The sequence below is a fragment of the Pigmentiphaga sp. YJ18 genome, assembly GCF_038066655.1.
Taxonomy (GTDB): domain Bacteria; phylum Pseudomonadota; class Gammaproteobacteria; order Burkholderiales; family Burkholderiaceae_B; genus Pigmentiphaga.
In genome coordinates this window covers 335,769-390,188 of record NZ_JBBUKU010000004.1, presented here as the reverse complement: position 1 = coordinate 390,188, position 54,420 = coordinate 335,769, and the positions used below count along the sequence as shown (strand labels likewise).

General features: G+C 68.2%; 61 protein-coding genes, 1 tRNA gene and 1 pseudogene (2 of these 63 running past the window's edge). 26 read left to right on the top strand and 37 right to left on the bottom strand.

The annotated features are described in order from the left end of the window. The 10 genes from flgK to flgB form a co-directional block, all read right to left on the bottom strand. Positions 1–1,028 carry the 5' portion of a flagellar hook-associated protein FlgK gene (gene flgK / locus WKR98_RS24320; protein ID WP_341434887.1) on the bottom strand. The gene continues 874 nt to the left of window position 1, outside the view, so only the first 1,028 of its 1,902 coding nucleotides appear in the window; it begins with the start codon at positions 1,026–1,028; the stop codon falls past the left edge of the window. A gap of 120 nt (positions 1,029–1,148) precedes the next feature. Next, a complete protein-coding gene (flgJ, locus tag WKR98_RS24315) occupies positions 1,149–2,234 on the bottom strand; it encodes a flagellar assembly peptidoglycan hydrolase FlgJ (RefSeq protein ID WP_124690209.1) in 1,086 nt (361 codons plus the stop codon). After that, the gene (locus WKR98_RS24310) at positions 2,234–3,355 is read right to left on the bottom strand and encodes a flagellar basal body P-ring protein FlgI (RefSeq protein ID WP_192901761.1); all 1,122 of its coding nucleotides are present in this window, start codon (positions 3,353–3,355) and stop codon (positions 2,234–2,236) included. Before WKR98_RS24310 ends, flgJ begins: the two co-directional genes overlap by 1 nt. A gap of 11 nt (positions 3,356–3,366) precedes the next feature. Next, positions 3,367–4,071, bottom strand: a complete 705-nt coding sequence (locus WKR98_RS24305) for a flagellar basal body L-ring protein FlgH (RefSeq protein WP_124690210.1) — start codon at positions 4,069–4,071, stop codon at positions 3,367–3,369. A gap of 11 nt (positions 4,072–4,082) precedes the next feature. Further along, positions 4,083–4,865: a flagellar basal-body rod protein FlgG gene (flgG, locus tag WKR98_RS24300; protein ID WP_087841473.1), complete on the bottom strand. Its 783-nt coding sequence runs from the start codon at positions 4,863–4,865 to the stop codon at positions 4,083–4,085. Positions 4,866–4,935: 70 nt separating this feature from the next. After that, the gene (gene flgF, locus WKR98_RS24295; RefSeq protein ID WP_124690211.1) at positions 4,936–5,679 is read right to left on the bottom strand and encodes a flagellar basal-body rod protein FlgF; all 744 of its coding nucleotides are present in this window, start codon (positions 5,677–5,679) and stop codon (positions 4,936–4,938) included. Continuing rightward, positions 5,679–6,938 (bottom strand): flagellar hook protein FlgE, encoded by a 1,260-nt coding sequence (flgE, locus tag WKR98_RS24290; RefSeq protein WP_124690212.1) that lies wholly within the window; start codon positions 6,936–6,938, stop codon positions 5,679–5,681. Before flgE ends, flgF begins: the two co-directional genes overlap by 1 nt. A 60-nt stretch (positions 6,939–6,998) precedes the next feature. Next, positions 6,999–7,658, bottom strand: a complete 660-nt coding sequence (locus WKR98_RS24285; protein WP_124690213.1) for a flagellar hook assembly protein FlgD — start codon at positions 7,656–7,658, stop codon at positions 6,999–7,001. Positions 7,659–7,678: 20 nt separating this feature from the next. Then, the gene (flgC, locus tag WKR98_RS24280) at positions 7,679–8,089 is read right to left on the bottom strand and encodes a flagellar basal body rod protein FlgC (protein ID WP_124690214.1); all 411 of its coding nucleotides are present in this window, start codon (positions 8,087–8,089) and stop codon (positions 7,679–7,681) included. Between the two features lie 16 nt (positions 8,090–8,105). After that, positions 8,106–8,525, bottom strand: a complete 420-nt coding sequence (gene flgB / locus WKR98_RS24275; RefSeq protein WP_341434886.1) for a flagellar basal body rod protein FlgB — start codon at positions 8,523–8,525, stop codon at positions 8,106–8,108. A 178-nt stretch (positions 8,526–8,703) separates the two neighbouring features. Here flgB and flgA point away from each other — a divergent pair, with 178 nt between their 5' ends. From flgA to WKR98_RS24260, 3 genes are all read left to right on the top strand, one after another. Beyond that, the gene (gene flgA, locus WKR98_RS24270) at positions 8,704–9,423 is read left to right on the top strand and encodes a flagellar basal body P-ring formation chaperone FlgA (protein WP_124690216.1); all 720 of its coding nucleotides are present in this window, start codon (positions 8,704–8,706) and stop codon (positions 9,421–9,423) included. A 166-nt stretch (positions 9,424–9,589) separates the two neighbouring features. Beyond that, positions 9,590–9,880: a flagellar biosynthesis anti-sigma factor FlgM gene (gene flgM / locus WKR98_RS24265; RefSeq protein WP_341434885.1), complete on the top strand. Its 291-nt coding sequence runs from the start codon at positions 9,590–9,592 to the stop codon at positions 9,878–9,880. Then, the gene (locus tag WKR98_RS24260) at positions 9,877–10,233 is read left to right on the top strand and encodes a hypothetical protein (protein ID WP_341434884.1); all 357 of its coding nucleotides are present in this window, start codon (positions 9,877–9,879) and stop codon (positions 10,231–10,233) included. Before flgM ends, WKR98_RS24260 begins: the two co-directional genes overlap by 4 nt. An 18-nt stretch (positions 10,234–10,251) precedes the next feature. On the opposite strand, the gene WKR98_RS24255 is transcribed toward WKR98_RS24260, so the two are convergent. The 12 genes from WKR98_RS24255 to flhD form a co-directional block, all read right to left on the bottom strand. Next, positions 10,252–10,974, bottom strand: a complete 723-nt coding sequence (locus WKR98_RS24255) for an RNA polymerase sigma factor FliA (protein WP_124690219.1) — start codon at positions 10,972–10,974, stop codon at positions 10,252–10,254. Positions 10,975–11,022: 48 nt separating this feature from the next. Next, entirely contained in the window at positions 11,023–12,657 is a 1,635-nt protein-coding gene (flhF, locus tag WKR98_RS24250; RefSeq protein WP_341434883.1) for a flagellar biosynthesis protein FlhF, read from the bottom strand. Between the two features lie 37 nt (positions 12,658–12,694). Continuing rightward, the gene (flhA, locus tag WKR98_RS24245) at positions 12,695–14,782 is read right to left on the bottom strand and encodes a flagellar biosynthesis protein FlhA (protein WP_341434882.1); all 2,088 of its coding nucleotides are present in this window, start codon (positions 14,780–14,782) and stop codon (positions 12,695–12,697) included. Beyond that, positions 14,779–15,948 (bottom strand): flagellar biosynthesis protein FlhB, encoded by a 1,170-nt coding sequence (gene flhB / locus WKR98_RS24240; RefSeq protein WP_161567860.1) that lies wholly within the window; start codon positions 15,946–15,948, stop codon positions 14,779–14,781. Before flhB ends, flhA begins: the two co-directional genes overlap by 4 nt. A 192-nt stretch (positions 15,949–16,140) precedes the next feature. Next, a complete protein-coding gene (locus WKR98_RS24235; RefSeq protein ID WP_124690223.1) occupies positions 16,141–17,970 on the bottom strand; it encodes a chemotaxis protein CheA in 1,830 nt (609 codons plus the stop codon). A 12-nt stretch (positions 17,971–17,982) separates the two neighbouring features. Next, positions 17,983–18,735 carry a protein phosphatase CheZ gene (locus WKR98_RS24230; protein ID WP_124690224.1) on the bottom strand — a complete coding sequence of 251 codons (753 nt, stop codon included), beginning with the start codon at positions 18,733–18,735 and terminating at the stop codon, positions 17,983–17,985. Continuing rightward, positions 18,735–19,130, bottom strand: coding sequence for a chemotaxis response regulator CheY (gene cheY / locus WKR98_RS24225; RefSeq protein WP_087841488.1), 396 nt, complete (start codon positions 19,128–19,130; stop codon positions 18,735–18,737). The genes WKR98_RS24230 and cheY overlap by 1 nt, the downstream gene beginning before the upstream one ends. Beyond that, positions 19,120–20,082, bottom strand: coding sequence for a chemotaxis protein (locus tag WKR98_RS24220; RefSeq protein WP_124690225.1), 963 nt, complete (start codon positions 20,080–20,082; stop codon positions 19,120–19,122). The genes cheY and WKR98_RS24220 overlap by 11 nt, the downstream gene beginning before the upstream one ends. 39 nt (positions 20,083–20,121) lie before the next feature. Continuing rightward, positions 20,122–21,030, bottom strand: coding sequence for a flagellar motor protein MotB (motB, locus tag WKR98_RS24215; protein ID WP_341434881.1), 909 nt, complete (start codon positions 21,028–21,030; stop codon positions 20,122–20,124). Between the two features lie 23 nt (positions 21,031–21,053). Beyond that, positions 21,054–21,914 (bottom strand): flagellar motor stator protein MotA, encoded by an 861-nt coding sequence (gene motA, locus WKR98_RS24210; RefSeq protein WP_124690227.1) that lies wholly within the window; start codon positions 21,912–21,914, stop codon positions 21,054–21,056. Between the two features lie 249 nt (positions 21,915–22,163). Then, entirely contained in the window at positions 22,164–22,718 is a 555-nt protein-coding gene (gene flhC, locus WKR98_RS24205; protein ID WP_124690228.1) for a flagellar transcriptional regulator FlhC, read from the bottom strand. A gap of 36 nt (positions 22,719–22,754) precedes the next feature. After that, positions 22,755–23,069 (bottom strand): flagellar transcriptional regulator FlhD, encoded by a 315-nt coding sequence (flhD, locus tag WKR98_RS24200; protein WP_087841533.1) that lies wholly within the window; start codon positions 23,067–23,069, stop codon positions 22,755–22,757. 286 nt (positions 23,070–23,355) lie between these two features. Between flhD and WKR98_RS24195 the strand changes: the two genes are divergently transcribed. The 8 genes from WKR98_RS24195 to WKR98_RS24160 all read left to right on the top strand — a co-directional run bounded on the left by WKR98_RS24195 (position 23,356) and on the right by WKR98_RS24160 (position 30,697). Then, the gene (locus WKR98_RS24195; RefSeq protein WP_341434880.1) at positions 23,356–24,516 is read left to right on the top strand and encodes a sensor histidine kinase; all 1,161 of its coding nucleotides are present in this window, start codon (positions 23,356–23,358) and stop codon (positions 24,514–24,516) included. A gap of 257 nt (positions 24,517–24,773) precedes the next feature. Further along, the gene (locus WKR98_RS24190; RefSeq protein ID WP_341434879.1) at positions 24,774–26,189 is read left to right on the top strand and encodes a flagellin N-terminal helical domain-containing protein; all 1,416 of its coding nucleotides are present in this window, start codon (positions 24,774–24,776) and stop codon (positions 26,187–26,189) included. A gap of 153 nt (positions 26,190–26,342) precedes the next feature. Beyond that, a complete protein-coding gene (locus WKR98_RS24185) occupies positions 26,343–26,705 on the top strand; it encodes a flagellar protein FlaG (protein WP_124690231.1) in 363 nt (120 codons plus the stop codon). A 33-nt stretch (positions 26,706–26,738) separates the two neighbouring features. Then, positions 26,739–28,199: a flagellar filament capping protein FliD gene (fliD, locus tag WKR98_RS24180; RefSeq protein ID WP_341434878.1), complete on the top strand. Its 1,461-nt coding sequence runs from the start codon at positions 26,739–26,741 to the stop codon at positions 28,197–28,199. Positions 28,200–28,335: 136 nt separating this feature from the next. Beyond that, a complete protein-coding gene (gene fliS / locus WKR98_RS24175; protein WP_161567861.1) occupies positions 28,336–28,743 on the top strand; it encodes a flagellar export chaperone FliS in 408 nt (135 codons plus the stop codon). A gap of 23 nt (positions 28,744–28,766) precedes the next feature. Then, a complete protein-coding gene (locus tag WKR98_RS24170) occupies positions 28,767–29,087 on the top strand; it encodes a flagellar protein FliT (protein ID WP_161567862.1) in 321 nt (106 codons plus the stop codon). A 12-nt stretch (positions 29,088–29,099) separates the two neighbouring features. After that, positions 29,100–30,380: a flagellar hook-length control protein FliK gene (locus WKR98_RS24165; RefSeq protein ID WP_124690235.1), complete on the top strand. Its 1,281-nt coding sequence runs from the start codon at positions 29,100–29,102 to the stop codon at positions 30,378–30,380. Continuing rightward, positions 30,377–30,697: an EscU/YscU/HrcU family type III secretion system export apparatus switch protein gene (locus WKR98_RS24160; protein WP_124690236.1), complete on the top strand. Its 321-nt coding sequence runs from the start codon at positions 30,377–30,379 to the stop codon at positions 30,695–30,697. The genes WKR98_RS24165 and WKR98_RS24160 overlap by 4 nt, the downstream gene beginning before the upstream one ends. 13 nt (positions 30,698–30,710) lie before the next feature. Here WKR98_RS24160 and fliE read toward each other — a convergent pair whose 3' ends face one another. Further along, the gene (fliE, locus tag WKR98_RS24155; RefSeq protein ID WP_124690237.1) at positions 30,711–31,064 is read right to left on the bottom strand and encodes a flagellar hook-basal body complex protein FliE; all 354 of its coding nucleotides are present in this window, start codon (positions 31,062–31,064) and stop codon (positions 30,711–30,713) included. A 201-nt stretch (positions 31,065–31,265) separates the two neighbouring features. On the opposite strand from fliE, the gene fliF reads away from it, so the two are divergent. From fliF to fliR, 13 genes are all read left to right on the top strand, one after another. After that, positions 31,266–32,918: a flagellar basal-body MS-ring/collar protein FliF gene (fliF, locus tag WKR98_RS24150; protein WP_124690238.1), complete on the top strand. Its 1,653-nt coding sequence runs from the start codon at positions 31,266–31,268 to the stop codon at positions 32,916–32,918. Between the two features lie 164 nt (positions 32,919–33,082). Beyond that, positions 33,083–34,099, top strand: a complete 1,017-nt coding sequence (gene fliG / locus WKR98_RS24145) for a flagellar motor switch protein FliG (RefSeq protein WP_370282439.1) — start codon at positions 33,083–33,085, stop codon at positions 34,097–34,099. Beyond that, entirely contained in the window at positions 34,092–34,889 is a 798-nt protein-coding gene (locus tag WKR98_RS24140) for a flagellar assembly protein FliH (RefSeq protein WP_341434877.1), read from the top strand. Before fliG ends, WKR98_RS24140 begins: the two co-directional genes overlap by 8 nt. After that, positions 34,882–36,303, top strand: coding sequence for a flagellar protein export ATPase FliI (fliI, locus tag WKR98_RS24135; protein ID WP_445936155.1), 1,422 nt, complete (start codon positions 34,882–34,884; stop codon positions 36,301–36,303). The genes WKR98_RS24140 and fliI overlap by 8 nt, the downstream gene beginning before the upstream one ends. Before the next feature lie 19 nt (positions 36,304–36,322). Continuing rightward, entirely contained in the window at positions 36,323–36,778 is a 456-nt protein-coding gene (gene fliJ, locus WKR98_RS24130) for a flagellar export protein FliJ (protein WP_341434876.1), read from the top strand. Then, positions 36,775–37,920 (top strand): flagellar hook-length control protein FliK, encoded by a 1,146-nt coding sequence (locus tag WKR98_RS24125; RefSeq protein WP_341434875.1) that lies wholly within the window; start codon positions 36,775–36,777, stop codon positions 37,918–37,920. The genes fliJ and WKR98_RS24125 overlap by 4 nt, the downstream gene beginning before the upstream one ends. A gap of 128 nt (positions 37,921–38,048) precedes the next feature. Continuing rightward, complete coding sequence (locus WKR98_RS24120; protein WP_161567863.1) at positions 38,049–38,588, top strand: flagellar basal body-associated FliL family protein; 540 nt, start codon at positions 38,049–38,051, stop codon at positions 38,586–38,588. Positions 38,589–38,647: 59 nt separating this feature from the next. Then, positions 38,648–39,661, top strand: a complete 1,014-nt coding sequence (gene fliM / locus WKR98_RS24115) for a flagellar motor switch protein FliM (RefSeq protein ID WP_124690244.1) — start codon at positions 38,648–38,650, stop codon at positions 39,659–39,661. Continuing rightward, entirely contained in the window at positions 39,645–40,067 is a 423-nt protein-coding gene (gene fliN / locus WKR98_RS24110; RefSeq protein ID WP_152796145.1) for a flagellar motor switch protein FliN, read from the top strand. Before fliM ends, fliN begins: the two co-directional genes overlap by 17 nt. Before the next feature lie 7 nt (positions 40,068–40,074). Continuing rightward, positions 40,075–40,410 carry a flagellar biosynthetic protein FliO gene (gene fliO / locus WKR98_RS24105; protein ID WP_341434874.1) on the top strand — a complete coding sequence of 112 codons (336 nt, stop codon included), beginning with the start codon at positions 40,075–40,077 and terminating at the stop codon, positions 40,408–40,410. After that, on the top strand, positions 40,407–41,153 hold the full coding sequence (gene fliP, locus WKR98_RS24100) for a flagellar type III secretion system pore protein FliP (RefSeq protein WP_445936154.1): 747 nt from the start codon (positions 40,407–40,409) through the stop codon (positions 41,151–41,153). Before fliO ends, fliP begins: the two co-directional genes overlap by 4 nt. Before the next feature lie 43 nt (positions 41,154–41,196). After that, positions 41,197–41,469, top strand: coding sequence for a flagellar biosynthesis protein FliQ (fliQ, locus tag WKR98_RS24095; RefSeq protein WP_124690248.1), 273 nt, complete (start codon positions 41,197–41,199; stop codon positions 41,467–41,469). A gap of 12 nt (positions 41,470–41,481) precedes the next feature. Then, the gene (fliR, locus tag WKR98_RS24090; RefSeq protein WP_124690249.1) at positions 41,482–42,255 is read left to right on the top strand and encodes a flagellar biosynthetic protein FliR; all 774 of its coding nucleotides are present in this window, start codon (positions 41,482–41,484) and stop codon (positions 42,253–42,255) included. Positions 42,256–42,270: 15 nt separating this feature from the next. On the opposite strand, the gene WKR98_RS29290 is transcribed toward fliR, so the two are convergent. The 6 genes and pseudogenes from WKR98_RS29290 to WKR98_RS24055 form a co-directional block, all read right to left on the bottom strand. Then, complete coding sequence (locus WKR98_RS29290) at positions 42,271–43,785, bottom strand: sensor histidine kinase (protein ID WP_124690250.1); 1,515 nt, start codon at positions 43,783–43,785, stop codon at positions 42,271–42,273. Then, positions 43,769–44,446 (bottom strand): response regulator, encoded by a 678-nt coding sequence (locus WKR98_RS24075; RefSeq protein ID WP_124690251.1) that lies wholly within the window; start codon positions 44,444–44,446, stop codon positions 43,769–43,771. Before WKR98_RS24075 ends, WKR98_RS29290 begins: the two co-directional genes overlap by 17 nt. A 96-nt stretch (positions 44,447–44,542) precedes the next feature. Beyond that, positions 44,543–44,977, bottom strand: a complete 435-nt coding sequence (locus tag WKR98_RS24070; RefSeq protein ID WP_124690252.1) for an ExbD/TolR family protein — start codon at positions 44,975–44,977, stop codon at positions 44,543–44,545. A 15-nt stretch (positions 44,978–44,992) separates the two neighbouring features. Then, a pseudogene (locus tag WKR98_RS24065) lies at positions 44,993–45,715 on the bottom strand (MotA/TolQ/ExbB proton channel family protein); the annotation flags it as partial. 10 nt (positions 45,716–45,725) lie between these two features. Continuing rightward, a complete protein-coding gene (locus tag WKR98_RS24060) occupies positions 45,726–46,481 on the bottom strand; it encodes an energy transducer TonB (RefSeq protein WP_124690254.1) in 756 nt (251 codons plus the stop codon). A gap of 117 nt (positions 46,482–46,598) precedes the next feature. Next, entirely contained in the window at positions 46,599–47,447 is an 849-nt protein-coding gene (locus WKR98_RS24055) for a universal stress protein (protein ID WP_124690255.1), read from the bottom strand. A gap of 444 nt (positions 47,448–47,891) precedes the next feature. Here WKR98_RS24055 and WKR98_RS24050 point away from each other — a divergent pair, with 444 nt between their 5' ends. After that, positions 47,892–48,155 carry a hypothetical protein gene (locus WKR98_RS24050; protein WP_341434873.1) on the top strand — a complete coding sequence of 88 codons (264 nt, stop codon included), beginning with the start codon at positions 47,892–47,894 and terminating at the stop codon, positions 48,153–48,155. Between the two features lie 56 nt (positions 48,156–48,211). Here the strand turns inward: WKR98_RS24050 and WKR98_RS24045 are convergent. The 4 genes from WKR98_RS24045 to WKR98_RS24030 form a co-directional block, all read right to left on the bottom strand. Next, positions 48,212–48,287: transfer RNA gene (locus tag WKR98_RS24045), tRNA-Thr, on the bottom strand. 94 nt (positions 48,288–48,381) lie between these two features. Continuing rightward, on the bottom strand, positions 48,382–49,026 hold the full coding sequence (gene maiA / locus WKR98_RS24040) for a maleylacetoacetate isomerase (RefSeq protein ID WP_124690257.1): 645 nt from the start codon (positions 49,024–49,026) through the stop codon (positions 48,382–48,384). A 15-nt stretch (positions 49,027–49,041) separates the two neighbouring features. Beyond that, complete coding sequence (gene ispH, locus WKR98_RS24035) at positions 49,042–49,992, bottom strand: 4-hydroxy-3-methylbut-2-enyl diphosphate reductase (RefSeq protein ID WP_124690258.1); 951 nt, start codon at positions 49,990–49,992, stop codon at positions 49,042–49,044. Next, complete coding sequence (locus tag WKR98_RS24030) at positions 49,992–50,465, bottom strand: FKBP-type peptidyl-prolyl cis-trans isomerase (RefSeq protein ID WP_124690259.1); 474 nt, start codon at positions 50,463–50,465, stop codon at positions 49,992–49,994. Before WKR98_RS24030 ends, ispH begins: the two co-directional genes overlap by 1 nt. A 58-nt stretch (positions 50,466–50,523) precedes the next feature. Between WKR98_RS24030 and radC the strand changes: the two genes are divergently transcribed. After that, positions 50,524–51,216: a RadC family protein gene (gene radC, locus WKR98_RS24025; protein ID WP_124690260.1), complete on the top strand. Its 693-nt coding sequence runs from the start codon at positions 50,524–50,526 to the stop codon at positions 51,214–51,216. 32 nt (positions 51,217–51,248) lie between these two features. Here the strand turns inward: radC and WKR98_RS24020 are convergent, their stop codons facing one another. The 4 genes in view from WKR98_RS24020 to WKR98_RS24005 are tightly spaced (at most 15 nt apart) and all read right to left on the bottom strand, a layout consistent with a single transcriptional unit that may run on beyond the window. After that, complete coding sequence (locus WKR98_RS24020) at positions 51,249–52,268, bottom strand: SMP-30/gluconolactonase/LRE family protein (RefSeq protein WP_124690261.1); 1,020 nt, start codon at positions 52,266–52,268, stop codon at positions 51,249–51,251. Positions 52,269–52,276: 8 nt separating this feature from the next. Further along, on the bottom strand, positions 52,277–53,239 hold the full coding sequence (locus tag WKR98_RS24015; RefSeq protein ID WP_341434872.1) for a 3-keto-5-aminohexanoate cleavage protein: 963 nt from the start codon (positions 53,237–53,239) through the stop codon (positions 52,277–52,279). A gap of 13 nt (positions 53,240–53,252) precedes the next feature. Further along, positions 53,253–54,029, bottom strand: a complete 777-nt coding sequence (locus WKR98_RS24010) for a cyclase family protein (protein WP_124690263.1) — start codon at positions 54,027–54,029, stop codon at positions 53,253–53,255. Between the two features lie 15 nt (positions 54,030–54,044). Beyond that, a protein-coding gene (locus WKR98_RS24005) for a TRAP transporter large permease (protein ID WP_341434871.1) crosses the window boundary here: on the bottom strand, positions 54,045–54,420 show its final stretch. Its footprint extends 935 nt past the window's final position; the window shows 376 of its 1,311 coding nt (coding positions 936–1,311); its start codon lies off the right edge, out of view — the gene reads right to left on this strand; the stop codon is at positions 54,045–54,047.

Sequence of the window (54,420 nt, the reverse complement as noted above, 5' to 3'; positions counted from 1 at the left end):
CCGGTATTGCCACGCTGGCCCACGGCCACGGGATTGCCGATGCGAAACAGGGCCTGGCCCGGTTGGCCGTTGCTGTCCAGGCCGAATTGCTGCTGCTGGTTGTAGGCCGCCGCCATGGCGATGGCCAGGCGCCCCAGTTCGGACTGGGCCTGGGCCAGTTCGTTGTCCCGGAATTGCAGCAGCGCGCCCAGTTGGCCGCCGTCGATGTCGCCCTGGTTGAGCTGCATGGTGTGGCCGCCGACGGTTAGCGACAGGCTGGTGCCGGTGGGCGAATTCGGGTCGCGAGTGTCGATCCGCAGTTGCGAGGCCACCTGCTCCAGGACCAGCGGCTGGCCGTTGGTCAGGTAGACGTTGACGCTCGTGCCCTGCGTGCTGGTGGTGATGCCCGTCAGCTTGCCCAGTTCGCGCACCAGCACATCGCGCTGGTCCAGCAAGGCATTGGGCGACTGGCCCTGGCCGGTTCCATAGGCGTCGCCGATCTTGGCGTTGTAGGCGGCGATGCTCTGCACCAGCTGGTTGATCTGCCCCACCGTGGCGCTGGCCTGGTTGTCGATGCCCTGGCTCAGGGTGGAGAGGTCCTCGCTGACGGCGCGAAAGCGCGCCGCCGTCGATTGCGCCGCCGCCAGGGCGGCCTGCCGCGACGCGGTCTCGGCGGGGTTCTGGCTGAAGCGGCCCATGGCCGAATACAGCGCGTTCAGGCTCTGGTTGATCCCGGTATCCACCGAACCGAGCCGGTTGATCAGGCCGCTCATCTGGTCCGAATAGGTGGAGAGATAGCTGAGCGTCGATGCCGACTGGCTGGCCTGGCTGGACAGGAAATCGCTGTAGGCGCGCTGGACCGTGACGACGTCCACGCCCTGCCCAAAATAGCCGGCGCCGCTGAAGTTCGACATGGCCGACTGCAGCATCACCTGCTGGCGCGAATACCCGGGCGTCCCCTGATTGGAGATGTTGTTGGCGGTGACGGCCAACCCGGCCTGGGCGGCGCGCAATCCGGTCAATGCGATGTTGGTGATGTTCGTGGTCATGGTTTCATGCGGACTGCCTGGCGTGCGCGGCGGCGCCTTGCACGGCTGATGTCTCTCTTAACGGACGCCGGCGCCCAAGCTTGAGCATGCCGGCGGCCTCCTGCCCGCTCGGATCCGCCGCTAGACGACGATCTGCATGGCGCGCCGGATGGTGCTGCCCAGCTTCTCGGCATACCTGGGGTCGGTCGCGTAGCCGGCCCGCTGCAGGCCCTGCGCGAACTGCTCGGCGTTGCCGGCCGACTGCAGCACCTTGGCATAGCGCGGGTTCGACGCCAGCAGGCGCGCGTAGTCCTCGAACGCCTGTTCGTAGGAATCGTAGGCGCGGAACTCGGCGGTCACGCGTTCCGGCGTGCCGTTGCGGTATTCGGTCGTGCGGGTGCGCACGGTGCGGCCGTCCCAGCCCGTCGCCTTGATTCCGAACAGGTTGTGGCTGGCTTCGCCCTGGGCGCCGCGGATCTCGCGCCGTCCCCAGCCCGACTCCAGCGCGGCCTGGCCCAGGATGTAGGCGGCCGGGATCCCGGTCGCGGCTTCCGCGCGCCTGGCCGCGGGCAGGAACTTGCCCAGGAACTCGGCGCGTATTTCCTCCGCGGAGGCGGGCGCGGCGCGCGTCTCGGCCGCCGGTTTGGCGCTGGCCGCCGCGGGCGGCGCGTAGACGGGCTGGGAGCCGAACCGGCCGTTCTGGATGCGGCGCGCCGGGGCCGATCCGCCCGCCAGCGCCGCAGCGTCCATGCCGCCTATCATGCCGCTGGTCGCCGTGGAGGGGGTGCCGATGGTCCGGCCCCGCGCCAGTTCCAGCGTGGACATGGACAGCGGCAATCCAGCGCGGCGCAGGGACTCCGGCGATACGGTGCTGCGGGTCAGCTGCTTCTCCAGCATGTCGGCCAGCCCGAGGCCGCTGCGCGCCGGCGCGGGACCGCTGCCCGCCTCGGCCACGCCGGCCAGCTTCTGCGCCATCTGCTGGTCCAGCATCCCCCGCCAGGTCTGCGAGGCGGGGCTGTTCAGGGCCTGGGCCAGCGGCCCGTCGCCCGCGAGCGACGTCTGCCGCATCTGCGACAGCAACATCTGGGCAAACTGCGCCTCGAACTGGCGGGCGGCCTGCCTGACGGTTCCCGTCTGGTCGCGCCGCGCCTGCAGCTTCAGGTTTTCCAGCGAGCGAGCATCGATCGCCATGCCGCCCCGCTGCATCGCGCTGTCCATCTTGCTCATCAGATGATCTCCAGTTCGGCGGTCAACGCACCCGCGGTCTTCAGTGCCTGCAGGATGGAGATGAGGTCTTGCGGCGTGGCGCCGAGCAGGTTCAGCGCCTTGACCACCTCCGCCAGCTGGGCACCGCCATCCAGGTGCACGATGGCGCCGCCGCTCTGCCTGATCTCGATGTCGGCGCGCTCGGTCACCACCGTCTGGCCGCCCGAGAAAGGCGCCGGCTGGCTGACCACCGGCGCCGAGCTGACCGTGACGCTCAAGTTGCCGTGCGCGACGGCCACCGGCGCCAGGCGCACGCTCTGGTTCATCACGACCGAGCCGGTTCGCGCGTTGATGACCACGCGTGCCGGCGCGCGGCTGCCCACGACCTCCAGGTCCTCGATCTGCGCCATGAAGGCGACCCGGGCATCGGGCGACGACGGCGCGCGCAGTTCGATGACGCGGCCGTCGAGCGCGGTCGCGGTGCCGGGGCCGATGCGGCGGTTGATGGTCTCGACCATCGACCGCGCCGTCGAGAAATCGGCGGTCGTCAGCTCCAGCCTCAGCGCGCCGTCGCCTGCGAACGGCGTCGGCACGTCCCGCTCCACCGTGGCGCCGGCCGGGATGCGGCCCGCGCTCAGGTGGTTGATCTGCGCGCGGCTGCCCGCCGCCGACGCGCCCGCGCCGCCCACCGACACACTGCCCTGCGCCATCGCATAGACCTGCCCGTCCAGCCCCTTGAGCGGCGTCAGCAGCAGCGTGCCGCCCCGCAGCGACTTGGCGTTGCCCATGGAGCTGACCGTCACGTCGACCTGCTGGCCCGGCTGCGAGAACGGCGGCAGCATGGTGGTCACCATCACCGCCGCCACGTTCTTGAGCTGGAGCCGCGTGCCGGGGGGCACGTTGATGCCCAGGTTGGACAGCATGGACATCAGCGACTGGGTGGTGAACGGCGTCTGCGTGGTCTGGTCGCCCGTGCCGTCCAGGCCCACGACCAGGCCGTAGCCCACCAGCTGGTTGTTGCGTACGCCCTGGACGTTGGCCAGGTCCTTGACCCGCGCCGCCTGGGCCGCGGGCACGAGCAGCGCGCACAGCATCGCCACGGCAAGGCGCAGGCAGGCGGCGAGAAACGGATGTTGGTTCATGCCGCGCGCGCTCAGAACGGCAGGAACGAGTAGAAGAAGCGCGACAGCCAGCCCACCGTCTGGGCCTCGTCGATCGCGCCCTGCCCCCGGTATTCGATGCGGGCGTCGGCGACCTGGGTCGAGCTGACCGAGTTGCCGCCGACGATGTGGGTCGGGTTGACCACGCCGGAGAAACGCACGCGTTCGGTCTCGCGGTTGGTGCCGATCTGCTTTTCGCCCGAGACGCGCATGTTGCCGTTGGCCAGCACTTCGACCACGGTCACGGTGATCGTGCCCGACAGGATGTTGGTGGCACCGGTCTCGCCGCGGGCGTTGAAACGGTTCTCGCTCTCGCCCTGCACGCCCAGGCCGCGCAGGATGCCGGAACCGGGCAGCTTGTTGATGGATGGAACCCCCACCGAGGCCGAGGCCGACCGCTGCGCCGAGGTGTTGTTGCGCTGGGACGAATTGATGTGTTCTTCCAGGCGCACGACCAGCGTGTCGCCGATGTTGCGCGCGCGCACGTCCTCGAACAGCGGACGATAGCCGGGCGCGGTGCCGAATATGCCGCCGGTGGGCCGGCGGTTCGCGTTGTAGGCCACGGGATCCAGCGGCCGGGCCGTGGTCGGCCCGTCGATGTCGACCTTGGGCGTGGCGCAGGCGGCCAGCCCCGCCAGGATCGTCATCCCGGCGATGGCCCTGGCGCCACGGACACGCGGCCTGAACGCTTGCTTCATCCCGGCCTTCCTCAGAGCTGCGAGATGCGCTGGAGCATCTGGTCGGCCGTGGTAATGGCCCGCGAATTGATTTCGTACGCGCGCTGGGTCTGGATCATGCCGACCAGTTCCTCGACCACGTTGACGTTGGACGCCTCGACGTAGCCCTGGTTGATCAGGCCCGCGCCGTTCAAGCCGGGCACGTTGACCACCGGCACGCCCGAGGCGGCGGTCTCGCCGAAGAGGTTCTGGCCCAGCGGCTGCAGGCCCGGCGGGTTGATGAAGGTCGCCAGTTGCAGCTGGCCCAGCTGGACCGGCTGGGTCTGGCCCGCCACCGTCGCCGTCACCACGCCGTCCTGGCCGATGGCGACTTCCTTGACGCCTTCCGGCACCACGATGCCCGGATCGATGACCAGGCCGTTGTTGGTCACGAGCTGCCCCTGGCTGTCGATCTGGAAGCTGCCGTCGCGCGTATAGGCCAGCGTGCCGTCGGGCAGCTGCACCTGGAAGAAGCCGGCGCCGTTGACCGACAGGTCGAAGCTGCTGCTGGTCTGCTGCAAGGCGCCCTGAGCATAGTTGCGCACCGTGGCCACGGGCCGCGATCCCGTTCCCAGCGTCAGTCCCGCGGGCACCTGGTTCTGCTGCGTGGTTTGCGTGCCGGCCGGCCGCATGGTCTGGTAGAGCAGGTCCTCGAACACCGCGCGCGAACGCTTGTAGCCATTGGTGCTGACGTTGGCGAGGTTGTTCGAGATGACGTCCAGCTGGGTCTGCTGCGCATCCAGGCCGGTCTTCGCGATCCAGAGAGAACGCATCATGGTGCTTGATCCTTATCGCGGCATGCGCCGCACTACGCAAAATTCCATCGCCGCCGGGCCGGGCCCGCGGTCAGGTCATGCTCAGTATCTGGGTGGCCGACCGCTGGTTCTGGTCGGTGTTCTGCATGAGCTGTATCTGCACGTCGTAGTGACGCGCCGCGGCGATCATGCCCACCATGGTTTCCACCGCGTTCACGTTGCTGCCCTCGAGCATGCCGCCCGCCACGCGCACCCCATCGGCCGCCGGCGCGATGCCGCCCTGGCGCAGGCGGAAAAGGCCGTCCGCGCCGCGCGCCAGCGTGTTCCCCGGCGGGTTCACCAGCTTGAGGTTGGCGATCTGCGCGGCCTGCACCCGGTCGACCTCGGGCACGGAGGAGATCGACCCGTCGGTATTGACCTGCACCTTGGTGTCGGGCGGAATCAGGATGGGTTCGCCATTCGGGTCCAGCACCGGGCGCCCGGCCACGTCGACCAGCATGCCGTCCGCCGTGGTCTGGAAGCCGCCGGCACGGGTATAGGCCTCGCCGCCGTCCGCCGTGCGCACGGCGAACCAGCCTTCGCCCTGGACCGCGACATCCAGCTCGCGCCCGGTCGCCATCATCGCGCCGGCCGACATGTCGGCGCCCGGCGTCGACTCGACCGCGTAGGCGCGCGTCCGCAAGCCCGGCCCGCCGACCACGGGCGCCGTCCGCTGGGCCGCGATCTCGGCCCGGAACCCCGGCGTCAGCGCGTTCGCCAGATTGTTGGTCTGCACGTCCTGGCGCCGCATCAGTTCACGGGCGCCGGTCGCGGCAATGTAAAGGGCCCTGTCCATCAGCGCATGTTGACCAGAGTCTGCATCAGCGAATCCTGGGTCTTGATCGTCTGCGCGTTGGCCTGGTAGACCCGCTGGGCGGTGATCATGTTCACCAGTTCACCGGTCAGGTCGACGTTGGCGTCTTCCAGCGCGCCCGAGGTCACGGTGCCGAAGTTGCTCGATCCCGGCACGCCGATGCGCGGGCCGCCGGACAGGATCGTTTCCAGGAAGTTGTTGCTGCCCGCCGAGACCAGGCCCTGCGGGTTGACGAAGGACACCAGCGTGATCTGGCCTTGCGCCCGCGACTGCTGGTTGGAGTAGTTGGCCTTCAGGATGCCGTTCTCGTCGATCGTGAAGCTGGTCAGACGTCCCGAGGTGTAGCCGTCCTGGCGCTGCAATTCGTTGCTGAATGCCTGCCCGGTCTGCGAAGTGGACGCCATGTTGTAGCTGATGTTCAGCGCGGTCGCGCCGGTACCCAGCGTGGCGGCGTCGACATTGACCTGGAACACGCCGTTGTTCGAAGCCGCCAGGTCGATCTTGCCCGAGGCGTCGAACACCAGCGGCGCGCCGTTCGGCAATCCGTCGCCGTCGGTGTCGGTATTGGTGACGTTGCCGTTCAGCGCGGTATAGACCTCCCACTGGCCCGGTTCGCGCTTCACGTAGAACGTGGACAGCGTGTGCGTGTTGCCCAGCGAGTCGTAGACCGCGATGGACGTGGCATGGGTATAGGTGGTCGAGTCCTCGGGATCGAAGGGCTTGGCGGTGCCGTCGATCGGCTCGGCGCGGGAATCGAGCACCGAACCCTGCGTGACCTCGGAGGTGCCGCGAGCCTCGATCGAGCTGACCGTCAGCCGCAGCGGCTGCGGCTGGGCGGCATTGATGTTGCCATTGGCGTCGGCGACGTAGCCCGTCAGGCGCAGGCCGTTGGCGTTGACCACGTAGCCGTTGGCGTCCAGGTGGAACTGGCCGTTGCGCGAATAGACGATGGACCCGGCGTTGTCCATGCGGAAGAAGCCTTCTCCCGAGATGGCGACGTCGAACGGATTGGACGTGACCGAGATCGCGCCCTGGGTGAACATCTGCGTGACGGAATTGAGCTTGGTACCGATACCGATGTTGTTGGAATAGGTGCCGAGCACCGTCGACGCGTAGACGTCGGCGAACTCGGCCCGCGCGGCCTTGAAGCCGACGGTGTTGGCGTTGGCGACGTTGTTGCCGATCACGTCGAGGTTCTTGCCGGCGGCGTTCAGGCCGCTCAATGCCTGTTGGAAGCTCATCGCAGGGTTCCTTGCACTATCTGATTCGGTATCCGGGAATTCGGGGCGGGACGCAAGGCGCTACCAGACCTGGTAGACGTCGGACAGGTTGACGAGGTTGCCCTTGGCGTCGACGACCGTGGTCGATCCCGAGGACGGCCGCACCGACGTGATCTGGGTCACGCTCAGCGGCGGCGCGTTGCCCACCTGGGTGCCCTGCCCGACCAGCACCTCGAACTTGTAGTCGCCGTCCGGCAGCGTCTCGCCCTTCGCGTTCTTGCCGTCCCAGGTGAAGGTATGCACCCCGGCATCGACATCGGCCAGCGTCCTGCGCGCGACCTCGACGCCATCGGCGTTCTTCACGACCAGCTCGGCGTTCTCGACTGGAATGGTCAGCACATAGCCGCCCTCGGCCTTGCCCTCGGCCAGGGTCATCCCGTCGCCCGACAGCATGACCTTGCGGCCGATCAGCGACGCCGCCTGCGTGGCCTGCAGGCTGCCCATGCTGTAGCCCAGCCACTGCATGGTCGTGTTGAGCTGGCTGATGCCCGTGACGGTGCTGATCTGGGCCAGCTGCGACGTCAGCTCGGCATTGTCGAGCGGATTGAGCGGGTCCTGGTTGCGCATCTGCGCGGTCAGCATGGTCAGGAAGCGGTTGGACAGCTCCTCCGCGGACGAGGCGGCCAGGGAGCTGCCCGAGGCACCGGCCCCGGTGTTGCTGTTGACGTTGGAAACGGCCATGCGGATTCCTTGCCTGGGGCCTAGGTGCCCAGGGTCAGTGTTTTCTGCATCAAGGTCTTGGCAGTGTTCATGACCTCGACGTTGGTCTGGTAGGCGCGCGAGGCGGCGATCATGTCGACCATTTCATCGACGACCTCGACGTTCGGCATGCTGATGTAGCCCTCGGCGTCGGCCATGGGGTGCTTCGGATCGTAGATACGCTTGGGCGGCGAGGGATCGGTCAGCACCTCGCGCACGCGCACGCCGTTGCCGCCGGCCACGGCGCCCGGAACGAGATAGGACTCGAACACCACCTTGCGGCCGCGATAGACCTGGCCGTCCGGCCCGCTCACGCTCTCGGCGTTGGCGAGATTGCTGGCCACCGCGCTCAGGCGCTGGCTGTTGGCAGTCAGCGCCGACCCGGCGATCTCGAATGCCTTGCTCATCGACATGGGGATACCGCCTCGTTCAGTTGTTCTGGATCGCGCGCTGGAGCGTCTGGATCTGCCCGTTCAGCATGCGCAGCGCGGCGTCGTAGCGCAGCGCGTTGTCGGCGAACCGCGTGCGCTCCAGGTCGGGATCGACGGAGTTGCCGTCGATCGAGGCCTGGGCGGGCGTGCGGTACTTCAACGCCACCGGCAGGCCATCCCCGGCATCGCCTCGCAGATGGCGGGCATCCGTGGCCGACATCCGCAGCGGCGCCTGCGCGGCATCCACCTCGGGCGTGCCCGTGGCGGCCCGCAGCGCGGCGCCGAAATCGAAGTCGCGCGACTTGTAGTTGGGCGTCTCGGCATTGGCCAGGTTGGCCGCCAGGACCTCCTGGCGGCGGGCACGCAGCTCCAGGGCTTGCGTGTTGAACATCAGTTCGTCGCCTATGCGGCTGATCACATGACCTCCTGTACGTGCGGGCGGGCGCCGGGCCCTTTTCGCAGGTATCGCCATTATTCGGATTCCCTGCCACGGACAAAGGCGGAGTACGGCATCTTTTTCATCCTTGTTTTCACCTTCCGGCCACCGGGGCCGCGATAGAGTGTCGCGTCCCTCGAGAATCCCGGAGACTCGCTTCATGAAACGGTCCGGCCGCGCGGTCGCCGCGACGCTCCTGCTGGCCGCCCTGGCGCAGCTTCCCGCCTGGGCGGATACGCCCGCTACCTCGCCGTCCTCCGCCGACCTGATCGAGCGCGGCCGGCAACTGCTGGAAGCGCGCGCCGCCGCCGCGGCCGCCACGCTGGGAGGCCGCCTGGACATCCACATCCAGGAACAGGGCGCCGAACGCATCGCCCAGGCGCCGTGCACGCCCCTGGTTTTCCTGCCCGCCGGCGGCAGACCTACCGGCAAGACCTCCATCGGCCTGCGCTGCGCGCACCAGCCCTGGCAGATCCGCATCCCGGCCGAGGTGGCGCTGCTCGTGTCCGTGCCCGTGCCCAGCCGCCCCCTGCCCGCGGGGACCGTGCTGCGCGAAAGCGACTGGTCGCTGGCCGAGGTGAACGTGGCCGCCTGGCCCCGCGGCGTCGCCACCGACCCTCGCCAGCTGGAAGGCTCGACCGTCACGCGTCCGCTCAAGGCCGGCGACCCCATCCCGCCTACCGCCGTGCAGTCGCGCGCCCACCTGGGATCGGGCGACCCGGTGCAGGTGGTGTTGAACGGCGCGGGCTTCGTCATCAAGGCCACCGGCCGGATGCTGCACGCGGCCAGCCCGGGCCAGACCGCGCGCGTCCAGCTCGACTCGGGCCGTACGGTGGCGGGCATCCTGCGCGAAGACCGGGAGATCGAGGTCAACCTCTAGCGGTTGACGCCTGCGTTTCAAATCGCCACGCGGTGCTTACATCCTGTAGCGCAATAGGCCCATGCCCGGCACGCCGGTGCTAAAGTTCGGCACGCAGGCGCCGATAATTGCCTCATCTGCCGGGGTTGGCGCGACCACTCCACAGCGGCAGCAAGATGGAGTCAACGTGAAGATCACGCAAAAGGGTCCCGATTCAATCAAGGTTTCCCGGCCCGCCCAGGGCACGGAAACCCGCTCCGCGACGCCCGCTCCGGCGCCCGCGAGCGGATCGCAACCCGCCCAGGTCCAGTTGTCGTCGCTGGCCGCCAGCCAGTTGTCGGCGGGCGAGGCCCCCTTCAATGCCGAGAACGTCGAGCGCATCAAGCAGGCCATCCGCAACGGCGAATTCACCGTGAACGCCGAGGTCGTGGCCGACCGCCTGCTGGAAATCGAAAGCGGCCTGGCGCGCCAGCCATGACGCCCGAGGAATTCTCGCAAATCGTCGAACGCTGCAGTGCCGCCGGCCAGGCGCTGGCGCAGGCCGTTGCCGGCATGGACACCCAGCGCATCGACGCCGCCACCCAGGACCTGAGCCTGCGCGTGCTGGACGTGCAGCGCGCCATCCCGCGCGCCCTGCCCGGCCTGCAATCGGCACGGCCGGAAGTGCGGCAGGCCTGGCGCGAACGACTGGCCAAGGCCGCCCATCCGCTGAAGATCGGCGTGGAACTGGCCACGCTCAATACCGTCTCGGCCTCGGCCCGCTACGCGGCGCTGGCGCGCATCAGCGGCGCCGACCTGTCCTACTCCGCCTCCGGCCAGTTGTCGCGCTGACCGGCATCACGCCGGCGGCTAGCGCCCCCACTCCTTCAGGCGCGTACGCAGGCGCGACACCGCCTGCGAATGCAGCTGGCAGATCCGCGATTCGGTCACGCCCAGCACCGCGGCGATCTCCTTGAAGTTCATTTCCTGCTCGTAGTACATGCCCATCACCAGCTTCTCTCGCTCGGGCAGGCGCTCGATGCCGTTGACCACGGCCTCGCGGAAGCGGCGGTCCGACAGACGGGCCTGGGGATCGCCCGCGCCGTCGGCCGGCATGTGCCGGTCCAGGTAGTCGTCGGCATCCTCGCCGCTGTCCAGGTCCTCGTAGTGGAACAGCTGCACGCCCCGGGCGTCGGCCAGCATCTGCTGGTAGTCGCCCAGTTCCACCTCGAGTTCGGCCGCCATCTCGGTGTCGGTGGGCGATCGACCCAGCTTCTGCTCGCTGCGGTGCATGGCCGCCTCGATCTTGCGCTGGACCTGCCGGACACTGCGCGGCAGCCAGTCACCCCGGCGCAATTCGTCAAGCATCGCGCCGCGTATGCGCTGAGTGGCGTAGGTCTCGAATTGCGCGCCCAGCCCCTCCTCGAAGCGGCCCAGCGCATCGAGCAGGCCCAGCATGCCGGCCTGGATCAGGTCCTCGATCTGCACGCTGGCGGGCAACCGCGCCACCATGTGGTGAGCCATGCGGCGCACCATGGGCACGTACTGTTCGACGTTCGTCTCGCGCGCCAGGGTTCCTTCACGCGTATACATTCATCTCTCGCTGGCCAGGTTCGGGGCGGAAATACATGGGCCTCATGGTCAGGCCTGCTCCGGTTGCGAAGGTGTCGATTCGATCGGCGGTACCGCCGGCGCGCACGCCCAATCGAGTTCCTCGGCCTCGAGCGCGAACACCGGCGCATTGCGCACGCGCAGCGCCCGATGCACCAGGAGCCGCGCGTTGGCGACATGGATGTCCTCGGGCACGCGCTGGCCGTTGGTCATGTAGTGCAGCGGCACGCGATGGCGAATGGCCGCGTCCAGCACACCGCCCAGGCGCACGGCTTCGTCCAGCTTGGACACCACCATGCCCGCCAGCCCGCCGGCCGAATAGCCGTTCACGATGTCCTCGGCCTGCTCGGCGTGCGAACCGCCGGGTATCACTAGCAACCGCTTGACGCCTTCGGCGGAGATGGCCTGCAGGTGGCGCGCCATGTGCGTATCGCGCTGGCTCACGCCTGCCGTATCGATCAGCACCAGCTTGCGGTCCGTCATGCTGGCCAGCAGGACGTCGAGGTCGCTCGCGCCCTTCGCGGCGTACACCTCCACCCCGAGGATGCGGCCGAAGGTATGGAGCTGGTCCACCGCGCCGATGCGGTTCTGGTCGGTCGAGATCAGCCCCAGCGCGCCGGCGCCGTACCTGACCACGCAATGGGCCGCGATCTTGGCGGTGGTGGTCGTCTTGCCCACGCCCGTGGGGCCGACGATGGCATAGCGCCCGCCTTGCGCGACGATGCTGGCCTCGGCATCGACGCAGGCCAGGTTGCGGACCAGCACCTCGGCCAGCCATCGATCGACCTCGTCCACCCCCTGCGTGGCCGGCAGGCGCGAGGCGACGCTGCGCGCCAGTTCCGGCGTGAAACCGCAATCGACCATGCGCCGCCATAGCTCGCGGCGCAGCGGGTGGCGCTGGGTGCTGTCGCGCCACGTCATCGCATCCATCTGATGCGCCAACCAGTCGCGCATCGAACGCATCTCGCTGACGATGGGATCGGCCACCCGGCTCGCCAGTTCGGCGCGATCCTGCTCATCCAGCCGTGCCGTCACCGCGGCGGGGACTGCCGGCCTGGCGGGCGCGGCCGGCGCGGCGGGCCTGGCCGGACGCTCGGCGGGCCCGCCCGCGCGCGGCGCGGCACGCTTGTCCGCGGGCGGGCGGCTCGCGCCCAGGCGCAGCACGGGCTTGTCCGCACCGCCCTCGGCGGCGGCCACCGCCATCGCGTGCGCCGGATCGGCATAGTCGCCGCCCGCGCGCACCAGATGCGAAATCTGGCCTTCCTGCAAGCGCGGCCACTCGGCGCGCGGAGGCTCCGATACCGCGGCTTCCGGCGGCACCTGGGGGGCCGGGGCCGCGCGCTCGGCCGTCTCGCCATGCAGCGCCAGCACGCGAGCCGCTGGCGACAGACGCACGGACTCGTCTTCCATGCCGTCCCACAGGGCCGGCCGGATCGCCTGCTCTCCCTGGGGAGCGTCGGCCGCCGGCGCCGAAGCGACGGCCGCATGGGCCACTTCGCCCCCGACCTCGTCGGCCGTGGGCATGTCCTGCGCGCGGATGCCGACCACCTCGACTCCCGCCGTGGTGCGCCGGGTCGACACGATCATGGCATCGGCCCCCAGCGCCTCGCGCATCATGCGCAGGCAATCCCGCGTGGAGGCAGCGATGAATTTGCGGAACTTCATGGAGCGGGCACCTGGAGGCTAGAAAGGATGGACATGCTCAACGCCCTCCCAGCGTCAACGCGACGCGGATCAGGCGGGATTCGGGAATCTCGGAATGCGCCAGCACCTTCAGGCGCGGCACGGAACGGCGGAAGAAGCGCGCCAGCGCCAGGCGCAGGCGGTCGGGCACGAGCAGCGCGGCGGGCTTGCCCACGGCATCCATCTTCTCGACCGCGGCCGCGGCTTCGCTCAGCAGGCGCTCGGCCAGGCCCGGCTCGATGGCGCCGATCTCGCCGGCCTTGGAGCTGATGGTCTGGAGTATGCGTTCCAGCTCGGGATCCAGCGCCAGCACGTCGACTTCGCCGTTGGCGCCGAAGATGCCCTGGGTGATGGCGCGCCCCAGCGCGACCCGCACGGCCCCCACCAGCTCGACCGGATCCTGGGTATGGACCGCGTGCTCGGACAAGGTCTCGACGATGGTGCCGAAGTCGCGGATGTGCACCCCTTCGTCCAGCAGCGATTGCAGGACCCGTTGCAGCGTGGCCATCGAGATCAGCTTGGGCACCAGGTCTTCCAGCAGCTTGGGCGTGCCGCGCGTGAAGTGGTCGCACAGCGCCTGCAGCTCGGCGCGGCCCAGCAGATCCGCCGCATGGTTGTGCAGGAGATGGGAAAGATGGGTGGCGATGACCGTACCGATGTCGACCACGGTATAGCCGGCCGCCTGCGCCGCCTCGCGCGCCGTGGCCTCGATCCACAGCGCCGGCAGCCCGAACGCCGGGTCCCGCGTGGGCGAGCCCGGGATCTCGCGCGTCACGCGGCCCGGATTGATGGCCAGGAAGCCGCCGGTCTGCACCTCGCCCTCGCCGATCGCCACGCCCTTGAGGGTGATGCGGTAGCCCCCGGGACGCAGTTCGAGGTTGTCACGGATGTGCACCGCCGCCGGCAGGAAGCCGACGTCCTGGGCGAACTTCTTGCGCAGGGCCTTGATGCGTTTCAGCAGATCGCCGTCGCCGGTCTTGTCCACCAGCGGGATGAGCCGGTAGCCGACCTCCAGCCCCACCGTGTCGACCTGGGTGACGTCGTCCCAGCTGGCCTCTTGCGCCTCGGCCGGCTCGTCCACCACGGGGGGCGCGGCGGCCGCCTCGGCCTGGCGCCGGCGCAGCCGCGCCATGCGCCAGGACAACCCGCCCAGGCCCGCCGCCAGGGTCAGGAACGCCAGATTGGGCATGCCCGGCACCAGGCCCAGCATGCCGATGATCGCGGCCGACAGGGCGATCGCCTGCGGCGTGCCGAGCAACTGCTTGCCCACCTCGGTGCCGATGTCCTCGCCCTCGCCCACCCGGGACACGATCAGGCCGGCGGCGATGGACACCAGCAGCGCCGGCACCTGCGCGACCAGGCCGTCGCCGATGGACAGCAGCACGTAGGCGCGTCCGGCTTCCGCGAAGCTCAGATCATGCTGGCCCACGCCGATCAACAGCCCGCCGATGATGTTCACGAACAGGATCAGGATGCCGGCGATGGCATCCCCGCGCACGAACTTCGAGGCGCCGTCCATCGCGCCGTAGAAATCGGCCTCCTGCGCCACGTCGGTACGGCGCTTGCGGGCGGTAGCCTCGTCGATCAGCCCGGCGTTCAGGTCGGCGTCGATTGCCATCTGCTTGCCCGGCATGGCATCCAGCGTGAAGCGGGCCGAGACCTCGGCGATGCGGCCCGCGCCCTTGGTGACCACGACGAAGTTGATGATGACCAGCACCAGGAACACGACCACGCCCACGGCGAAGTTGCCGCCCACCAGGAACTGCCCGAAGGCCTCGATCACCTTGCCCGCGGCGTCGGGACCGCTGTGCCCGTGCAGCAGCACCACCCGCGTGGACGCCACGTTCAGGGACAGGCGCAGCAGCGTGGTGACCAGGATCACGCTGGGAAAGACCGCGAAATCCAGCGGCCGCTTCGTGTAGGTAGCCACCATCAGCACCAGCAGCGAGATCGCGATGTTGAAGGTGAACAGCAGGTCCAGCATCAGCGGCGGCAGGGGCAGCAGCATCATTCCCAGCACGAGCAGGATGAAGGCCGGCATGCCCAGCTCGCGCAGCTGCGCCGAATTGAACTCCAACCCTCCCAGCTTCAGGCTGCGGCCGCTCATGCCCGGCCTCCGCGGCGCAGCGGCGCGTCATCCAGCGGGTCCCATCCCGCCGGGATCTCGACCGGCTGCAGCTCGGGAGGCGGCCCGGACACGTAGTCGCGCAACTGATAGACGTGGGCCAGCACCTGGGCCACGGCCCGGTACAGCGCCACCGGGACTTCCTGGTCGATGTCGGCATGGCGGTACAAGGCCCGGGCCAGCCTGGGACTCTCCAGCACGGCCACCTTGTGCTGTCCGGCCAGCTCTCGGATCCGCGCGGCAACCGCGTCCGCCCCCTTGGCCACCACGCGCGGCGCCCCCATCCTCTTGTCGTCGTACTTCAGCGCGACCGCATAGTGGGTCGGGTTGGTCACCACCACGTCGGCCGAGGGCACCGACTGCATCATGCGCGAGCGCGCCCGATCGCGCTGCAACTGGCGGATACGGCCCTTCACATGGGGATCGCCCTCGGTTTCCTTGTTCTCCTGCTTGGCCTCCTCGAAGGTCATGCGCAGGTTCTTGTGGTGGTTCCACCACTGCAGCGGCACGTCGGCCGCCGCGATCACGAACAGCGCGCCGGCCAGCACCAGCGCGTGATTGGACAGCATCCCGCCCAGTTCGGCCAGGGCGCGCGGCGGCGACGGCAGGACCAGCGCCAGCCAGCCCTGGGCGCCGTGCCAGACCAGCAGGCCGGCCACGCCGCCCAGCACCAGGACCTTGAGGATGGATTTGCCCAGCTCGCCCAGTCCGGCCAGGGAAAAGATGCGGCCAAAGCCCTTGAGCGGCGACAACCGGCTGAAATCGGGACCCAGCGCCTTGCCGGACAACACCAGTCCGCCCAGGCCGATCGAACCCAGGATGCCCGCGGCCATGCCGGCGGCCAGGATGGGGGAGATCGCCAGCAGCGCATCGGCCAGGGCCTCGTTCAGCGACTTGAGCAGCATGGCATCGTCGCGCGTGGTGGCGGCCGTGCCCGCTGCCGTGGTGAACGCGGTCTTCATCCAGGTCATCGCGCGATCGGCGATGCCCGCCCCCGCCATGGCCAGCACCGCCACGCAGGCGAAGGTCGCCACGGCACCCGACAGGTCGCGCGAACGCGCGACGCGCCCTTCCTCTCGGGCCTGGTCCAGCCGCCGCTGGGATGGCGCCAGGGTTTTTTCCTGACCGCTTTCCTGGTTATCTGCCACGGTATTCCGGATATCGACGAACACCGGCGCGCTATCGGCGCTCCGGGAGCCTTACGCCGGCCGGGCGCACGTGCGCCGCCCAGCCATGCAGGCGTATGGATTATTCGCGATAGCCCGCCCGGACAAAGCCCGAAACAGACACCGGAAAGCGACGCTACTCCCGCCCGGGGCGTGTGTGTCGGCGCCGGGGGGTCAAAACACCCCTTCGAGCAGTTGTTTCATTTCCAGGACCAGCACCAGCGTGCCGTCGCCGGACAGGGTGGCGCCGGCCACGCCCTTGGGATGGATGCCCTCCAGCGGCTTGATCATGACCTCGTCCTGGCCGATGAAACCATCCACGCCCAGGATCAGCTGGCGTTCGCCGTAGGCCAGGACAACGGCCAGCGATGGCGGTTCTTCGCGCTGGCGGCCGAGCAGGACGGCCAGGTCGATGACGGGCAGGATCTCGCCGCGTATGGTCAGGGCCTGGTTGCTGCCCACCGTGTGCATTTCCTCCTGGCGCAGCGGGATGATCTCGCGCACGACGGACAGCGGGATCGCGTAGGGCTGGTCCACCAGCTTGAGCATCAGCACGGGCAGGATGGCCAGCGTAAGCGGCAGCGAGATCACGATGTGCGATCCCATGCCCGGCGCGGACTGGATGTCGATCTGCCCCTTGAGCTTCTCGATGTTGGTCTTGACCACGTCCATGCCGACGCCCCGCCCCGACAGGTCGCTGACCTCGCTGCGGGTGGAGAACCCCGGCAGGAAGATCAGTTGCAGGCAATGGGCATTGTCCAGCACGGCGGCGTCTTCCGCGCTGATGACGCCCTTCTCGATGGCCTTGCGGCGGATGACGTCGGGATCCATGCCGCGGCCGTCGTCCGACACCTCGATCACGATGGAGTCACCCGTCTGGCGGGCCGACAGGTGCACCGTGCCACGCGCGGGCTTGCCCACCGAGCGGCGCTCGACCATGGTCTCGATGCCATGATCGACGGCGTTGCGGATCAGGTGCACCAGCGGATCGTTCAATTCGTCCAGGATGGTCTTGTCGACCTCGGTCTCGCCGCCGGTGATGTTCAGTTCCACGTCCTTGCCCAACTGGCGGGCCAGGTCGCGCGCCAGGCGGGAATACTTCTGGAACACCCGGCCGACCGGCTGCATGCGCGCCATCATGACGGCCGACTGCAGGTCGGAAACCAGCGTGTCCAACTGGCTGAAGACGGCATCCAGCGTCTCGGCCGCCGCGTCGTCCCGGCGGCTGGCGCCCAGGAGCGCGTCGCGCAGGCAGGACAGGCGGTTCTTGGTCAGGCCGATCTCGCCCGACAGGTTCAGGATCTGGTCGAAGCGCGCCGTGTCCACGCGTATCGTCGCGTCCTTGGCCACGGCCTGCGCGCCGCCCACGGGGGCCAGCATCTCGGGGCGATAAGGCCGCGACGACGCCGCCGCGCCGGCTTCCTGAACAACCGGGGCGGCCCCGGCCTCCATGCCGGGCGGATCGCCGAACGCCGCGCGGTAGTAGCCCAGCCAGTCCGGTTCGCCGTCGGCTTGCGCGGCGGGCGCCGCGGCATGGGCCAGCACGCGCGCGGCCTCGGCCGCGGCGCCCGCCGGCAGGGACTCCGTCCGCAGCGTGCTGGTGTCGACGGTCTCACCCTTGGCCGCGGCCTCCAGCGCGAGCAGCAGCCCGGCGGGTGCCGCCTCGGGCATCGCGCCGCGCTCCATTTCCGAGAACATGCGCCGCACCTCGCCGGTCGCCGCCAGGATCACGTCCATGATTTCCGGCGTGATGCGCAGCGAGCCGCCGCGCAGCAGGTCCAGCAGGTTCTCGCCCCGGTGGCACAGCTCCACCAGCGGCGTCGCCTCGAGGAACCCGGCTCCGCCCTTGACGGTGTGGAAGCCGCGGAACACCTGGTTGAGCAGGCCGGCGTCGTCGGGGCGCTGTTCCAGCTCGACCAGGCCGATATCGACGTCGTCGAGCAGGTCCGAGGCCTCGGTCAGGAAGTCGGCAAGCAGGTCCTGCATGTCGGAGAAGGCTGACACTCGTTTACTCGCTCAAAAGCCCAGGCTTTCCAGCAGATCGTCGACCTGCGCCTGGTTGGCCACCACGTCGTCGCGGCTGGAGGCATCGATGACGGGACCGTTCATCCATTCGCTCTGCGCGGCGTTGCGTTTGTCCGCAGGCGTGCTCTCGATCAGCAGCTTGACCAGTTCGTCCTCGAAGTCCTGGGCGAGCTTGAGCACCTTCTGGATGACCTGGCCGGTCAGGTCATGGAAATCCTGGGCCATCATGATGTCGGTCAGCAGCGCCTGGGTGGCGCGCGCGTCTTCCTGCGCGCGGTCCAGGAACGCGCTGGTGTCGGCCGCCACCTGCTTGAAGTCGTCGACCCCCAGCCGGCGATCGTAAAGTTCGCGCCACTGTCCGCTCAGGCGCGCGCCTTCCCGCTCCACGCCGTCCTGGATCTCCTGCCCCTTCTCGACGTTGGACAGGGCGCGCTCGGCGGCCTGGCCGGTCAGCCGCGCGATGTAGTCCAGGCGCTGGCGCGTGTCGGGCAGCGAATGGACGGCCTGCTCCACTTTCTGGTGGTAGCCCAGCTCGCGCAGCGCGTCGTGCAGCTGCCGGGTCAGCATGCCGACCCGCTGGTAGAACTCCGGCGACTGCTCGGACGCCGCTTCGCCCCCGCTCTCGGCCGCCTGCACGGCCGGAGCCGCGTCGGCCGCCGGTTCGGCATCGAGCCTGGCCAGGGTTTCGGACGAGATCTGGTCGAACAGCGCTTCGAGGTCTTCGGTATCGCCGGTATGGGCCATTACGTGCTCCCGCTCATTTTCTGGACGATCTTGGTCAGTTTCTCTTCCAGCGTCGCCTTGGTGAAGGGCTTGACGATGTAGCCGTTCGCTCCGATCTGGGCGGCCAGCACGATGTCTTCCTTCTTGGCCTCGGCCGTCACCAGCAGCACGGGCAGCTTCTTGAGCTGGTCGTCGGCGCGGATTTCGCGCAGCAGCTCGAAGCCGTTCATGTTCGGCATGTTGATGTCGCTGACCACGAAATTGAACAGGCCGCTGCGCAGCTTGCTCAGGGCGATCTGGCCGTCCTCGGCCTCGTCGGCGTTGTTGTAGCCGAGTTCCTTCAAGAGATTGCGGACGATGCGCCGCATCGTCGAGAAATCGTCGACGATAAGGAACTTCAAATCGTCAGGCTTCATTTGCTCCCTTTCTGGCCTTGATGTGTGTGAGTTGAGCGGCGATCATACTAGCCAGTTCCGAGGGGTGGAATTTCGCGACATAGGCATCGACGCCCACCTGCTGCCCGAGCTTCTTGTTGGCCACCGACGACAGCGACGAATGCATCACGACGGGAATCTTCGCGAAGCGGGGATCCGATTTGATATGGCGGGTCAGCACGTAGCCGTCCATCTCGGGCATCTCGGCGTCGACCAGGATCAGCCCCAGCATCAGGTCCAGCGGCAGCTTCTCCGCCTCGGCCCGGGCCGCGATGCCCTTGAGCTTGTCCCAGGCGTCGGCGCCGTTGGTGGCGTGCTGGTGCGGCAGCCCCATGCGATCCAGCACTTCCGTGATCTTCTTGCGCGCCAGCGAGGAATCGTCGGCGAAGAACACGTTCGCCTTGATGTCGGCGTCGACCTGCTGGATCTCGGACGGAATCTTGTCCTCGCCGATGACCGAGGCCAGGATCTGCTCGACATCCAGGATGGATACCAGCTTGCCGTCGGCCAGCTCGGTCAGCGCCGTCATGAACGAGGTGTTGTTCGAGGGCATGGACTGCGGCGACTTGACCTTGTCCCAGTCGATGCGCACGATGCGGTCCACGTCGGCCACCAGGAAAGCCTGGGTGTGGCTGGAGAACTCGGTGATCAGCAGCTTGGTGCGCGGCGCGTCGACCTGCATGTTGATGGTGGTGGCCAGGTCGATGACGGGCAGGATCGCGCCGCGCAGCGAAATGATGCCCTCCACCCCGCGCGGCACGTTCGGCGTCCGGGTGATCGGGATCGTCTCGCAGACCTCGCGCACCTTGAACACGTTGATGCCGAAGACCTCGCTGCCGCCCAGCGAGAACAGCAGCAGCTCCATCTTGTTGGAACCGGCCAGCCGGGCCTTCTCGTCCACCATTTCCATCAACCGATTGTCACCGGCACCCATAGCATCCTCCATACCGACCGGCCCAAGCCGGCCCAGTGATCATTGCGATTCGAGAGCGGACACCCGCAGCGGCGTCCCGTCGTTCAAGCTGCCGGGAATGGCAGGTACATCGACATAAACGCCGCCTTTCTTGAGAAATTCCTCGCTGCGCTTGTTCAGCACCACGATGCTGATGCGCCGGTTCTCGGCCGCCTTCACGTCGGCGCGGTTGAACGGCACGGAATCCGACAGCCCCACCACCCGCAGCGCCTTGCCCTCCTGCATCCCGGCCGTCAGCATCTCGCGCCGTGCCGCGTTGGCGCGGTCGGCCGACAGTTCCCAGTTGCTGTAGCCGCCATTGCCGCCGGCATACGGCGTCGAATCGGTGTGGCCGGAAATCGAGATCTTGTTCTCGACGCCGTTCAGCACGCGGGCCAGCTCATCCAGGATGACGCGGCTGTAGTCCTTGAGCACGGTCTTGCCGGTATCGAACATGGGCCGGTTCTTCTCGTCCACGATCTGGATTCGCAATCCTTCATCGGTGAAGTCCAGCAGGATCTGGTCCTTGAACTGCGTCAGCGTGGGCTGCGTGAAGATCAGGCTCTCGAGTTCCGACTTCAGGCCTTCGAGCTTGCGGCGCTCGCGCGCTTCCTGCTCCGCGTCGCTGGCGCGGCGCTGGGGCGTGATGCGGGGGCTCATGTGCTGGCCGCCCGTCAACACGCTGACCGGATCCCCCGCCACGCTGCCCGACGTGACCGCCACGCGCAGCGGCGTACGGAAATATTCGGAGATGCCTTCCAGGTCGGCCTGGGCCGAGGTCGTCAGCAGCCACATCAACAGGAAGAAGGCCATCATGGCGGTGACGAAGTCGGCATAGGCGATCTTCCACATGCCCGCGCCATGGGACTTGCCGGCCCGTTTGCGGGACCGCCTGATGATGATCGGCGCTGCGCCGTCCTTGCCTGCCATGATCGCGACTCCCTACCGTGCCGTCACGCCGCGGACTTGCCCCGCACCGTGTCTTCCAGCTCGCCGAACGTGGGACGCTCGGTCGAGAACAGCACCTTGCGGCCGAACTCCACGGCCAGCGCCGGCGCATAGCCGTTCAGGCTCGCCAGCAGGGCGACCTTGATGCATTCGAGTTGCTTGCTGCTTTCGCTTACCTTCTGCTCCAGCACCGAGGCCAGCGGACCGACAATGCCGTAGGCGAGCAGGATGCCGACGAAGGTGCCGACCAGCGCCGCCCCGATCTTGGCGCCCAGCACGGCTGGCGGCTCGCCCACCGACCCCATCACGTTGACCACGCCCATGACCGCGGCGACGATGCCGAAGGCCGGCAGTCCGTCGGCGATGCGCTGGATGGCGTGCGCCGGCACGCTGGCTTCCTGGTGATGGGTATCGATTTCCTGGTCCATCAGGGCTTCCAGCTCCAGCGGATTCAGGTTGCCGCTGACCATCAGCCGCAGGTAGTCGGTCACGAACTCGACCAGGTGTTCGTCGGCCAGCAGCGCGGGATACTTCTGGAACAGCGGACTGTTGTGCGGCTCCTCGACGTCGGCCTCGATGGACATCAGGCCCTCGCGCCGCACGCGGTTCAGGATCTCGTACAGCAGCGCCAGCAGGTCGAGGTAGCGCTGCTTGGTGAAGCGCGAACCGTGCAGCGTGGTCGGCAAGGCCCGCAAGGTCGCCCGCACCACCTTGCTGGAATTGCCGCAGACGAAGGCGCCCAGCGCCGCGCCGGCGATGATGATCAGTTCGAACGGCTGGAACAGCGCGCCCAGCGAGCCGCCATGCATGGCATATCCGCCCAGCACGGACGCCCCAACAATGATGTAGCCGATGATGACGAGCATGTAGATGTCCCCCCCTACGCGCTTCGCGCGCCCCCCAGGGGGCGATGCGGGTGGACCGGCGGAGCCGGATCCACCGCATCCTGGGTCTGGGCAGGGTCGATGCGGGCATCGGGAGCCTTGCCGGGCCAGGAATCTGGGGGACTGACTAGCGTGGGGCAATCGGGCTTCGTTGGCACATTGCGCGAAGCCATGAACGGGTTTTCGGCCGGCGAAAACAAAACTTGAGAGCGGAAGCTCCCGGGTCCGGCATCAGCGGGGGGCCGCCTTGGCGACTTCCGCATTGGCCGGACGCCGGGTCTTGCCGGCGCGGGACGGCATGTGGCAAAGCCCGCAGACGTACTGGTGGGCCAGCTCGAAGGTATGAGTGACGAATTGGCCGCCGCAACAGGTGCAAGCCGTCATGCCCAGCATGCCGGCGTCGAAGAACCGCGTCAGGCGCCATGCCCGCGTGATCGACAGGACCTCGGGCAGGCCCAGTTGGCCGATCTGCTCCCGGTACAGGCGGTAGGCGCGGATCAGCGCCTCGACCGCCGTCGCATCGTCCAGGCCCACCTGATGGCGGTGGATGTTCATGAACAGCGAGGCATGGACGTTGGGCTGCCAGGTCATGAACCAGTCGGTGGAGAACGGCAGCATGCCCTTGGGCGGCGATTTTCCGCGGATCTCGCGGTACAGGCGCAGGAGGCGCTCGCGCGACAGCTGCACTTCCGCCTCGAGCACCTGCAAGCGGGCATCGAGGCGGATCAATTCGGAGGCAATCTCGATCTGGCGCGCCTCGGACAGGACGCTTTTAGCGCGGACCATGCGGCCTCCTGATACTGCAGCAGGACATGACGCGGCTCAGGAAGCGGCCATCGCGGCGGTGCGTCCGGCCATCAGGATGGCGGCGTGGATGCGGGGGGAAACATCGTCGCGCTTGGGCGAAGACAGCAGGTTCCAGACCAGCGAGTCATCGAAGCGGAACCGGGCGAGCAGCATGCTCGAGCCGGCGATCTTCAGCAACTGGGCCGTGGTCAATGACGAAAGGATGTCGGCCACCTCGCTGGTGATGCCCAGGCGGTAGAGCGCCTCGCTGCGATCGACGCGCAACATCTGCTGGGCCAGCATCAGGTAGGTCAGATTGGCATCGCGGATCTCTTCACTCAGCCGGGACATGGGGGAAGATTCGGCCCCGGGAGCCGACACATCCACATCGACCACGTCGCAAACTTGGACCATCGCGATTCCTTTCAGGGTAACCCCGTAAAACGGGAGGTAAAGACAGAGCACCCCGGCCAGTCTTTTCCTCTGGCACAGGGACCAATTCAATATGTAAATTATTGGACACTTGTTACCAAATTGACATTGGAACCCCGCTGGAATTCGCGTCTGCTTAGGTAAACTTCGCGTGTAAGAATTTTTCTTACAAATTCTGTATCACTTGTTTCATTTGAACACGCAAATGCGAAATGCGATTCCACCCATCCAGCAGGCAGCACCCTGGGCCGGAAACGACCATGAATTGCTGGAAGCCGCGCTGGAATCGCTGCCCGTAGCCACCTGGGTCGTGGACCGGGACGGCCGGTATCGATACGTCTCCCAGGCCTACGCCGACCTGCTCGGCCTCCCCCGGGCCGCCGACTGCCTGGGCCGGGCCATGGAAGAACTCATGCCCCCGTCGATCGCGCGCGTACACGCGCTGCGCCATCGGCAATTGCTCGAGTCGCGCGCTCGCAAGCGCTTCGAGCAGATCTGGACCGTGAACGGCGAACCGCGCTGGTTCGAGATCCAGATGAGCTGCCTGTGCAACGACGAAGGCGAACCCATCGCCGTTTCCGGCTATGCGCAGGACGTCACGCAGCACATGGAACAACAGGAAAGCGCCCGCCGCATCCAGAACGAACTGGAGAAGCGGGTCGCCCAGCGCACCCATCTGCTAAGCGTGATCAACGAGGAACTGGAAGCCTTCTCGTACTCGGTCTCGCATGACCTGCGCGCGCCGCTGCGGCAGATCGCGGGCTTCGCCGGGCTGCTCGAGCGCGGGCTGGCCAGCCGGCCGGACGAGGCCGACACCACGTACCTGCGGCACATCGTGGACAACGCGCAGCGCATGGAAGCGCTGATCGGCGACCTGCTGCAACTGGCCCGCATCAACCAGAGCAGCCTGCTCAAGGGCCAGGTGGACCTGGCGGCCCTCGCGCGCGAGGTCCTGGCCGACCTGCGCCACAGCCAGCCCGACCGCCAGGTCGAGGAGGAACTCCCCACCTCCGCCCTGGCCGAATGCGATGCCGGACTGATGCGCATCGTGCTGGACAACCTGCTGGGCAATGCGTGGAAATTCACCGGCGGACGCGCCGGGGCGCACATCCAGTTCGGCAGCCTGCTGCGCGGCAACAGCACCATCTATTTCGTGCGCGACAACGGCGCCGGCTTCGATTCGCAGAACGCCGAACGCATGTTCGGCGCCTTCCAGCGCTTCCATCGCGCCAGCGACTTTCCCGGCACGGGCATCGGCCTGGCCACCGTCCGCCGCATCATCAACCGCCACGGCGGACAGATCTGGGCCGAAAGCGCGCCCGGACAGGGCGCGACCTTCTACTTCACGCTGGAAACGCCGGCCTGAAACCCCACCCGGCGGCGCCCGCAATCGGACCGTCGCGGCGAAACTTTAGCGGTATTTTTTTCCATCCCGCCGCCTTCCCCGCCTAAAGTTTTCAAATCACCACCCCGTTAATTGCCTCAACGCGGCCACGCCGGCACTGCATGCAGCCTGCGATGGCCCTGGCGCAATTGCGGAAGGACCTCCAGCCGCGGATGCATCGTCGGGCCCCCAGGGCCCCTCCTGAAACACCATATGACTCACCCTCACGGAGATAGGTCATGGCACAAGTCATCAACACCAACATCGCTTCGCTGAACGCGCAGCGCAACCTGAACAGCTCGCAGAGCGCCGTCAACACCGCCCTGCAGCGCCTGTCGACCGGCCTGCGCATCAACAGCGCCAAGGACGACGCCGCCGGCCTGGCCATTTCCGAGCGCATGAGCACGCAGATCAACGGCCTGAACCAGGCCGTGCGCAACGCCAACGACGGCATCTCGCTGGCGCAGACCGCCGAAGGCGCGCTGAGCCAGATCGGCACCAACCTGCAGCGCATCCGCACGCTGGCCGTGCAGTCGGCCAACTCGACCAACTCGGCCGACGACCGCGCCTCGCTGCAGAAGGAAGTGGCCGAGCTGACCGCCGAAATCGACCGCGTCGCCCGCGACACCGACTTCAACGGCACCAAGCTGCTGGACGGCTCGTTCGCCGCCCAGAAGTTCCAGGTCGGCGCCAATGCCGGTCAGACCATCACCATCAGCAACATCGCCGACGCCAAGGCCTCGACGCTGGGCCAGTACAACGGCTTCAACGCGACCAACCTGTCGATCGGCACCGCCAGCGACACCGCCGCGGCGCAGACCGTCACCATCGGCTCGGCCGGCACGTTCGACCTCGGCAGCATCGCCAACGACGCCAAGGCCATCGCCAACGCGCTGAACACCCAGGGCATCGCCGGCCTGAACGTCACCGCGAACGCCACGGAAGTCACGGGCACGTCGACCGTCACGACCTCGACCGCCGGCACCGCCAGCTTCACGCTGAACGGCCTGACGATCAACCTGACCGCCACCACCAACGCCGCGACCAACCGCGAAAACGCCCTGACCGCGATCAACGCGCAATCGGCCACCACCGGCGTGCGCGCCACCGACACCGGCTCGGGCCTGAAGCTCGAAGCCGCCGACGGCCGCAACGTCACGATCGGCGCCCTGACGCTGGGCACCGCCGTCGCCACCACGCTGTCCGACTTCGGCCTGGCCGCCGCCGGCACCACGGGCGCTTCGCTGAACGTCTCGTACAAGGCCCCCACCGGCGTGACCGGCTCGATCAGCAGCACCGGCGCCTTCGCACTGACCGGCACGATCACCCAGACCGGCACCGCGCTGAACGCTATCGACATCTCGACCGTCGCCGGCGCCTCCAACGCCCTGTCCGCCCTGGACGCCGCCCTGTCCACCGTCAGCGACGCGCGTGCCTCGCTGGGCGCGATCCAGAACCGCTTCACCTCGGTCGTCTCCAGCCTGGAAACCACCTCGGAGAACCTGTCCTCGTCGCGCAGCCGCATCCAGGACGCCGACTTCGCCTCGGAAACCGCCTCGCTCACCCGCGGCCAGATCCTGCAGCAGGCCGGCACCGCAATGCTGGCGCAAGCCAACTCGCTGCCCAACAACGTGCTGACGCTGCTCCGCGGCTAAGCATTGCGGCATTTCCGCCGGCGTCCTTCCGGCGGATCTTCCCCACCCCGCCTTGCGCCGGGTGGGGATTTTTTTGCCATGCCACTCCTACTCAAGTTTCCCTTCCCTGGCCCGTTAATCCACGTATCGCCCCCCTATCGCCACGGAACCTTCATGAGCATCCACGCCATCGATACCGCCGCCGACCTGCGCAGCCTGCCGGCCGCCGCCGCGTCGGCCGCCCGGCCCATCGCGCCCGCTGGCTCGACCAACCTGCTCGATCCGTCGCTGCCGGCGACGGCCCAGGTCCCGGACGTGGGGGAATTGCGGGCCGCGGTCGACGCCTTCAACCGCTTCGTCCCGCTGGCGGCCCACAACCTGACGTTCAGCATCGACGACGACAGCGGCAAGGTCGTGGTCAAGGTGGTCGACGGCGACACTCAGGACGTGATCCGGCAGATCCCGTCCGAGGAAGCGCTGGCGCTCAGCCGCTCGCTGGACCAGATCAAGGGCGCCCTGTTCAGCCGCAAGGCCTGAACCCGCCCGCCAACCCGATACCAGGAATACTCCATGGCTAGCGTAGGATCCGCCCTTGGCGTGGGCTCCGGCCTCGAACTGTCCACCCTGCTGAGCAACCTGATGGCGGCCGAGAAGGTGCCGCTCACCAAGCTGCAGGCCCAGGCCACCTCGGCCCAGACCAAGATCTCGGCCCTGGGCCAGCTCAAGAGTTCGCTGTCTTCGCTGCTGACGGCCGCCGCGGGCCTGACGCCGGAAAAATTCACCGGCCTGGTCGGCAGTTCGTCGGACGCCTCGGTCGCCTTCATCACGGCCGACAACCAGGCCGGCAAGATCAGCCACAAACTCGACGTCACCTCGCTGGCCCTGGCCGAGAAGGCCGTCAGCGGCGCGCTGGCGAATGATGCGCAATTGAACACCGGCACCCTGACCTTCACGCTGGGCAAGGTCGAGAACGGCAGCTTCGTCGCCGGCGAAGCCGAAGCCAAGTCCGTCGTCATCGATACCACCAACAATACGATGTCCGGCCTGCGCGACGCCATCAACAAGGCGGAAATCGGCGTCACGGCCTCGCTGGTCACCGACGGCACCGGATCGCGGCTGGTGCTCACGTCCACCACCACCGGCGCGGCCAACGCCTTCCAGGTCACCAGTTCGGATTCGGGCACCGGCGGCACCCGGTCGCTCGATTTCTTCGACTACGACCCGGCCACCGCGCCGTCCTATTCCAGCGGCGGCTCGCCCGCCGGCATGAGCCGGCTGCAGGCCGGCGCCGACGCGCAGTTCAAGCTGGACGGCATGGAAGTCACCAGCGCCACCAATACCGTCACCTCGGTGCTCGACGGCGTCACGATCACGCTGCAGAAATCCGGCACCACGACCATCGCCACCAACCCGTCGCCCAGCGGCGGCGCGGCGGCGCTGCAATCGCTGGTCACCGCTTATAACTCCTTCCTGAACGTGGCCGCGGCGCTGTCGGCCAACGCGCCCAGCGAAACCCGGGGCAAGGCCGGCGCCACCGGGCCACTGGCAGGCGACGGCCTGGTGCGCGACCTGACCGCGCGCATGCGCAATGAAGTCTTCTCGCCCTTGCCGGGCGCCACCGGCCCCTACACGACGCTGGCCTCGCTGGGCGTGGGCTTCGACCAGGACGGCGCGCTGACGCTGGACACCGACAAGTTCAACAAGGCCATGGCCGCCGACCCGAACGCCGTGTCCCGGCTGTTCACCCCCAAGCCTTTCGGCGAAGACTCGCAAAGCCTGGTCGAGCGCTTCACCGCCCAACTGTCGCCTTATACCGACAGCAAGGGCGTGATCGACAGCCGCACCGACGGCCTGAAAAGCACGATCAAGACGCTGGAGACCCAGCAGAGCCAGATGAGCAATCGCCTGGAACAGATCGAGGCGCGCTACCGCCAGCAGTTCACGGCGCTCGATTCGCTGCTGACTCAGCTCAACAACACCGGCAGCTTCCTGACCCAGCAGATCGAGGCGCTGAAGAACCTCAACAAGTAACGCGGCCGGCGCACAAGAGGGAACTCCGCGGTTTTGCCGCGCCAATTCCCGCTTTAAGTCCATCGCGCCAGGCCGTTAAATCCGTCAGGGCTGCCGTGCACGCGGCATGCCGCTACGCGTTCAGCAGGAGTCGCACGTGTCGGGATTCGGAAATTTCGGGGCCAGGGCCTATGTCAGCGTCGGGGTGGAGACCGGGGTATCCAGCTCCAGTCCGCACGCGTTGATCCTGATGTTGTACGACGGCGCGCTGGAGTCGCTGCGCAAGGCCATCGGCTGCATCGAGGCCAACGACCCCCTTGGCAAGACCCGGGCGCTCAGCCGCGCCACGCGCATCCTGGACGAAGGACTGCGCGCCAGCCTGGACCACAAGGCCGGCGGCGACCTGGCCAACCAGTTGAACGCCCTGTACGACTACATGCTCCGGCGGACGATGCAGGCCGGCATCGACAACGATCCCGCCCCCATCCTGGAAAGCGTCCGCCTGCTGGACGGACTGCGCGAAGCCTGGGCGTCGATCCAGGCCGACAGCCAGGTTGCCGCCTGATGATGGCGAGCCAGGATACCGGCATGGCGCCCGACCCCGAGCAACTGCCCGCGCTCTACGGCCGGCTGGCCGAGATCAGCCGCGCGATGCTGGCCGCGGCGCAACGGGGCGACTGGGATGCCGTCACGGCCAGCGAATCGGCCTGCGCCGAGCTCGTGGGACAATTGCGCCGCCGCCCCATCGAGACCTGCCCGCCCGCCGAGCGCGAAACCTGCATGCACCTGATACGCGAAATCCTTGCCAACGACGCCGCCACGCGCAACATCGCGGAGCCGTGGATGCGGGAGCTGGAACATATATTGCGACCCCGGCGCCACGCCTTCGGCGCGCAGATGTACCGCTGAAGGGGCAGGCGCTTGGTAGCGGATACCCGCCAGACGCAGCCTGTCAGCGGCGTCTCCCCCATCCAGAGCTGGGAGCGCTATCGCGAGGATGCCCGCGAGGCGGTGCTGGCGCGGCTCTTGAACGTATCCGGCGGCAACGCGGCGGGCGGCGCGCGCCCATCCGGCTCGGCGGGACTGCCGCACGGGCTGGTGCGGGCGACCGTGCTTCAGGCCAACAGCGATACCGAGGCGCTGGTCAACATCGCCGGCAAGCCCTACCTGATCAATACCCGCCAGGCGCTGAGCCCGGGCGTGACCGTGGTGCTGCGGCTGCTGGACGACCGCACCTTCCTGCACGGCCAGGACAGTGGCCGGATCGGCGGCCCGCGCTTGCCGGGCGAAGGCGGTGGAGGTCGTGGACCAGGCATCCAGGCGCCCGCCACGGCCGATGCCGAGGCGGCTTCCCCCGACGTGGCCACGCGGGCGATGCGCGGAGTCTCGCCCGTCCCCATGCCGTCGCTGGCCGAGCTCAAGCTCGAGACCGGCGACACCAAGGTGATGCTGAGCGGCTCGGCCCGCCTGCTGCTCGCGCTGGTCGACGAGACGGGCGGGACGCAGCGCAGCGTGCCCCTGGACGCCCTGCGCATTCCGGCCGGCACGCTGCCTGACGAGGCCGCGCGCCAGATCCGGCAAGCCGTGCAGCAGTCCGGACTGTTCTACGAAGCCCACCTGCAGGAATGGCGCGAAGGTCGCCTGCCCATCGAAGCGTTGCGCGCCGAGCCGCAGGCGGCGCTTTCGCCCGCTCCCCAGGCCCGCGACCTGGCACCCTCGGCCGGCGCCCCGGCGCCCGCGGCGGAACCCGCCACGCCCGAGCAAAGCGCGGCCAAGGGCCTGCAAGCGGCCCTGGCCGCCATCCCAGCCGACGTGCGCCAGGTCGTGCACGACCAGATCGCCGCGCTGGCCAGCGGCCGCCTGTTCCTGCAAGGCGCCTGGGCGGAACAGCCTTTCACCCTGGAAATCGAGCCGGACGAAGGCCAGGGCGCCGATGCCGGCCTGCCGCGGACCTGGCGCGTCCGCATCTCGGTCCAGACCCGCCATCTGGGCACCATGCAGGTGGACGTCGCGCTGGACGGTACCGACACCCGCATCGCCATCCAGCCCGACACCCGGACACTGCGCGGCCAGCGCCTGCGCGACCTGCAAGCCCGCCTGACCGCCGGCGGCCTGGACCTGCAACAGGCGCTCGATGGCCAGGGCCTGCGCATGTCCGACTTCAGGATCGCCACGGCCTCCCGCTCGCCGGCCCGCACATGACCCAATTCCCCGCCGATCCGCCCGCCGACGATCCGCTCGACCCCAAGCGCATCCAGGCGGTGGCGCTACGCTACGAAAAAGAACGCAAGACGCCCATCGTGGTCGCCAAGGGCAGCGGCGCAATCGCCGAGGAAATCCTGCGGCGCGCCAAGGAAGCGGGCGTGTTCGTGCACAGCTCGCGCGAACTGATCGACCTGCTGATGAAAGTGGACCTAGACGCCCGCATCCCGCCCTCGTTGTACGTGGCGGTGGCGGAGGTGCTGGCGTGGGTGTACAGGCAGGACGAAGAAGCGGGCGCCGGTCCGGACGGACGCTAGACGCCAGCCCGGCTCAGACCTGCATGTTCATGACTTCGTTGTAGGCGGCGATCACGCGGTTGCGCGCCTGCGCCAGCATCTGGAACGACAGGCTGGCCTTGTTCATGGCGATCATCGTGGTTTCCAGGCCGACCTCGGGATCGCCCTGCTGGTAGGCCTTCTGGACTGCGCTGGCCTCGGACTGAGCCTGCTGCACGCCCTGGATCGCATCGACCAGGGCGTTGGCGAACGAGGCCGGCGCCGCGCCGGCAGCCGCGCCACCGCCCATCAGGGCATCGGGCCGCGACAGCATCTGCGCCGCGCGCGCCATGCCGGTCGAGCCGGCCTGCCCGGCGGAAGAGGCGAGCACGTCCTGGATGCGGTCCATATGCGGTTTCCCGTGGGCGGTTCTGTGGAGCCTGGGATAGTAGCCGCGGCGGGAAGGATCCAGACCGGGAAGTACCGGGGCAAAACCCGTCTATTCCTTCCTTGGTTGTGACATTCTGCATCAAATAATACAAGCCCTGGGAAATGGGACGCCTGGTCGCCCCTTCTTTCTTATCTGGCATTCAACGCCCCGCTTCATTACATGGCCGACGACACGCAGAACCCACCCGCCGCCGGGGCCTCACACGGTAACAAGCTCCTGGAGTCGTTCGGCAGGCTGCCCACCCGCCACCGGCTCGCCCTGCTGATCGGCATTCCCATGCTCGTGGCCATCGTGGTCGCCGCGCTGCTGTGGAGCCGCGATCCGGACTATCGCGTCCTGTTCAGCGGCCTGTCCGACCAGGACGGCGGAACCATCGTTGCCGCGCTGCAACAGCAGAAGATTCCCTACCGGGTCGCCGACGGCGGCAGCGTCATCCTGGTCGCGCCCGACCAGGTCCACGAGGTGCGGCTGCGCCTGGCTTCCCAGGGGCTGCCTCGCGCCGGCAACGTCGGCTTCGAGCTGATGGACAACAGCCGCCTGGGTCTCACCCAGTTCCAGGAGCAGGTCAACTACCAGCGCGCGCTGGAAGGCGAGCTGGCCCGCTCGATCCAGAGCCTGGGCACCGTCAAGAGCGCGCGAGTCCACCTGGCCATCCCCAAGCCCAGCATCTTCATGCGCGAACAGAACCGGCCCACCGCGTCCGTGCTGGTGCAGATGCTGCCCGGCCGCGTGCTGGAACGCGGCCAGGTCGCCGGCATCGTCCACCTGGTCTCCTCGTCGGTGCCCGAGCTGGCGCCCGGCGCGGTCAGCGTGGTGGACCAGACCGGCACCCTGCTGTCGGCCAACGACACCGACCCGAACGGCCTGGATGCCACGCAGCTCGAATACCTGCGCACGCTGGAGCGCCAGTACACCCGCCGCATCTCCGAACTGATCTCGCCCATCGTCGGCGCCCAGAACCTGCGCGCGCAGGTCGCGATCGACCTGGACTTCAGCCGGCACGAGCAGACCGACGAGATCTATCGACCCAACGGCGCTTCGCCCGACCAGGCGGCCATCCGCAGCCGGCAAAGCTCGGAGTCGCACGAACCGGCGCTGGGCATGGACGGCGGCGTACCGGGCACGCTCAGCAACACGCCGCCCGGGGTCGCCATCGCCCCCACGACCGGCGGCGCCGCCACCAACCCGCCCGCGCCGGGCACGCAGGCCCAACCTCCCGCGCAGAACGTGAAGCGGGCCGACACCACCAACTACGAGCTCGACAAGACCGTGCGCTACGTGCGCGAACCCGTGGGCCGCGTCAAGCGCCTGTCGGCCGCCGTGGTCGTCAACCATCGCACCAGCGTGGTCAAGGGCGAGACGGTCAGCACGCCGCTCAGCGATGCCGAACTGGCGCAGATCAAGGCGCTGGTCAACGAAGCCGTCGGCTTCGATGCGCAGCGCCGCGATTCGGTGTCGGTCATCAGCATCCCGTTCAACGAAGCCGCCGCCGAAGCCGCCTCCGAGCCGGCGTTCTGGCAACAGCCGGAGTTCGTCAACCTGGCACGCGACATAGGCGTGGCGCTGGTCCTTGCGCTGGCGGTGCTGTACCTGATCATCGGCGTGATCCGCCCCGCCATCAAGCAGCTGACCACGCCCCCGCCGCCGCCCGAACCCGCCTTTGCCGCCGCCGGCCCCGCGATGATGGCCGAGGCCCCGGTCGATACCGCCGAGGAACAACCGGAAGATCCGCTGGAGAAGGTCCGCCGCTTCGCCCGGGAGAACCCGCAGGTCGTGGCCACGGTCATTCGGCAGTGGGTGAACGATGTGTAGCCCTGTATCTGCCCCCCCCTACGCGCTGACGCGCGCCCCCCAGGGGGCGATGCGGGTGGACCGGCGGAGCCGGATCCACCGCATCCTGGGTCCGGGTCGAGTTTCTTGGATTGTTGCGTCGGCGCTGTCGCTGGCTGCGGCGGGTGCAACGAAGTGATATGCCGATGATGAACGTAGTCAATACCGAACCCGACCAGGGAGTGGCCGATGGGGCGATCCTGTTGTTGTCGCTGGGCGAGGAAGAGGCGGCCGAGGTGCTGAAGTATCTGTCGCCGCGCGAGGTGCAGAAGCTGGGTACGGCAATGGCCGGAATGCAGGGGATCCCGCGCGAGGCCATGGACCAGGTGATCCAGCGCTTCGAGACGGACATCGGCGCGCACACGGGGCTGGGCGCCGATGCCGACGCCTATCTGCGCAACGTGCTGACCAAGGCGCTGGGCGCGGACAAGGCCGGGTTCCTGCTGGACCGCATCCTGCACACCGGCGATACCTCGGGCATCGAAAGCCTGAAGTGGATGGACCCGGCCAGCGTGGCCGAACTGATCCGCCACGAGCATCCCCAGATCATCGCATCGATCCTGGTGCACCTGGAAGCGGACCAATCGGCCGCGGTAATCAACTACCTGACCGAGCGCGTGCGCGCCGACGTGCTGCTGCGCATCGCCACGCTGGACGGCATCCAGCCGGCCGCGCTGCGGGAGCTGAACGACGTGCTGCTGAAGATGCTGTCGGGCAACGAGCAGATCAAGCGCCGCAAGCTGGGCGGGGTCAAGACCGCCGCCGACATCCTCAACTACGTGGGCTCGTCGTCCGAAAACCAGATCCTGTCCATCGTCAAGCAGGTCGACACGGAACTGGCGCAGCGCATCATCGACGAGATGTTCACCTTCGAGAACCTCATCGACGCCGACGACCGCGGCATGCAGCTGCTGCTGCGCGAAGTCACGCCCGACTCGCTCATCCTCGCGCTCAAGGGTGCCAGCACCGAGCTGCGCGCCAAGGTGTTCCGCTGCATGCCGGCACGCGCCGCGCAGCAGCTGCGCGAAGACCTGGACGTGCGCGGCCCGGTCAAGATTTCCGAGGTCGAGGCGCAGCAGAAGGAAATCCTGAAGGTCGCGCGCCGCCTGACCGAGTCCGGCGACCTGGCCATCAACGGCATGGGCGAGGAACAATATGTCTGAGCCGCTGCTGGGCGCCCGCCGCATCCTGCGCGCCGACGAGGGCCGCAACCTGCCCGTCTGGCGCCTGGACACTTTCGGCGATGCGTCCATGCAGGGCGAGGCCCGGCGCCGGCCGCAGACGCCGGAGGAAAAGCGCGCGATCGAAACGGCGCTGGCCGCCGCGCAGGAGGCCGACCGCCGCGCTCGCGAGGACGCCGCTCGGCGCGAAACCGCGACGCCGGAGCCCGCCGTGGCCGAAGCGGCCCCGCGTCCCGTCGTTCCCGTACCGGCCGTCGATCCGGCCGAGGTCGAACGCATCAAGACGGCGGCCTTCGATGAAGGCTATGCGGCGGGCTACGACCATGGCAGCGCCGCGGCGCGGCGCGAGGCCGAGCATTTGCAGGCGATGGCGCGGACCGCCTCGGACGTGTTCAACCGCTTCGAGACCGGCCTGGCGCCCCAACTGCTGGAACTGGCCGCCGAGATCGCGCGCCAGGTCATCCAGCGCGAACTGGCCCTGGACAACAACGTGATCCTGGCGGTGGTGCGCGACGCCTTCAACCAGCTCATCGGCGGCGAAACCGGCAAGCAACTGCTGCTGCACCCGTCCGACGTGCAACTGGTGCGCGCCCACCTGGGCGAGGAACTCGAACTGGGGCAATGGAAGATCGTCGAGGATGCCGGCGTCGAGGCCGGCGGCTGCCGGATATCCACCCAGCAATCCGATATCGACGCGACCCTGGGTACGCGCTGGAAGCGCACCCTGGCCACGCTGGGGCAGGACAGCCCGTGGAGCGACGAGCGTGCATGACGCCACCGCCAGCCTGGCCCGCTTCGTCCAAGGCTGCACCGCCCGCGTGCGCACGGCGGCGCCCGTGGCCGCATCGGGACGCCTGACGCGCGTGGCCGGCCTGGTCATGGAGGCCGTGGGCCTGAAACTGCCGGTGGGCAGCACCTGCCGGATCATGCAGGCCCACGGCCGCGCCGCCGAAGCCGAAGTGGTGGGCTTCAACGGCGAACGGCTGTTCCTGATGCCCTCCAGCGAGGTGCATGGCCTGACGGCGGGATCGCTGGTCATGCCGCTGGAGCCGCAGCGCGCCGCCCCCGCCTATCCGCCGGCCGACGCCGCCGCCGGATCGGACCTGCCGGCCGAGGAAATCACCAAGCACCTGCCCGTCGGCGACGCGCTGCTGGGGCGCGTGGTGGACGGCGCCGGGCATCCGCTCGACCGCCTGGGCCCGATCACCTCCGCCCAGCGCGCGCCGCTGGCCGCGCGGCCGGTCAACCCCATCGAACGCCAGCCCATCGAGCGCCCCCTGGACGTGGGCGTACGCGCCATCAATGCCATGCTGACGGTGGGGCGAGGACAGCGCATGGGCCTGTTCGCCGGTTCCGGAGTCGGCAAGAGCGTGCTGCTGGGCATGATGGCGCGCTACACCGAGGCCGACGTGACCGTGGTGGGCCTGATCGGCGAACGCGGCCGCGAGGTCAAGGAATTCATCGACCACATTCTCGGCCCGGAGGGGTTGGCGCGATCGGTCGTCGTCGCGGCGCCCGCCGATGCCGCGCCGCTGATGCGCCTGCAGGGTGCCGCCTACGCCACGGTGCTGGCCGAGCATTTCCGCGACCAGGGCAAGAACGTGCTGCTGATCATGGATTCGCTCACGCGCTACGCGATGGCGCAGCGCGAGATCGCACTGGCCATCGGCGAGCCGCCCGCCACCAAGGGCTACCCGCCGTCGGTGTTCGCCAAGCTGCCCGCGCTGGTCGAACGCGCGGGCAACGGCACGCACGGCGCCGGCTCGATCACCGCGTTCTACACGGTCCTGACCGAAGGCGACGACCAGCAGGATCCGATCGCCGATTCGGCCCGCGCCATCCTGGACGGCCACATCGTGCTCAACCGGACGCTGGCCGACACCGGCCACTATCCCGCGATCGACATCGAGCAATCGATCTCGCGGGCCATGCACAACATCGTCGATGCTCAGCAGCAGCGCCATGCGCGCACGCTGAAAAAACTGTTCTCGCGCTACCAGCGCTCGCGCGACCTGATCCAGGTGGGCGCCTACGTGCCGGGCACCGACCCCGAACTCGACCAGGCCATCTCCGCGCACGCCACCATCGGCAATTTCCTGCAGCAGGACATGCAGGACCGCGCGCCCTATGCCGACAGCCTGACCCTGATGACCGCCATCGCCGAACACTTCGGCGCCGGCACCTGATCCGCCCCAGAGGCCCGCCATGACGTCCACCACCACGCTCGCCACGCTGATCGAACTTGCGGAAGGCCGCAAGAACAAGGCCGCCCAGGAGTTCGCCCAGGCCGCCGCGGCACACTCGCGTGCCCGCGAGCGCCTGGTGCTGATCGAGAACTACCGGTCGGACTACGAATCGCGCATGCGCAACCAGACCGGCATCGGCCTGGACGGCACGCTGGTCGGCAACTACGCCCGCTTCATCCAGCAACTGACCGAGGCCGTCGAACAGCAGGCGCAGGAGGTCGAGCGCTGCACCGGCCACATGAACGCGATGCGGGCGGTGTTCTTCGACGAGGAACGCAAGCTCAAGTCCCTGGAAATCCTGGCCCAGCGGGAAACCCAGCGCCAGGAATCGACCGAGGCCAGGCGCGTGCAGAAGCAGATCGACGAATTCGCCAGCCGCCGCCACTACGGCACCCCGACGGGATACGCGATATGAACGCGCTTCCCGTCTCGTTCGCCCAACCCGCCGTTCCGCCCTCGCCCGCTCCGGCCGGATCCGGCGACGGCGCGCCTGGCGGCCGTCCCTTCGAGGACATGCTCGCGGCGGCGTCCCGGCCTCCGGAATCCACCAGGACCGACACCCCGGCGCAGGCCGAAGCGACGGATGCCGAGGCGCCCAGCGGCCAGGACGGCGCCGATCCCACGGTTGCACCGGACCAGCCCTGGCTGTCGCAGTGGGCCAGCTACCTCGCGCCGCCCGCCGCCTCGTCCGTGGACACGGCCCTTGCGCCGGACGGCGCCGCCGATGCCGGCGCTGCCCTGGCCCCGGCAGCCGTACCGGCATCCGCGACCCCGGCGGATGCTCTCGTCCTGCCGCCCGCCGTGGCCGAACAGGAGGCCGTCGCCCTGGCGACACCCCCGGCCGCCGGCGTGACCGCGCGCCCCACCGCCGCGACGCCCGCCTCCGGCACGGCCCCGGACTCCGCCGGCCGGCGCACGGACCGGATTGCGCCCACGGCTCGCGCCCAGCCGCCGGCGGCTTCCCAGCCGGCCGCCGTGGAGCCCGTTCCCCACGAAGCATCCGCCGGCCCCGCCGGGGTGCTGCAGGCCTCCGCCACGGTTCCGGTCAACGCCCCGCCGTCCCACCACGCGCCGGCGCCCCCGGTCCGCGGCGAAGCCCCCACCGTGCCGGGCGCGCCAGTGCCGCTGCACGCTGGCGCCTTGCAGGATCGCATCGACACGGCCTTGCGCTGGATGGCCGGGGGCAACCTGCAAACCGCGCAGTTGCGCGTCGATCCCGAGGCGCTGGGTCCGATCACGATCCACCTGCGCCTGGACGGCGACGCCGCCAGCGTGGTGTTCGGAAGCAACCACGAATCTACGCGCCAGGCGCTGGAGAATACGCTGGCCGGCCTCAAGGACGCGCTGGCCGCCAACGGCCTGAGCCTGGGCCAGGCTTCGGTCGGCAGCGAGCAGCAGAGCGGCTTCCTGGCCGCCCGCCAGTTCGCCGGACGCGAGGCGCCCGCGGACCGCGCGCCGTCCACCGGCACCGACGCCTCCAGCCCTGTCGCGGGTGCGGCCGTCCCCGCCGTCCGCGCCACGTCCTCGGGCAACGGCATGGTCGACCTGTACGCATGACACCGGCATCGGCCGGCCAACTGCAGGATTTCCCCTGCTGTTCGACCGATCATTGCCGGCCCGTGTCTGGATAATGCAACCTGGGGACAGTTCGCTGCCCTTTCCCACCGACTCCGGAGATGTTGTTCATGGCCGAGGCCATTGTTCCTGTGAAACGCGCCCGCACCTGGATTTTCGTGCTGGGCGGACTCGTACTGCTGGTCGTGATCGCGGCCATGGCCGCGCTGCTGCTCGTCCACAACAAGCAACTGGCCAACTTCGAGACCTACAGCTACGCCGGATCGCAACAGGGAGACGACGCCTCCCAGCCCGCATCCCCCGCCGCGCCGGCCGCCGCCGCGCCCGCGAGCTCGGGCAAGCACGTCTTCACGGCCCTGGACCTGTTCACCGCCAACCTGGCCGAACGCGACAACGACCGCTTCGCGCAGGTAGGCGTCGTGATCGAAGTGGGCGACGCCAAGGCGGGCGCCGCCCTGACCTCGGTCATTCCCCCCATCCGCAGCGAAATCCTTCTGCTGCTGAGCGCCAAGTCCGCCGACGAACTGCTCAGCCTGAAGGGCAAGCAGGCCCTGGCCGCGCAGATCCTCGACATCGCGCGCAAATACATCGCGCCGGAGTTCCGCACCAGCGTCTATGCCGCGCACTTCTCCAGTTTCGTGATCCAGTAGATCCTGTTGCGCCGTGACGCCGATGACGCATCCCCACGACGCCGCCCGGAGCGCCCACGATGGCCGGTGAATTCCTCTCGCAAGACGAAGTCGATGCCCTGCTGCGAGGCGTCACCGGCGAGCACGATGACCAGCCCAAGGAGGAAGTGCCCGCCGGCGGCATACGCCCCTACAACCTGGCCAAGCAGGAACGGATCGTGCGCGGCCGCATGCCGTCGCTCGAGATCATCCACGATCGCTTCGGCCGCCTGCTGCGCGTGGGACTGTTCAACTTCCTGCGGCGCAATCCCGAGATCTCGGTCGGTCCGGTGCGGCTGGTCAAGTACAGCGAATTCCTGCGCAACATCGTCGTTCCGACCAACCTGAACATCGTCTCGCTCAAGCCCCTGCGGGGCAATGCCCTGTTCATCTTCGAGCCGCGGCTGGTGTTCTCGGTCATCGACAACCTGTTCGGCGGCGACGGCCGCTATCACACCCGGGTCGAGGGGCGCGACTTCACCGCCACCGAGCAGCGCATCATCCAGCGCATGCTGGCGGTGGTGCTGGACGAATACGCCAAGGCGTGGGCCGCCGTCCACACCATGCACTTCGAATACCAGCGCGCCGAGATGCACACGCAGTTCGCCAACATCGCCACGCCGTCCGAGATCGTCGTCTGCTCGACCTTCTCGATCGAATTCGGCTCGTCCGGCGGCGACCTGCACATCTGTTTTCCGTACGCATCGGTCGAGCCCATCCGCGATGCGCTGTACAGCCCCGTCCAGGGCGACCAGATGGAACCCGACAAACGCTGGCTGCGCATGCTGTCCAAGCAGATCCAGCTGGCCGACGTCGAAATGGTGGTCAACCTGGCCCAGAGCGAACTGGTGTTGCGCGATCTGCTGAACATGCAGAAGGGCGACGTCATCCCGATCGACATCGCCCCCACGCTGCCCGCCTACGTGGACGGCGTGCCCATATTCGACTGCAAGGTCGGCGTCAGCAACGGGCAGTACGCGATCCGCATCGGCAAGGTGCTGGCCACCCTGCAATCGGAAAACCAGTTAGGAGATGAGAATGGAAGCGGATCCTGAACACCTGCCCGAGTCGCCCGGCGCCACGGCCGACGACGACTGGGCCGCGGCGCTGGCCGAGCAGTCGCAGGCCAGCGCGGCCGCTCGCCCCGCCGACGAGCTGTTCGAACAGTTCACCCCCGGCGGCGAGACGTCCAGGACGGTCAACGACATCGAGATCATCATGGACATCCCGGTCACCCTGACCGTGGAACTGGGCCGCACCCGCATCCCCATCAAGCAGATCCTGCAACTGGCGCAGGGTTCGGTGGTGGAACTCGACGGCCTGGCCGGCGAACCCATGGACGTGATGGTCAACGGCTGCCTGATCGCCCAGGGCGAGGTGGTCGTGGTCAACGACAAATTCGGCATCCGGCTGACCGACATCGTCACGCCGTCCGAGCGGCTGCGCCGCCTCAACCGCTAGCCGCCCCATGATTGCCCCCGGTTCGACCCTGCAAACCGTGCTGGCGCTGATCGCCGTGCTGGCGCTGATCATGGCTTGCGCCTGGCTGCTGCGGCGCGTGCAGCGCCCCCAGGCGGGCAGCGGCCATCCGCTGCGGCTGCGCGGCCAGTTGATGGTCGGGCCGCGCGAACGCGTCGTCCTGATCGAGATCGCGGACCAATGGATCGTTGCCGGCGTCTCGGCCGGCAACGTCCGGCCGCTGGCCGTGCTGCCGCGCCCCGGCGACGCGGCCCCCGCGGAATCCGCCGCGGCCGCCCCGCTGCCCGACTTCCGCACGCTCCTGGCCCGCTTGGGCAAACAATGATGCGCGCGCTTGTGCTTCCCATCGCCCTGCTCCTGCTGCTGGCCGCCGGCGGCGTCCATGCGCAGGAAGCCGGCATCCCGGCCCTGACCAGCAGCCCCGGCCCGGGCGACGCCACCACCTGGTCGCTGTCGCTGCAAACGCTGCTGGTGCTGTCGGCGCTGAGCTTCCTGCCGGCCGTGCTGCTGATGATGACCAGCTTCACGCGCATCATCATCGTGCTCTCGCTGCTGCGCAGCGCGCTGGGCCTGCAAGGCTCGCCGCCCAACATGGTGCTGATCGGGCTGGCGCTGTTCATGACCCTGTTCATCATGACGCCCACGCTCGACAAGGTCTATACCGAGGCCTACCAGCCCTTCGACAGCAAGCAGATCGATTTCCGGGAAGCCGTGGACAAGGCCCAGCGGCCGATGAAGGACTTCATGCTCAGGCAGACCCGGGAGTCCGACCTGGCGCTGTTCATGCGCCTGGCCGGCACGCCGCCGGTATCCGAGGCGGCCCAGCTGCCGCTGCGGGTGGTGGTGCCCGCCTTCGTGACCAGCGAACTGAAGACCGCCTTCCAGATCGGCTTCATGGTCTTCCTGCCCTTCCTGGTCATCGACCTGGTCGTCTCCAGCGTGCTGATGTCCATGGGCATGATGATGCTGTCCCCGGTGCTGATCTCGTTGCCTTTCAAGCTCATGCTCTTCGTCCTGGCCGACGGCTGGAACCTGCTGATCGGCAGCCTGGTGGCCAGCTTCCGATGAACCATCTCCCGCCGTGCTCCGCACACCCGTCCGAAGGCCACCCATGAACAGTACCGCCGGCATCCTGACCCTGGCGCAAGAGGCGGTGCAGATCGCCCTTTATCTTGCCGCCCCGCTGCTGCTGTCAGCCCTGGTCGTGGGCCTGGTCATCAGCGTGCTGCAGGCCGCGACCCAGATCAACGAAATGACGCTGTCCTTCGTGCCCAAGCTGGTCGCCATCTTCGCCGCCGCGCTGATCGCCGGCCCATGGATGCTGTCGATGATGACCGACTACATCCGGCGGCTGTTCGAGAACATTCCCTTCATGCTCGGCTGAGCTGCGCCGTCCGTGCTCAGCTTCACCGACGCCGACATCCACGCCGCGATCGCGGCGCTGCTGTGGCCCTTCGTGCGCGCCCTGGCGCTGGTGCAGACCGCGCCGGTGTTCGGGCATCGCGCCGTGCCCCAGCGGGTCAAGGTCGGCCTGGCGCTCCTGATCTCCTTCCTGGTCGCCCCCGCCGTGCCCGCCGCGCCGGTGGACGCGTTCTCCGGGACCGGCCTGCTGCTGCTCCTGCAGCAGATCATCGTGGGCGCGGCCATGGGTTTCGGCCTGCGCGCGGTCTTCGCCGCCTTCGAACTGGCGGGCGACCTGGTGGGATTGCAGATGGGCCTGGGCTTCGCTTCCTTCCTGGACCCGCAGCGCGGCGCGCCCTCGCCGCTGCTGGCCAACTTCCTGATGCTGTCGGCCATGCTTGCCTTCCTGGCCACCGACGGCCACCTGACGCTGCTGCTGACCTTGGGCGACAGCTTCCGCATCATTCCCGTTTCACCCCATCCGCTGGACAACCTGGACTGGATGCGGCTGGCCAACCTGGGCACCATCGTCTTCGCCGGCGGACTCCAGATCGCGCTGCCGGTACTGGCCGCGGTCCTGTCCATCAACATCGCGCTGGGCTTCGTCTCGCGCAGCGCGCCGCAGCTCAACATCTTCAACCTCGGCTTCGCGGTCACGCTGCTGGCGGGCCTGCTGCTGCTGTGGCTGACTTTCAGCGTGCTGGCCGGCCCCATGGAACGCATCGTGGGCATCGCCGTGCCTTACTTCAAGACCGCCGTCATACGCTGACGGGAACGGTCGGGGCTACCAATCCGGCTGTCGCGGCTCGCTGCGCACCCGGCTCAGATGGGCACCGATGCGCGGCCCCGGAAACACCAGGCTGATGCGGGTGCCGGCGAACTCCGGACGGCTGCGCAGATCCCAGTGCGCGCCGTGCGCCTCGGCAATCTCCTTGACGATGGCCAGTCCCAGCCCGGAGCCCCCGGCCTGCGAATTCTTCGCCCGGTAGAAGGCATCGAAAACCCGCGCCCGGTCCTCGGCCGCGATGCCGGGCCCGTCGTCCTCCACGACCAGGCTGGGCGGCGAATCGTTCACGCGCAGCACGATCTCTCCCGGCCCGCCGTGGTAGCGGATGGCATTGTCGATCAGGTTGCCCAGCAACTGGTCCAGCAGCACCGCGTCGCCATCGATCCAGACCGCCTCGTCCGGCGCGATCAGCACGATCTCGACCTGTGCATGGCGCGCAGCCGGCACCCAGCGCGCGCCGCACTCGCGCGTCAATTCGGTCAGGTCGATCCGGGCGAAGGTGTCGCGCGAGCGCACGTTGGCATCGATGCGCGCCAGCACCAGCAATTGCTCGCCGACCCGGATCATGCGGTCGGCGGCGGCCTTGATCCGTTCGGCCCGCTGGCGCACGTCGTCCGGCACCGGACGCGCCAGCATCAACTCGGACTCCAGCTTCAGCCCGCTGAGCGGCGTGCGCAACTGGTGCGCCGCATGGCCGATGAAGCGACGCTGCGCGGCCACCGCCTCGTCCAGCCGGCCCAGCAGCGAATTCGTCTTGGCGATCAGCGGCGTCAGTTCGCTCGGCACGTCGTCGCCGCCTATGGGCTGCAGGTCGTCGATGCTGCGGCTCTCGATCTCGTCCGACAGCTTGCTGACCGACTCCAGGCCCGAACGGACCGCGGTGACGATGACGAAGCCCAGCAGCGCGATCAGCAGCAACTGCCCCGCCACCAACACCGACAGGATCTCCTCGATGAAACGGCTGCGGGTGTTCAGGGTCTCGGCCATCGCCACTTCGACCAGGTAGTCGTCGACACTGAAATCCAGCGCCACCGCGCGCACCGGCAGGCCTTCCACGAGCGAATCGTAGATCGTCGGCACGGCCTTGTTGATGCGGTCGAGCAGCGCGAGCGGCTCGGCCTCGCCATCCGCGGCGCTGTCCGGATCGTCCACCACCGGCGGCGAAGGCAGGACGGCCGTTCCCGCGATGATCTCGCCATCGACGCTGATGCGGAAATAGGTCCGCTCGTCGGGGTCCGTGGTCAGGAAGCGGGTGGTATTCCAGGCCGGGTCGAGCTGCGGCCCCTGGGGGGTCATGACGACCTGGCGCGCCAGCGCGCGGGTGGTATCGATCAGCGCGCGGTCGTGGGACTGGGTGTTGAGCTTGCGGGTCAGGACATAGGTGATGACGCTGTCCATCGTGGCCAGCAGCAGCACGGCGGGCAGCAGCCGCACCAGCAGGTGCCAGGCCAGCGAGCGCCGGTGCAGGACCCGGGTCTCCGGAGCGGGCCGGGCCTCATTGCGCGACGGCATCGGACTCCAGCAGATAGCCGAACCCGCGTACTGTCTGGATGCTGACCCCCGCCTTCTCCAGCCGCTTGCGCAGGCGGTAGACGTAGACCTCGACGGCGTTCTCGCTGAAATCGGCATCCCAGGCCGACAGCGAATTGACGATCTGCCGCTTGGTCACGACGCGGCCGGCGCGCGCCATCAGCATCTCGAGCACGGACAGCTCGCGCACCGACAGCGCGACGCGTTCGCCGCTGACCCGCAGCTCGCGCCCTATCGTATCGAAGCTCAGGGCCCCGACCTCCATGATCGGATTGACCTGGCCCGCGCGCCGCCGTATCTGGGCCCGTACCCGCGCCGCCAGCTCGGGCAGCTCGAAGGGCTTGGTGACGTAGTCGTCGGCGCCGGCATCCAGGCCGGCGACCCGGTCTTCCAGCGCGTCGCGCGCGGTCAGGATCACGACCGGCACCGGATTTTCGTTGGCCCGCAGCCGCCGCAGCACCGTCAGGCCGTCTTCGCCCGGGAGGTTCAGGTCGAGCAGCACCAGGTCGTAGCCCTGGCTGGACAGCGCGGCCGAGGCACGCTCGCCGCTGGAAACGAGATCGACGGCGTAGCCCTGGTCGCCCAGGAACTCGGCCAGGGCACCCCCCAGGGTGGCGTCGTCTTCGATGACCAATACACGCATATGACAAAGCGCCGGGGGACCGGCGCAGCCAGAAAGGGGAAAGCCGCTAGGGTAAACCCAGGCGCTGCCGAAAGCTAGGGCCTGGTCCCCATTCCCTTACTTGGCCGCCGGCGGCGGCTCCGGCGTGCTGACGAAGCCGATGCGCTTCATTCCCGAACGGGACGCGTCGGCCATGACCTGAGCCAGGATCTCGTAGCGGGTGTTCTTGTCCGCGCGCAGGTGCAGCTCGGGCTGCGGCGTGTCCTTGGACACGGTGGCGAAGCGGGCGGGAAGGTCCTCCAGCGTCACCTCGGCGTCGTTCCAGAACACCTTGCCACTGGCGTCGATCGCCAGGTCGATCTTGGCCGGGTCGGAATCGACCGGCGCCGAGGTCGCCTGCGGCACGTCGATGCGCACCGCGTGGGACAGCAGCGGTGCCGTGATGATGAAGATGACCAGCAGCACCAGCATCACGTCGATGAGCGGCACCATGTTGATCTCGGATTGCGGCGCTCCCGCGCCGCGACCGCTGTTGAAACTGCCGAAAGCCATGGAAGACTCCTAGTCTTATTCGCCCGCCTTGGCCTTCAGCGCCCGCACGTTGCCGTCCGTGACGATCTGCTGGCCGGTGGTCAGGAACGCGAACAGGTCGTGGGCGAAGGCGTCCAGGCGCGCCAGCAGCACACGGTTGCTGCGCGTGAAGAAGTTGTAGGCCAGCACCGCGGGAATGGCAACCGCCAGGCCCAGGCCGGTCATGATCAGCGCCTCGCCCACCGGGCCGGCGATGCGGTCGATGGTGGCCGCGCCGCCCTGGCCGATGGAGACCAGCGCGTGGTAGACGCCCCATACCGTGCCGAACAGCCCGACGAAGGGCGCGGTCGATCCCACCGAGGCCAGCAGCGTCAGGCCGTTCTCGAGCTTGGCGGTTTCCTCGTCGATGACCTTGCGCATGGTGCGCGTGACGAAATCGGACTGCGATCCGGCCTCTTCCAGCTTGGCCGCGCCGAACTTCGCGTGATGCAGGCGGGCGTACAGGGCATGGCTGGTCAGGTGTGAGAACGGATCGTTGGCGCCGTGCGTGGTGATTTCGCGGTCCACGGCCTCGAGCGAGGTCGCGTTCCAGAAATGCTGCAGGAAGGTCTCGCCCTGCCGCCGCGAACGCATGTTGGCGATGGCCTTGACGACGATCAGGTACCAGGTCGCGAGCGACATCAGTACCAGGATGAAGAACAGCGCCTTGCCCAGACCGTCGGTCTGAGAGACGAAGTGCGCAAAGCCCAGGCTTGGGGTCTCGGTCATGTCAGTTCCTGAGAGTGAAATCGAACGGCACGATGGCGATGGCGGCGATCGCCATGCCGTTTTCGGTATACGGTTTGAAGCGGCCGCGCCGGGCGGCTTCCAATGCCGCCTCGTCCAGCCGGTTGAATCCCGAGGACTTCTCCAGCGTGGCCTTGTCCACCAGCCCGCGGGTATTGATCAGCAAACGCACCAGTACCTTGCCCTCCTCGCCCAGGCGCTTGGACGTGCGCGGGTACTCCGGCATGGGGGGCGCCCCCAGGTATTCGATGCGGCCGACCAGCTTGGGCTCGTTGGAAACCGGCGCCTGCGGCGCGGCCGTGCGGTCGGACGGCTCGGGCTTGCCGCTGGGCGGTTGCGACGTGGCCGGCTCGGGGGCGGGCGCGGGCGCCGGTTCCGGAGCGGGCTGCGACAAGGCGGTTTCGGAAGGGGGAGCCGGTTCGGGCGGAGGTGGCGCGGGCTTGGGAGGCGGCGGCTTGGGAACGGGCTTGGGGGTGGGCTTGGGAGGAACGGGTTTGGGCTTGGGTTCGGGCTTCGGGGCGGGAGGCGTGGGTGCGGGCGGCGCGGCGGCCACCTGGACCTGGGGCGCGATCTCGACGAACCGGACCTCGACCGTTTCGACCGGCTTGGCGACCTGTGGCTCGGACTTGGCTACCAGTATCGCGCCTACCACCGCCACATGCAGAAGCACCACCGCGGCGCCAGCGCCGACGCGCAGCCCGACGGGGGCCGGCGTATTCCAATGCAAGGTGGCACTCATTCGAATGAATCGCGTAGCTGACCGTGAAGATCGCTACGATATCACAAATGCGACTTATTCGCAGTTAGGTAACAACAACGGCATGCCGGAATCAGGACCCCGGCATGCCGCCCGGTTTCAGCGCTCCATCGTCCGCACGATCAGGGCATCGCAGGGCGTCAGGTAGATGAGCCGTTCCGCCACGCTGCCGATCGCGGTCCGCAGCAGCCCCGTCAGGCCATGCGTGCCCACCACCAGCAGGTCGGTCGGATGGCTGCGCACATAGTCCGGCACCACGCCTTCGGGCAGGCCGTGCTCCAGGACCAGCCGCGTGCCCGCCCGCCCCGCCTGGGACAGGTTGTTGGCGATGAAGCCGTCGGCCAGGCGTTCGGCCGCGCGCCGCGCAGCCTCGACCTCCGCCAGGTCCGGATCGGCCTTCAGCGTGGGATAGGCATGGAACAGCGTCATTTGCGCGGCGGGGAAGAACGCCCGCGCCGCGTTCATCGCCTGGCGGGAGCCCTCGGAGAAATCCGTGGCCGCGACGACGTGCTGATAGCTACGGTGCGGACGCTTCTTCACGATCAGGATGGGCAGCGTCGACTCGCGCGCCAGCTTCTCGACCGTGGACCCGAGCAACAGCCGGCCCAGCGTCTCGTCGCGGGCCACGCCGGTCACGATCAGGTCGCATTGCCGGCCGCGGGCGGTACGCTGGATCACCTCGACGGGATTGCCGGTCTCCAGCACCAGCTCCATCGGCACATCCACCTCGCCCACGATGTCGCGCAGGGCCCGCTCGGCCGTTTCCCTGTCCGCTTCGCGGCTGCCGCGCGCCATCAGCCGCTCGACCAGCGGCGACTCCTCGACGACGTGAAGCACGACGAGCTTGCAACGCCTCTGGCGGGCGATCTCGATCGCGCGGTCCAGGGCCCGGTCGCCGCGGGCACTCAAATCGGTGGCAAGCAAGATGCTGCAAGTATCGGTACCCATGCTGGCATTCCATCATTGTTTTAGGGGAGAACCCATCGTGCCATGAAGCCGGGTGGCGCAAGCCGGCCGCGGTCGGCCGGGCTTGACCTGGATCAACCGGACGTCACGTCCACCGGCCGTAGCCCGCCCCCTTCCGCGTTCGTGGAAGGAGGAACGCCCCTTAAATGAAACCCACGGTAACAAAATGTGGATATCATCCACCCTCACTCGAAATTCCGAATTTGAGGGGCAAATGGATCTTCTTTTCGCGGTTTTGATTGTCCTGATATGTGCCATATCCATTGCGCTTATCATCCGGAGCCGGCGCCGGACGCGGCGTCTGGCGGAAATCGCACGGCGCGGAGGCGCGCTTTGCCCACGATGCGGGCGTTATGTTTCCCCCGGTTCCCTGGCCTGCCGGCACTGCCTGACGCCCATGCAGCCGGCCGCCTCGCGGCAGCGGGCATGAAGCCCCCGCCCGATACGGACCGGGTCGCGCCCGGCTCCGATGCCCCTCCATCCCAGCGGGACGGCCCGCTCCACGATATCTGGCCAGGCTGGACGGACGAGACGATTCCCACCTTGTTCGCGCACCTGTATCTGTTCCGTCTGGCGGCTCATATGGTCCTGCCGCCGGCGCAGCTCCGCGCAATCGCGGACAGGATGGAGCACCTGACCCGCGATCTGCGGGCCATGCATGACCAGAATGACGAGGAACCTTCGCCGTGAAGACTTGCGGGAACGGCAAAGAAAAAGGGGCAGCCCGATGGGCTGCCCCTTTTTGATGGTGCCGGCAATAGGAGTCGAACCTACGACCTTCGCATTACGAATGCGCTGCTCTACCAACTGAGCTATGCCGGCGAAACCTTGCCCAGCCTGATGAACCGCCGCGCCAAAGGCGCAGGCTTCAAGCTAGCCCGCTATTCTAGCAAAACTTTGCTCGGCAATTCAAATGCTATTCCGCATCCGGCTGCGCATCGGGATGGGCGGCCTGGAAGGCGGGCAGCGCGGCGCAATGGTCGGCGATCCGCGCCACCGTCGGCATTCCATCCAGGTTCGCCTTCAGGCGCCGGGCGTTGTAGACCTGCGGCACCAGGCACAGGTCGGCCACCGTCGGCTGGTCGCCGTGGCAGCACAGCCCTGTATAGGGCGAATCGGCCAGCATGCGTTCAAGCGCGGCCAGGCCGCCCTCCACCCAGTGCCGGTACCATTCGTCGCGCCCCTGCTGGTCGATGCCCAGCGGGTTCTTCAGGTACTTCAGCACGCGCAGGTTGTTCAACGGATGGATGTCGCAGGCGACGTTCAACGCCAGCGCCCGCACGCGGGCGCGCTCGGCCGGGGTGGCCGGCAGCAGCGCCGGCTCGGGCCGCGTCTCTTCCAGATATTCGATAATGGCCAGCGACTGGGTCAGCACGTGGCCGTCGTCCTCGAGCACCGGCACCAGGGCATCCGGGCTCAGGCGGCGGAAGTCCGGCTGCAGTTGCTGGCCGCCGTCCTTGAGCAGGTGCACCGCGAGGTAGTCGTACGGCAGCCCCTTCAGGGCCAGCGCGATGCGCACGCGATAGGCGGCGGAACTGCGGAAATAGCTGTAGAGACGCATGGGGGCTCCAGGGGGCTACAGGCGGACGTTCCTGGACAAACCCTTGGGCAGCGGGAAGGCGATGCCTTCCTCGGCGCCGGCCAGGGTACGCACCGAGGCGGCCCCCAGCTCCTTCAGGCGGGCAATGACCTGCTGCACCAGCACATCGGGCGCCGAGGCGCCCGCCGTGACGCCCACGCGCCGGCGCCCTTCCAGCCAGGCCGGGTCGATGTCGCCGGCGCCGTCGATCAGGTAGGCGGCCACGCCCTTGCGCTCGGCCACCTCGCGCAGGCGGTTGGAATTGGAGCTGTTGACGCTGCCCACCACCAGCACCAGGTCGCACTCGGGCGCCATGATCTTGACCGCGTCCTGGCGGTTCTGCGTGGCATAGCAGATGTCGCTTTTCTTGGGCTCGGCGATATTCGGGAACCGGGCCTTGAGCGCCGCCGCGACCTGCGCCGCGTCGTCCACCGACAGCGTGGTCTGGGTCACGTAGGCCAGCCTGCCCGGATCGGCCACGGCCAGCGCGGCCACGTCCTCGACCGTCTCGACCAGGTACATGCCCGCCTCGGACTGGCCCAGCGTGCCCTCGACCTCGGGGTGCCCCTTGTGGCCGATCATGACGATCTCGTTGCCGGCGGCACGCATCTTGGCCACCTCGACGTGGACCTTGGTCACCAGGGGACAGGTGGCGTCGTACACCTGCAGGCCGCGCTGCTCGGCCTCGTGGCGCACCGCTTTGGACACGCCGTGGGCCGAGAACACCACCGTCGAACCGGCCGGCGCCTCGTCCAGTTCCTGGATGAAGATGGCGCCCTTGGCGCGCAGGTCCTCGACCACATAGCGGTTGTGGACGATCTCGTGCCGCACGTAGATGGGCGCGCCGTAGATCTGCAAGGCGCGCTCGACGATCTCGATGGCCCGGTCGACCCCGGCGCAGAAGCCGCGCGGCTGGGCCAGGACCACTTCCATGGGCGCCTGCGCCATCACATCACTCCGAGTATGGACACATCCACCTTCAGTGCCGAACCGGCCAGCGGATGGTTGAAATCGAACAGCGCGTAGTCGTCGCCCTGCTCCTTGAACACGCCCGAATACCGGCCGCCATTGGGCGCGGCGAATTCGACCAGGTCGCCGGGCTCGAAGGTCTCGTCGCCCGCGTGCTCGCGCAGCATCGCCAGGGTCACGCGCTGGATCAGCTCCGGATTGCGGTCGCCGTAGGCCTGCGCGGGAGCGAGGGTGAAACTGAAGCTCTCGCCTTCGCCATGGCCGACCAGCGCCGCCTCCATGCCCGGCGCCCACTGGCCCAGGCCCAATTGCAGCGTGGCCGGACGGCCGGTGAAGGTATCGACGAAAACGCCGCCCGCGCCCTCGCCCGAGGCCAGCGAAATGCGGTAGTGCAGGGTTACGTAGGAGTCCTCACGGACAACGAGGGGCGTGGGGGAAGAAGATGCAGCCAAAGTGTGTCACCGTGTCGATGCTGTGCGCCAAAGAACCGATTTTACCCGTCCTGCCGCCATGCCGACCGCCCTTCCTACCCTCCAGGCCGCCCTGCCCCCCGAAGAACGCCCCCGCGAGCGCCTGTTGCGCCACGGCCCCACGGTGCTGACCGACGCCGAACTGCTGGCCGTGCTGCTGCGCACCGGCACGCACGGCTGCAACGCCCTCGAACTGGGTCGCTGCCTGCTGGGGCGGTTCGGCGGCCTGCGCGGCCTGTTCGGCGCCTCGCGCGACGAACTGCGGGACGTGCCGGGCCTGGGGGAAGTCAAGGCCGCGCAGTTGCAGGCCATCCTGGAACTCGCCCGGCGCGAACTGGCCGAGGAAATCCACCGCGGCGACGCGCTTTCCCGCCCCGAGCAGGTCCGCCGCTACTGCGCCGCCACCCTGGCCCACCGCCGTATCGAATGCTGCATGGCGCTGTACCTGGACGCGCGCAACCGCCTCATCACCAGCGAAATACTGTCCCAGGGCACCTTGGCCCAGGCCACCGTCTACCCCCGCGAAATCGTCCGCGCCGCGCTGCGCCATCACGCCGCCTCGGTCATCCTCGCGCACAACCACCCGTCGGGCAACGCCGAACCCAGCCAGGCCGACGAACACCTCACCCGCCACGTCCGAGCCGCGCTGGCGCTGGTGGACGTGCGCCTGCTCGATCACATCATCGTGGCGGGCGGGCAGACGACGTCGCTGGCGGAGCGCGGAGTGGTGTAGGGTCCGCTCCGGCCTCCGCCGTCTCAAGCCCCCTACCAATGCGCCATGGGCAACCCCGCCACGGGAGCCCGGAAATACGGAATCCGCTCCCCTCGCAAGCTCCCGATATAAACCGTCCGCAGGTCTTTTCCCCCGAACGTCACGCTCGCGAACCACGGCGCGATCCTTCCCCCGCACGCCAGCATCATCTCCGGCGTCGCCTCGCCCCGCTCGAACGCCGCCATCAGCGCCCGCCCCGCGGCGCTGCCGCCATCGTCGTCCAGCACGATCCGCAACTCCCCTTCCGGCGTGATCGCGAAGATCCGGTCCGTCATCACGTGCGTGCCCCACAGATTGCCATGGACATCGAACGCGATGCCGTCGATGAAGGCGCCGTGGTCGGCGGGACCGAACACCTCGCGGCCCGACAGGCTGCCGTCCGTCGCCACCCGCAGGCGCGAAACGCGCCGGGCGCAGGTCTCGGCCACGTACAGCCATTCCTCGCGGGCATCGAGCCGGATCTCGTTGGTGAAGTGGAAGCCGTCGGCCACGATGCGCAGCCGGCCGTGCTCGTACAAGGCGATATAGCCGTCGGCAACCTTGGGATCCATGGCCTGCATCCAGTTCCTGATGCGGGTGGAAATGGTCAGCCACAGCCGGTCGCGGCTGTCGCGCAGCACGAAGTTGACCTTGCCGATGGGCTGGCCGTCCACCGTGTCGGCCAGCACGCGGGTCTGGCCCTCGCGCGTCATCAGTTCCAGCCGGTCGGTGCCGAAATTGGAGATGACGATGTCGCCGTTGCGGGCGAAGGCCAGGCCGTTGGGCAAGGTGCCCGCGACGAAGCGGGTGGCGTCGTCGGCGGCCTGGCGAAAGTGCGTGTCGGCCTGCTGCGTGACCAGCCGCTGGCTGCCGTCGGGCCGGATGTGGACCACGCCGCCGCGCGCATCGGCGGCCCATAGCGAACCGTCGCGCTCGGCCAGGATGCATTCGGGGCGTTGCAGCCCCTGCCCCGCATAGGCGATGGCGGCCGGATCGACGACGAAGCCGTCCAGCGGATTGGAAGCGCCCGCCATGGCCGCGCTCAGAACCCGACCCGGTCCGCGCCCTTGAGCGCCAGCATGGCGCGGGCTTCGTCCGGCGTCGCGATCTCGTGCCCCATTTCCTCCAGGATGCGCCGCACCTTGGCGACCTGATCGGCATTCGACGCCGCCAGCTGGCCCTTGCCGATGTACAGGCTGTCCTCCAGACCGACCCGCACACTGCCGCCCAGCAAGGCCGCCTGCGTGGCGAAGTTCATCTGGTGGCGGCCGGCGGCCAGCACCGACCAGCGGTAGTCGTTGCCGAACAGGCGGTCGGCCGTGCGTTTCATGAACATGAGATTGTCCAGCTCGGCGCCGATGCCGCCCAGGATGCCGAAGATCATCTGGATGAAGAACGGCGGCTTGAGCAGGCCGCGGTCGACGAAATGCGCGACGTTGTACAGGTGGCCGACGTCGTAGCACTCGTGCTCGAAGCGGGTGCCGTGCTCCTCGCCCAGCATTTTCAGGATGCGCTCGATGTCGCGGAAGGTGTTGCGGAAGATGAAGTCGTCGGTGTTGCGCAGGTAGCTCTCTTCCCAGTCGAACTTCCACTGCTTGTAGCGATCGGCCATGGGGTAGATGCCGAAATTCATCGATCCCATGTTGAGCGAGCACATCTCGGGCTTGGCCAGCAGCGGCGCGGCCAGGCGCTGCTCCACCGTCATGTTCAGCCCGCCGCCGGTGGTGACGTTGATGACGGCGTCGGTGGCTTCCTTGATCTTCGGCAGGAACTGCATGAATACCGCCGGGTCGGGCGTGGGCCGGCCGTCCTTGGGATCGCGCGCGTGCAGGTGCAGGATGGCCGCGCCGGCCTGGGCCGCCGCGATGGACTGCTCGGCGATGTCCTCGGGGCGATACGGCAGCGCCTCGGACATGGTGGGCGTATGGATGCCGCCCGTGACCGCGCAGGTGATGATGATTTTGGGCGCGGATTTCTTGGCGGGCTTGGCTTGGGTGTCGTTCATCGCGGGCTCCGGTTCAGTCTTCGAAAATGGCCACGGCGCGGGTGAAACCGGCCGAGGCGCCACGGATCTTGTAGGGAAAGCACGAGACGATGAATCCGTGCGGCGGCAGGCTTTCCAGGTTGCCGAGCTTCTCCAGGTGGCAGTAGGCCCGCGCCATGCCCGCGCGATGGCCTTCCCAGATCATGGCGGGATCCGGGCTTTCGGCGAAGCGCTTGGCGGTGTGCACGAAGGGCGCGTCCCAGCTCCAGCCATCGGTGCCGGTCACGCGCACGCCACGCTCGGTCAGGTAGAGCGTCGCCTCCATGCCCATGCCGCAGCCGGCCGACACATAGTCGGGCTGGCCGTAGCGCGCGCCGGCCGCCGTGTTCACCAGCACGATGTCGTAGGGTTCGAGCACGTGGCCGATGCGGGCCAGTTCGGCCTCGACCTCGTCCGGCGTGACCACGTGGCCGTCGGGCAGATGGCGGAAGTCCAGCTTCACGCCGCGGCTGAAGCACCACTCCAGCGGCACTTCGTCGATGGTGATGGCGCGCTCGCCCCCGTCCATGGTCGAGTGGAAGTGATACGGCGCATCCAGGTGCGTGCCGTTGTGGGTCGAGACGTTCAGCCGCTCGATGGCCCACCCCTCGCCGCCCGGCAGATCGGCCACGTCCAGCCCGGGAAAGAAGGACGCCATGTCGGCGGCCGTCGAGCGATGGTCGAGATAGGCGATCTGCGGCAGGTGGCCGGGCGGATCGGAAGCGATGCGGTCGTCGAGGGCGACGGAAAGGTCGACGAAACGTCGAGGCATGATGGACTCCTTCGTTCAGCGTCCGAGCAGGCCGGTGGCCAGCCACGGAAATACCAGGATCAGGGCGAGCACCGCCACCATGATGGCGGCGAACGGCAAGGCGCCGCGGAAGATCTCGCCCAGTTTCAGCGTGGGGTCGGGCGAGGTCCCCTTGATGACATAGACGGAAAGCCCGAACGGCGGCGTCAGCAGGCCCACCTCGACCGCGATCACGGTGATGATGCCGAACCAGATGGGATCGATGCCGAAGGCCTTCATGATCGGGTAGAACAACGGCACCACGATCAGCAGGATGGACGAGCTGTCCAGGATGGTCCCCATCGCGATGACCAGCAGCACGTAGGCGATGACGATCCCCCAGTAGCCGATGTCGCTGGCCGCCAGGGCCGCG

What these genes read in the sequence shown, in the direction of transcription:
- flgJ (WP_124690209.1), bottom strand. Translation starts at nt 2,234, where the DNA reads ATGAGCAAGATGGACAGCGCGATGCAGCGGGGCGGCATGGCGATCGAT.
- WKR98_RS24310 (WP_192901761.1), bottom strand. Translation starts at nt 3,355, where the DNA reads ATGAACCAACATCCGTTTCTCGCCGCCTGCCTGCGCCTTGCCGTGGCG.
- WKR98_RS24305 (WP_124690210.1), bottom strand. Translation starts at nt 4,071, where the DNA reads ATGAAGCAAGCGTTCAGGCCGCGTGTCCGTGGCGCCAGGGCCATCGCC.
- flgG (WP_087841473.1), bottom strand. Translation starts at nt 4,865, where the DNA reads ATGATGCGTTCTCTCTGGATCGCGAAGACCGGCCTGGATGCGCAGCAG.
- flgF (WP_124690211.1), bottom strand. Translation starts at nt 5,679, where the DNA reads ATGGACAGGGCCCTTTACATTGCCGCGACCGGCGCCCGTGAACTGATG.
- flgE (WP_124690212.1), bottom strand. Translation starts at nt 6,938, where the DNA reads ATGAGCTTCCAACAGGCATTGAGCGGCCTGAACGCCGCCGGCAAGAAC.
- WKR98_RS24285 (WP_124690213.1), bottom strand. Translation starts at nt 7,658, where the DNA reads ATGGCCGTTTCCAACGTCAACAGCAACACCGGGGCCGGTGCCTCGGGC.
- flgC (WP_124690214.1), bottom strand. Translation starts at nt 8,089, where the DNA reads ATGTCGATGAGCAAGGCATTCGAGATCGCCGGGTCGGCGCTGACTGCC.
- flgA (WP_124690216.1), top strand. Translation starts at nt 8,704, where the DNA reads ATGAAACGGTCCGGCCGCGCGGTCGCCGCGACGCTCCTGCTGGCCGCC.
- WKR98_RS24260 (WP_341434884.1), top strand. Translation starts at nt 9,877, where the DNA reads ATGACGCCCGAGGAATTCTCGCAAATCGTCGAACGCTGCAGTGCCGCC.
- WKR98_RS24255 (WP_124690219.1), bottom strand. Translation starts at nt 10,974, where the DNA reads ATGTATACGCGTGAAGGAACCCTGGCGCGCGAGACGAACGTCGAACAG.
- flhF (WP_341434883.1), bottom strand. Translation starts at nt 12,657, where the DNA reads ATGAAGTTCCGCAAATTCATCGCTGCCTCCACGCGGGATTGCCTGCGC.
- flhA (WP_341434882.1), bottom strand. Translation starts at nt 14,782, where the DNA reads ATGAGCGGCCGCAGCCTGAAGCTGGGAGGGTTGGAGTTCAATTCGGCG.
- WKR98_RS24230 (WP_124690224.1), bottom strand. Translation starts at nt 18,735, where the DNA reads ATGGCCCATACCGGCGATACCGAAGACCTCGAAGCGCTGTTCGACCAG.
- cheY (WP_087841488.1), bottom strand. Translation starts at nt 19,130, where the DNA reads ATGAAGCCTGACGATTTGAAGTTCCTTATCGTCGACGATTTCTCGACG.
- WKR98_RS24220 (WP_124690225.1), bottom strand. Translation starts at nt 20,082, where the DNA reads ATGGGTGCCGGTGACAATCGGTTGATGGAAATGGTGGACGAGAAGGCC.
- motB (WP_341434881.1), bottom strand. Translation starts at nt 21,030, where the DNA reads ATGGCAGGCAAGGACGGCGCAGCGCCGATCATCATCAGGCGGTCCCGC.
- motA (WP_124690227.1), bottom strand. Translation starts at nt 21,914, where the DNA reads ATGCTCGTCATCATCGGCTACATCATTGTTGGGGCGTCCGTGCTGGGC.
- flhC (WP_124690228.1), bottom strand. Translation starts at nt 22,718, where the DNA reads ATGGTCCGCGCTAAAAGCGTCCTGTCCGAGGCGCGCCAGATCGAGATT.
- flhD (WP_087841533.1), bottom strand. Translation starts at nt 23,069, where the DNA reads ATGTCCCGGCTGAGTGAAGAGATCCGCGATGCCAATCTGACCTACCTG.
- WKR98_RS24195 (WP_341434880.1), top strand. Translation starts at nt 23,356, where the DNA reads ATGCGAAATGCGATTCCACCCATCCAGCAGGCAGCACCCTGGGCCGGA.
- WKR98_RS24190 (WP_341434879.1), top strand. Translation starts at nt 24,774, where the DNA reads ATGGCACAAGTCATCAACACCAACATCGCTTCGCTGAACGCGCAGCGC.
- WKR98_RS24185 (WP_124690231.1), top strand. Translation starts at nt 26,343, where the DNA reads ATGAGCATCCACGCCATCGATACCGCCGCCGACCTGCGCAGCCTGCCG.
- fliD (WP_341434878.1), top strand. Translation starts at nt 26,739, where the DNA reads ATGGCTAGCGTAGGATCCGCCCTTGGCGTGGGCTCCGGCCTCGAACTG.
- WKR98_RS24170 (WP_161567862.1), top strand. Translation starts at nt 28,767, where the DNA reads ATGGCGCCCGACCCCGAGCAACTGCCCGCGCTCTACGGCCGGCTGGCC.
- WKR98_RS24160 (WP_124690236.1), top strand. Translation starts at nt 30,377, where the DNA reads ATGACCCAATTCCCCGCCGATCCGCCCGCCGACGATCCGCTCGACCCC.
- fliE (WP_124690237.1), bottom strand. Translation starts at nt 31,064, where the DNA reads ATGGACCGCATCCAGGACGTGCTCGCCTCTTCCGCCGGGCAGGCCGGC.
- fliF (WP_124690238.1), top strand. Translation starts at nt 31,266, where the DNA reads ATGGCCGACGACACGCAGAACCCACCCGCCGCCGGGGCCTCACACGGT.
- fliG (WP_370282439.1), top strand. Translation starts at nt 33,083, where the DNA reads ATGATGAACGTAGTCAATACCGAACCCGACCAGGGAGTGGCCGATGGG.
- WKR98_RS24140 (WP_341434877.1), top strand. Translation starts at nt 34,092, where the DNA reads ATGTCTGAGCCGCTGCTGGGCGCCCGCCGCATCCTGCGCGCCGACGAG.
- fliJ (WP_341434876.1), top strand. Translation starts at nt 36,323, where the DNA reads ATGACGTCCACCACCACGCTCGCCACGCTGATCGAACTTGCGGAAGGC.
- WKR98_RS24125 (WP_341434875.1), top strand. Translation starts at nt 36,775, where the DNA reads ATGAACGCGCTTCCCGTCTCGTTCGCCCAACCCGCCGTTCCGCCCTCG.
- WKR98_RS24120 (WP_161567863.1), top strand. Translation starts at nt 38,049, where the DNA reads ATGGCCGAGGCCATTGTTCCTGTGAAACGCGCCCGCACCTGGATTTTC.
- fliM (WP_124690244.1), top strand. Translation starts at nt 38,648, where the DNA reads ATGGCCGGTGAATTCCTCTCGCAAGACGAAGTCGATGCCCTGCTGCGA.
- fliN (WP_152796145.1), top strand. Translation starts at nt 39,645, where the DNA reads ATGGAAGCGGATCCTGAACACCTGCCCGAGTCGCCCGGCGCCACGGCC.
- fliO (WP_341434874.1), top strand. Translation starts at nt 40,075, where the DNA reads ATGATTGCCCCCGGTTCGACCCTGCAAACCGTGCTGGCGCTGATCGCC.
- fliP (WP_445936154.1), top strand. Translation starts at nt 40,407, where the DNA reads ATGATGCGCGCGCTTGTGCTTCCCATCGCCCTGCTCCTGCTGCTGGCC.
- fliQ (WP_124690248.1), top strand. Translation starts at nt 41,197, where the DNA reads ATGAACAGTACCGCCGGCATCCTGACCCTGGCGCAAGAGGCGGTGCAG.
- WKR98_RS29290 (WP_124690250.1), bottom strand. Translation starts at nt 43,785, where the DNA reads ATGCCGTCGCGCAATGAGGCCCGGCCCGCTCCGGAGACCCGGGTCCTG.
- WKR98_RS24075 (WP_124690251.1), bottom strand. Translation starts at nt 44,446, where the DNA reads ATGCGTGTATTGGTCATCGAAGACGACGCCACCCTGGGGGGTGCCCTG.
- WKR98_RS24070 (WP_124690252.1), bottom strand. Translation starts at nt 44,977, where the DNA reads ATGGCTTTCGGCAGTTTCAACAGCGGTCGCGGCGCGGGAGCGCCGCAA.
- WKR98_RS24060 (WP_124690254.1), bottom strand. Translation starts at nt 46,481, where the DNA reads ATGAGTGCCACCTTGCATTGGAATACGCCGGCCCCCGTCGGGCTGCGC.
- WKR98_RS24055 (WP_124690255.1), bottom strand. Translation starts at nt 47,447, where the DNA reads ATGGGTACCGATACTTGCAGCATCTTGCTTGCCACCGATTTGAGTGCC.
- WKR98_RS24050 (WP_341434873.1), top strand. Translation starts at nt 47,892, where the DNA reads ATGAAGCCCCCGCCCGATACGGACCGGGTCGCGCCCGGCTCCGATGCC.
- maiA (WP_124690257.1), bottom strand. Translation starts at nt 49,026, where the DNA reads ATGCGTCTCTACAGCTATTTCCGCAGTTCCGCCGCCTATCGCGTGCGC.
- ispH (WP_124690258.1), bottom strand. Translation starts at nt 49,992, where the DNA reads ATGGCGCAGGCGCCCATGGAAGTGGTCCTGGCCCAGCCGCGCGGCTTC.
- radC (WP_124690260.1), top strand. Translation starts at nt 50,524, where the DNA reads ATGCCGACCGCCCTTCCTACCCTCCAGGCCGCCCTGCCCCCCGAAGAA.
- WKR98_RS24020 (WP_124690261.1), bottom strand. Translation starts at nt 52,268, where the DNA reads ATGGCGGGCGCTTCCAATCCGCTGGACGGCTTCGTCGTCGATCCGGCC.
- WKR98_RS24015 (WP_341434872.1), bottom strand. Translation starts at nt 53,239, where the DNA reads ATGAACGACACCCAAGCCAAGCCCGCCAAGAAATCCGCGCCCAAAATC.
- WKR98_RS24010 (WP_124690263.1), bottom strand. Translation starts at nt 54,029, where the DNA reads ATGCCTCGACGTTTCGTCGACCTTTCCGTCGCCCTCGACGACCGCATC.